The following is a 57,543-nucleotide window of genomic DNA, read 5'->3' as shown; positions in this document are numbered from 1 at the left end:
CGAAATTCAAGTCACGGAAAAACCCAGTACAGGCGTACAATGTTCCTCAAAATTACAAAGTTGATATTGAAAATAACCGCATATACCTTCCAAAAATAGGCAACGTTAAAACTATTCTCCATCGTTCATTAGGTGACGGTGACTTAAAAACAGCTACAGTATCCCGTACATCTACAGGAAAATATTACATTAGTATCCTTGTAGACGACAACCGGGAATTTCCGGAAAAATCGGATTTCTCCGTAAACGATACCGTAGGAGTAGATGTAGGTATCAAGAATTTTGCTATCACTTCTAATGGTGATAAAATCGACAATCCAAGACACCTTAAAAATTCCATGGAGAAACTTAAGGTTCTTTCAAAACGCCTATCTCGAAAACAGAAAGGCTCAAAGAACAGAAATAAAGCCCGTCAACAAGTAGCCAAGTTCCATGAAAAAATAAGAAATCAGAGACACGATTTCCAACATAAGGTTTCAACAAAGCTCGTTAGCGAGAACCAAGCCATAGCAGTAGAAACCCTCAATGTCTCCGGTATGCTTAAAAATCATTGTTTGGCTCAACACATAACTGACGCTTCGTGGGCTTCCTTCATAACAAAACTCGAATATAAAGCTGAATGGTACGGAAAGACAATTCTCCGCATCGGAAGATTCGAGCCAAGTACAAAAATCTGTAATGTTTGTGGATTTCATAACAGTTCCATGACATTAGCAGACAGAAAATGGAAATGCCCGGAATGCAATGCCAATCATGATAGGGACATAAATGCCTCTATCAACATTAAGAAATTCGCTCTTCAAGAGCAGAACTTAATAGGAATGTAAGCACCCTCGGAACGAGGGGAAGAGCCTGTGGACTTGTGAACAATGGTTCAAGGGATGAAACAGGAAGCCACGAAGTTTTTAGCTTCGGGGTAGTTCACCAGATTATTGGGAATCTGATATGCGGATATTTACCCGTTGTTTCCGTTCGCAATAATAAAAAAAAGGAAGAAAGCGCTTAAAGCGCATCTCCGTCGGTCTCGCCTGTACGGATCCTGAAGATCTTCTCCACAGGGTAGATAAAGATCTTTCCGTCACCGATAGAACCAGTTGCAGCGCTTTTCATGATGATGTCTACAACATTCTCGGCATCATTATCATTGACAACTACCTCCATTTTGATCTTTGGCAGCAGGTCAACACAATATTTGCGTCCTCTCCACTGCTGCATAACACCTTTTTGCTTACCACGGCCTTTTACATCTGTCACAGTGATACTTTCGTATCCTGCTTCTTCCAGTGCGTCCTTGACCTCATGGATCTTGGTAGGCCTTATGATTGCTTCTATTTTTCTCATTTAGATCACTCCTTTGCAATAAGGAACTCCGGGTATGCACTGATACCGTGTTCAACAACATCCAGGCCTTCTATCTCGTGCTCTTCGGATACGCGCAGTCCGATAGTTACATCTATCAGCTTGAAGATGACATATGAGACACCAAATGCCCATACTATACTAAGTACTACTGCAACTGCCTGAATCAGGAATAGTTGGTATCCTCCATAGAGAAGTCCTGCTGCTTCTGCTGTGTATGCTGCATCGGCAACGATTGAACCCTCGCCGGTTCCCAGTGCAAAGATACCTACTGCAAGTAATCCCCAGCTACCGGAATATCCGTGTACTGCGATGGCACCTACAGGGTCATCCACCTTGAGCACGTTCTCATTGAACATTACACCTGCGTATACTATAATACCACCTACAAGACCGATGACAACTGCTGCCCAGTTACTAACCGATCCACATGGTGCCGTGATAGCTACAAGACCTGCAAGAAGCCCGTTTGCTGTAAGTGATGGATCCGGCTTTCCTGTTTTCATCCATGTAATGGCCATGACAGTTATACATCCGGCTCCCGCGGCAAGGAAGGTATTTACTATAACAAGACTGACGAACGGGTCGTTTGCATCCAGGGTACTGCCACCGTTGAATCCTACCCAGCCGAATGCCAGGATAAGGGTGCCCAAAAATGCCAGCGGAAGACTGTGGCCCGGTATTGCCAACGGCTTACCGTTCTTGAACTTTCCAATCCTTGCACCTACGATCATTACACCGGCAAGAGCTGCGTATCCACCAATTGAGTGTACAACACCGGAACCTGCAAAATCATGGTGTGCAACACCGATAGCATCAACAAGGAAACCACTTGTAAGGATTCCTGAACCGCTCCATACCCAGTGCCCGTAGACCGGGTAGATAAGTGCTACCATAAGTACCGTGTAAACGAGGTATGCCTTGAAATCCGTCCTCTCAGCCATTGCACCGGAAACGATGGTTGCACCGGTTGCTGCGAATACCATCTGGAACCACCAGCTGTTCCACAGGGCATTATCAGCTCCTATCAGGAAGAACTGGTCAATACCTATAAGACCTGCGTAGTCTGCACCGTACATGATGCCCCATCCGACTGCCCAGTATACTATTATGCCAAGACAGATCGTCATGAGATTTTTCATGAGAATATTGGCTGTGTTCTTGGTTCTCGTCAGGCCTATCTCAACAAGTGAGAAACCTGCGTGCATCAGGAACACAATGGCACCTGCGATAATCAGCCACATGAATGTGAGGGCAGTCTCCAGAATCTCGATAGATGCTGCGTTCTCTTCAACCGACTGTGCTGAACCGGGTACGGCAAACACCATAAATATGATACTGAGTAGCAGTAAAGACTGCCACATCGTCTTGTAATTATTTTTTTGTAATGCTCTGTACATGAATATACACCTATTTTCTCTGTTATAGGAACACGGCTTCTATGTGTAGACTTAATAATATTTAAATTTTTCTATTACTGTCTGCAAATTAACACACTGTATAAGTGAATTTGAAAATTTAACATACATCTTATTTCAAACACCGGAATTATACAAAAATACTTGATCTATGGACATTTCATTCTTACTGCTGAATAAAAAAAATTAACAGTTCTATTTCTATTTTTCCGCTTTTATTCCGGACGGCAGGGCAGAGGCTCAATAGAACATTGATTGCAGGAAAAAAGGGGTGTCAAACAAACAAAGTTCAATTACTACTGCCGCTTCGGTGCAACAGAAAAAGATACAGACCGGCATTCTACCGGTTTTGAAATAAACAGGACTCCCTATGGGTATGAGGGTAAGGCTGTCCGGCAGATAGGACGTGGAGAAATGCTACAAAACCTAGGGAATAAACGTTTCAATCTTCACTTCAATCGGAAGAAAAAGTGGACAAAAAAAATGATGTCTAAGGGTTTTATCACGCCATAATATATACCGGTATTACGAGCGTGCAGGCGTACACGATACTTTCCGGAGAATTTGGCAGGGTTTATTTGTCAATGATTAATGCTGTAAAGAAATTCCGGGACATTGCGGATATGCAATGATCCAGTTTCATGGTCATTGATCAAAGTAATTCCATTTTCCGGTATTCCATAACTGTAGATACCGGATGTGTTTCGATCAGGATGCCTGCTTCTTCAACAGCAGCTACCGAATTGATCCCTGCCATTATAGGGATGCCGATTTTTCCCCTTTCAACAGGAGCGTAGAGAACATCCATTCCAGGGTCTCCTATGCATATGTGCCCACAGATGTCATTCTTTTTTGCATGTTCCATCATGATCTCTGCTTTACTGGCAGCTGATGCGGGTATTTCACGTATGTTCGCAAGCATTTTACCGTTGCCTGTGTCGATAGCCTGGAGAATGGAGGTAGATTTCCTTCTGAGGAATATCTTGATGGGATCAATGGATGTTCCGCTATAGGATATCAGGTCAATGAACCCTTCAGGCTTATTGTCCTCCATTTGCATCAACCCTCCGTACGCAGGAAGTGTGGGAATCCCGTTCTTCAGCAAAAGACCGTCAAAAGTGATGCTGCATACGGTTGCCATGGCAACCTTCCCTTCCGGAACATAGATATCATACTCGTCGGTTTCCTCTTCCAGGATGCCGACCTTCGGGCTGATAGATGCCCCGTGGGACATGGCATATCTTATAATATCAGCAGCGTTTTCGTAATCATCTTTGTCGATATAACTTATATTCACGATAACATTGCCTTTTCCTGTATCGAGATCATAATCAGCCCGATAGATCAGCTCTTCTATTTTGGTTATTATGAAACCAAGCCTGTCACTGATCAATGCATCACTGAGTTCCTTTTTCCCGCGTTCTGTTATCGTACGGCCGATATAACCGTGTTTTTTAGTAAAACCTCTCTCATCAAGTATTCTTAAATGGTATCGGACGGCTCGTTCGCCTATTGCATAACCGCGATTGTGCATTTCGTCGGCTATAAGTCGTGCGCCTACCGGCTTATCACTTTCACTGATAATGCGCATTATTTCCACAAGTTTTCTCTCTACATTAGGCTCCGTCATTTTCACACCATTTTTGGGTCTTCTTGTTTTGAATATCTCTAATTTATAGACGGTGTCTGTTATTTAAGTTGTGGTGTATACCTTTTATATACAACCTGTTCTGGAGGTACAAATGATAAGCCGTATTCCATCAGAACGGTAATGACAACCCGGACACCATGATTAGATATGCTTATTCTATTGTTCCTTTCATGTTTGGATGATGGAAAAGAATCCATAATCATCGAATTGTCGTTCAATATTACATAAATAGTGATGTTTGGGGAAATTGTTAAATAATTACCATTGCAAAATTGTATTGGTTGGAGTTGGGTATAGGCTATGAAGTGTATACTCCTCTTACCATTAAGAACAGGAGTGATAAAATGTTATTCTTAGGTATAAGTACATGGCAACCAGAAAACAGTGACAAGGTCATTGAACACTTTAAAAAGTTGAGACCACCGGCCGGTGTGAACATAATCAATCAGTGGGTGGATATTTCCGGTGGGAGATATTTCCTTCTATATGAAACAGATGATCCGAAGGCATTTGCCGAGTTCAATCTTCCGTGGTCTGACATATGTCTGATCGAGAGTTGTCCGGTAATGGAGTCTACCGACTTCATTAAACTGATGTCTCAGAAAGGAGTTTGATCTTTTCCCTTTTTAAATGACAGGTTAAGTTACCTGTCTTAATGTTATTTTCTTTTCAAGGTTTCCGGTACTTACTGTGAAGTCACCTTCTGGAAGTGCGTTTGTCTCATATTTGTGATCAAAGTACCCTTCACTGTCAGATTTCATTGTTTCCAGAGCAGTGAAATCTATGCAGACCTCTTCTGCTCCTTCCATTGCTTCTCCGTTAATGACAATATCATAAGTTCCGGGAGGAACATTATCTTCCGCAAACTCTGCGACCCCTTTATTTGAATCAAAGCTCCTTTTAAAGTCAATAAACATCCGGACTATGAAATTCAGGTTTTTTACCGGACTTGATCTGACCGAAAAGCGGTTTTTTCCCTTTGGTATTCTGATGTCATTGAAACCATATTCGTACCTGCCATTGTAGACCTTCACGGTTCTGGAAAAGGAAACCGAAACATCTATTGATTTATCAGGTTCTGTTCTTCCCTTTATCGTTAGCATATCCCCTACATAGGGTTCTGTGGGAAGGATATTCCAGTCTGTTATCGTACTTCCTTCAGAAGAAACCTCCGGCTTTGCCTGAGTCAGTGAGTAGACAAGTTTTGCAAAACTGAGAAAAAGACTCTTGCCTTTGCTGGAACCCATAAATATCTCCTCCTGGCATAAATATAGAATTATTCATCCTGTTTTCCCTGTCTATATAATCTCCCTTTAACGCGGTATCCATTAATCAATTGTAGGTCGATTGATAAATACCTTATTCTGTACAAGGGTAGTCCGGAAGGAAAAAAGAATCCAGAAAAGAGATGAGCTTGCTGGAGTAATACGATATCAGGATGTCAGTTCCCTGAGATCATGCTCAAGATAGCTCGCATGGCTCATTCCGATGAGCCTATTGCATACTTCTTCAGGCCCTCCGTCCATTATTATCTTGCCTTTGTCCACAAGTATTGCTCTGTGTGCAACTTCCCTTACAAAGTCCATGTGGTGGCTCACCAGGACAATGGTAGTTCCAAAATTATCGCTGATTCTCTTCAGGGAATTTGTAACGTCCCTGAGTGTCACCGGATCAAGATCTCCAAAGGGCTCGTCAAGAAGCAGTATTTCCGGATTTGTCGCAAGTGCAAGTGCAATGTATGCACGCACATGCTCTCCTCCGCTTATCTGGTAGGGGGTCTTATCAAGGACTTCCATGGGCAGATCGAGGGCATTAAAGATCTCCTTTGCATGCTCATCCACATTATCTTTGGTGATGGGGGGGAAAAGAAGTTCATAGATATCCGGACTCTGGTTTATCTGTTGCATGATCTTCGCTTTTTCATCCTCTGATACATCAGGAAGACTGTACAGCATGTCAAGCACTTTCTCCGAGATTCCTATCTCTGCTGCCTTTTTCCTGGCGTATCCAAGTGACTTTTCTCCTTTCAGCCTGAGCCTGAAAGCCATCTGCTCCCGGACCGTGGAATGGGGTGAAAGTGTGAATTCCTGGTGCATGATGCTGATCTTCTTACGAAGGTCCAGGCGCTGTCTTGTGAATTCGAGGATATTCAGCCATTCACCTTTATGGGAGTAACTGATTTCCCCTTCCTTCGGAATTTTCAGGCCTTCTATCATCTTAAGAAGTGTTGTCTTGCCTGCGCCTGACTGGCCTACCATTGCAGTTATCTCCCCGCGGTTTATATCAAAGGAGATATCTTCGAACTTCAACACCTCTCCGACCCTCAGCAATGAAAAACGTTTTGACAGGTTCCTGACCTTTATAACTGGCTCCTTTTCCCGGATCTCTGGCAATCTTACCTGCTCTTTCAGTTCCTTGAGGAAATGTTTCAAAACAACTTCAGGCTCTCCCGGCTCAAGAAGCCTGCCATTTTCCAGATATGCCACCCGGTCAGAAAGATAGAGGTGGACCTCCGGCAGGTGGGAGACCACGACAATAGGTATTTTAAGTCTGCCCTTTATCTCTTTGATAACATCCAGTATCTCCTGTTTAGTACCGGGGCCTGTCATGGTTACCGGTTCGTCAAGAAGCAGCAGTTTTGGTCTCGCGGCAAGTTGACGGGCTATAATAAGCCTTTGTTTCTCACCGCCACTGAGGACATTTGAAGAATGTAATGCTTTATCTTCAAGGCCGACAAGTCTGATGTACTCCATGGCTTCTTCGTACATTTCATCATAATAGAGTGAATCGGGTTCAGGAAGTCCCTCGTCTCCTGTGTACCGGGAATTGAGCCTGCGGATTATGTTATCAATTGCAGGACCGCTCCACAGTCCGAAGTTACGTTGTAGATGAATTGCGGTACTTAGCTGGAGGGACCTGATATTACTTTTATCTGAACCCGGGGTTATTTTGAGCTCCCCGAGCTGGAAGGAACCTTCATCAAAGCTCTCTATTCCACGAAGTATCTTCAGAAGGGTAGTTTTACCGCTTCCGCTCTTACCTGTAATTCCCAGTATCTCTCCATCAGCAACACTGAAACTTATATTGTCCAGAACACGCTTTTTCTTGTTGTTGAAGTCATATTCCTTAATAACGTTGGATACATCAAGCATTGTCAAACCTCTGATTAAATGATGAAATATGTAAAAAGGAAAACCGAAACCGGTTACTTCAACTCTTGATAGCTGATACGATTTCTTCTATTCTGGCGGTGACGTTAGAGCTTTTCTCGACAATTGTGCCGGTGACTATCATGTCTGCTCCTGCAAGAGCACATCTCTTTGCAGTAACTGCATCGCGTATGCCTCCGCCAACTATCAGTTTATTGTCACCAAGGACGTGCTTGACAGCACCTATCATCTCAGGCCTTACCGCCTCATCGGCTCCGGATCCTGCTTCCAGATAAGTGTAGTGCATTCCCAGGTATTTGCCTGCAAGTGCATAGGCCACTGCGATATCAGCTTTGTTCTTTGGGATGAGCTTTGCATCCCCTACCCAGCCGACAGTGCCTCCAGGCTCGACTATAAGATATGCCATAGAGATGGGTTCTATGCCACTCTTGTATACCACCGGAGCACCCATGACCTGATTGCTTGTTATAAAACTAATGTCCCGGGAGTTCAACAGGCTCATAAAAAAGATTGCATCAGCATAGCGGCTGACACCTGCTGAATTTCCTGGAAAAAGGATGTTTGGTTTGTCTGTCTTTTCCTTTATTTTAAGAAGTGTCTGATCAAGCAGCATGCCTCCGGCTCCTGTGGAACCACCGACCATGATAGCATCCGTGCCGCCCTGTGCAGCAGCTAAGGCGATTTCTGCTGCTTCGTCAGGAGACTGGGATGCGGGGTCGATCAGTGTCAAGTGAACTGTACCTTCGCGTTCTGCAATATCGTTAAGGTACTTTTCCACTTGCATGAAAAGGATCAACCACCCTTGGATTCCTTGGATTTAGGACGCAGGCTTTTGTTGTTACACTTTCGGCATCTTGTTGCACGGAAAGCGTTGCGTGCATTGCATTTCATGCAGATCTTCTTATTTAGTATTCTATCTTCAGCTTCTGGAAATCTTGCCATATTTTCACCTGATTATTGTGATATGATTAATTAGAATAATGGTAGGCTGCTTACATGATGTTCAAAAGATATAATTGTTTTGGCGAGAATGGCCTCGTCACAAGAAAACACAGAATTGAGTACTGAAATCTCGGTTCTGATCTGGCGGAGTATTTTACTTAAAATCCTCGTCTTAAAGAAGTATTCGAGAAAATATCAGCCTTAATGGGAAATATGGATAGCATAAATCAGCTTTTAAATCTAAAATGTAGTTGACAGTTCCTGAAAGATTGAAATATCTGCAAGGAATATATGTTTATGGTTTGCTTGTAATCTCTCGAGCAAAGCCTATTTAATACTATATTAATTAATAATGATGGATGACTATGGCTGATGACGATCTGATGAAAAAACGGCAGGAATGGTACGAGAAAGCAAAGAAAGAGGGAAAGCTTAAGGCAAATCCTACGGAGGACCATAAAGCCGGACTGAATGCCCTTCAACACCCTGTCCGCAGGAGAATCCTCAAAAAGCTCGGTCAGGGTCGAATGAGGTTCGATCAGATAAAAGAAGAGTTCCAGCTCGATGACATGCACGCAAGTTTTGATCTACGCATGCTCGAAGATACTCTGTACATCGAAAAAGAGGAAAAGGACGGTGCCTATGAGTATTATCTCACACCGCGCGGTGAGGCTTTCCTTGTAAATGTGGAATCACAGCACGATCTTAAGTAAATGCTTTATCTGTTGATTTAAAAAAGGTTTCTTTGGAAACCTTGATCCTTAACATTTAGTATATAGAAGAAAAATTGCAAAGTAGGGTATGCAAGCTTCGTGATGTCACTTTGCAACTTTGATCAGTGTAGCTTATGTTAATTGTATTGCAATTACAGGATTCTGCACTAAAAAATATAGGAATATCGGAAAGAGGGTTATTCTCCTCTATCTCTACCCCTTAATTTTTGCAAGTACCTTTTCCCTTGCTTCACGGGCATCTGCACGTCCTTTTGTTTTCTGCATGACCTTGCCTACGATGAAGTTAAGGGACTTTTCCTTGCCTGCAAGATAATCTGCCACAGCCTCCTGACTTTCATTTATCGCCTCTTCAACTGCCTGTGCTACAATATCGTCTTCCACCTTGAGCAGGCCTCTCTCTTTGACAATATCCTGAGGTTTTCCTCCATGATCAAGGACGGTGCGTATGATCTCAACACCGCTCTGCTCCGTGATCTTGTTCTCCGTTACGAGTCCTATAACTGCAACAGTGTCCTCCACGGCGAAAGCATCGATATCAAGGTCCCGGTAGTTCAACTCTCCCTTGAGGATATCGGCGACCCAGACAGCCGCATCCTTTGGATCGACCTTCGCTGCGACCTCTTCGTAGAAGTTGGCCACCTTTATCTCGGTGGTGAGTGCTCTTGCATGCATGCCGGACATTCCGTATTGTTGCAGGAAACGTTCCCGTTTCGCATCAGGCAGCTCAGGCAGTGCCTTCAGGATCGCAGGTGCCCTGTCGGCAACTCTCAGCGGTACGAGGTCGGGTTCGGGGAAGTAGCGGTAGTCATGTTCTTCCTCTTTAGTACGCATGGAGATGGTGACACCCCTCGCTTCATCGAAGTGTCTTGTCTCCATAACGATCTTCTCACCGCGCCTGACCTGGTTCTTCTGCCTCATTATCTCGTAGAGAAGCGCCCTCTCAGCACCCTTGAACGAGGAAATGTTCTTAACCTCAGCGCGATCGCCTCCATATACGGAAACGTTGGCATCCACTCTCATGGCACCTTCCAGGTCTCCGTCGAAGACCTCCAGGTAATCCAATATGCTTCTGAGCTTGTCCAGATAGCGCCTGGCTTCCTTTGGGCTCCTCATATCGGGCTCGCTGACGATCTCTATAAGCGTCATACCCGAACGATTGTAGTTGATAAGAGTTCCCTTGGATTTCTCGATGGTCCCTATATGCTGCAGCTTGCCGGGGTCCTCTTCCATATGTGCACGTGTGATCCTGATGACACGCTCCCCGTCCTCACCTTCGATGACTACTTTTCCCTTGCCGGCTATCGGGTAATCATACTGGGTGGTCTGGAAGCCCTTTGGCAGGTCCGGGTAATAGTAGTTCTTCCTGTGGAACTGGGTCTGTTCGACTATCTCACAGTTGAGTGCAAGTCCTATCCGGATGGCGAACTCCACTGCCCTTTCGTTAATAACAGGCAGTGATCCCGGAAGGCCCAGGCATACAGGGCACACGTGGGTGTTGGGTTCGTCGTTGTGGTAGTCAGTGGAACAGCCGCAGAAAAGTTTAGTATTGAGCTTGTTCAGCTGGACGTGTACTTCCAGTCCTATCCTGACACCGTCAGGGTTCTCGTAAACCATTATGCCACCTCTCCGGGTCTTCTTGTATGATGCTCTGTGTTCTGCTCGAAGCTATAGGCAGCCCTGAGTACTGTGTTTTCATCGAAGTGTTTTCCGATTATCTGTAATCCCACAGGCATGCCTTCAACAAATCCGCAGGGGAGCGAGATGGAAGGTACGCCCGCGAGGTTGATCGGGACTGTGTTGACATCTGCAAGGTACAATGAGAGCGGGTCATCGATCTTCTCACCGATCCTGAAGGCCGGTGTCGGCATGGTGGGTCCCATGAGCACATCAACTTCTGCCAGTGCCCTGTCAAAATCCTGTTTCACAAGGGTCCTGACCTTGAGTGACTTAAGGTAATATTTGTCGTGGTAACCTGCAGAGAGTGCATAGGTTCCCAGCAGTATCCTGCGCTTGACCTCTTCGCCAAATCCCTGTGCCCTGGTCTTTGAGGCCATGACATGCCAGTTATCGCCATCTGCACGGAAACCATATCTTGTACCGTCAAAACGTGCAAGGTTGGATGATGCCTCGCTCATGGCTATTATATAGTATGATGCGAGTGCGTATTTTGTATGTGGCATCGATACCTTTTTCCAGGACGCTCCCATGTCCTCGTACTTCCCGATGGCATCCCATACCAGCTTTTCCACATCTTCGTCGATACCTTCTCCGAAGTACTCCTCGGGAACCCCTATCTTCAGACCTTTGACATCATCTTTCATGGCATTGCTGTAAGTGTTCTCCCTGTTGATGGATGTACTGTCCCTGGGGTCGTATCCTGCGATCACATCCATGAGTGTGGCAATATCGGCCACGTTAGTTGCAAGGGGTCCTATCTGCTCCAGAGAATTGGCATATGAGATGAGCCCGAATCTTGAGATGCACCCGTAGGTCGGTTTCAGCCCGACAACGCCACAGAAAGCTGCGGGACATCTTACAGAGCCTCCGGTGTCCGAACCAAGTGAAACGGGTGCCTCGCCTGCAGCGACCACCGCGGCGCTGCCTCCTGATGAACCTCCCGGGACCCTGGCGGCATCCCATGGGTTGAGAGTAGCTCCGTAGTAACTGGATTCGGTGGATGTGCCCATGGCGAACTCGTCCATATTGGTCTTCCCAAGTATCACCGCACCTGCCGCCCTGAGCTTCTCGATGACGTGTGCATCATAGGGCGGAACATATCCCTGCAGTATTTTGGAGGAGCATGTGGTTGACAGCCCGGTTGTGGAAATGTTGTCCTTGATAGCAATAGGCACTCCTGCTAGAGGACCTTCATGACCGCCGGTATCAATGCCCCTGGCCGCCTCAAGAGCCTTATCCCAGGTTGTGATAAAGCCGTTGATACAGCTTTTCCCTATGGTTTCAAGATATGAGGCGGTAACCTCTTCTGCGGAAGTTTCTGCTATCTTCTGTTTTATTTCGGAAATGCCTGTCCATGCTGTCATACATCCCACCTCACATTATCCTCGGGGACTTGAAGTTGCCTTCCTTCTTGTGCTCGGTATTAGAGAGCACGATATCCTGTGGCATCGATTCTTTCACAACATCCTCCCTGAATACATTCACAACGTCCATTACGTGGTAGGTCGGAGGTACGTCCTTGGTATCGACCTCATCAAGCTGCCCGAAATAGTCCAGTACTGAGTTCAGCTTCTCTGCATACACATCGGATTCCTTCTCATCAATCTCGACACGTGCGAGCCAGCCTACGTGTTCTACTTCTTCTTTAGTGATCATCGTAAGTTCCTCAAATATGAAATAAGATTATTAGGTGTCTGTATTTAAGGTTAGAAAAGCAAACGATTATATTAAAAATGTTGGTTTAAGACCCATTTCTAATTAACCTGAGGTTTCCCATGCAAAGAAACTTGTCACCATGGAAAAATATCAAAGCCGGAAACATCCCAACTATAGAGCTTGATCCGGTCATCTACAGGTACATCTCTCCCGGCTGCCGTATACTGGATATCGGCTGTGCCAATGGAAAAGTGAGCATTCCTCTGGCGCTTCATGGGTATTTTGTGACCGGCATTGACATTAATACGGATATCCTGAGAACTGCAAGATCCTCTTCAGAACAGAAGAACAGTTCTCATACTCCCTCCTTCGTTAAGGCCAATGCCTCAATCCTGCCCTTCCCCGGTGCAACCTTCGACGTCGCCTTCATGCAGGCCCTTCTGGGCACGGTTGTCTCAAAGGACGGTCGTGCCCGGGTTATCCGCGAAGTATGCAGGGTTCTGAAACCACAGGGCCATATCTACATCGCCGATTTCGGACAGACCTGGCGTTCGAAGATATATCGTGAGCGCTACATCAATGGCCTGCCCGTGACAAAAGAGGAGGGTTCATTTCTTGCCTATGATGAGGATACCGGAGAGGTTGCTTATACTGCTCATCACTTTACTGAGAAGGAGCTTGTACTCCTACTGGTTGAGAACGGGTTTGAGGTCGAGTACTTCAGGAATGATAGATTTGTGACGAGGACGGGGAATCGGGTGAATGGGTTTGTTATTGTAGCCCAAAAAGTGTGAGGCAATCTTTACCGATATTTTAAGAAACTGACCCGTCTGAAGACCGGCAGGACAAGTCTCATTGCAGAGGCCTTGAACTTCACCACAGGTTGCTCGAATTGAGCCTCTACCTCCTTCATCCATTCAGGAATGTCTATTTTCTGGGGACATAATTCCTTACATTTTCCGCAGTTCACGCAAAGTGAAGCAGATGACCGTTCTCCTAGAATCCCCATCTGGTATAATAAATATCTGTGCTGTGTACCGCCATCATTTGTACCACCGAAGATCTTGCTGCTGTTGTAGAGATCAAAACATCCGGGAATATCGACTCCTGCAGGACATGGCATGCAATAATTGCATCCTGTACAGGGAATTGTTGCTAATTCTTTGTACTTTTTTGCAGCCCTTCGGACAGTATCGAGTTCATCTTCTGCCAGTGAGTCAGGATATGCTTCGGATGCCGTCCGAATGTTCTCATCAAGCTGTGATTTATCACTCATTCCTGAGAGGACCACGGTAACCTCCGGATGGTTCCAGATCCACCGTAAACCCCACTCTGCAGGTGTTCTTTTCACGTCCGCTCCCTCCCAGTTCTTCTCTACTTCAGGGGGGACGTTTGTGGCAAGACTTCCTCCCCGCAGGGGCTCCATCACGATGACCCCTATATCTTTTTCAGCCGCGTATTTCAGGCCTTCTGTTCCTGCCTGGTGATTCTCATCAAGGTAATTGTACTGTATGAGGCAGATGTCCCAGTCATAGGAGTCGATTATCTCTTTGAAAACCTTTATATTGTCATGGAAAGAAAAACCGGCATTCTTTATACGACCGTCTTTCTTTGCCGTATCAAGGAATTCCAGCACACCTTTCTCCTTTATTTCCATCCATCCACTGGCTGTAAGTGAATGGATGAGATAGTAGTCTATGTGATCGGTACGCAGTCTCTTCAACTGTAATTCAAGGAACTTGTCCATGTCCTGCCGGCTACTGACAAGCCAGTGAGGCATTTTAGTAGCGATCCTGACCCGCTCCCTGTAACCCTCAGCCAGAGCATTGCCAAGGAGTTTTTCGCTTTCCTCCCCATGGTATGTCCATGCGGTATCGATATAGTTAACCCCGTTATCAATGGCGTGACGGATAAGGGCTGTGGCCTTCTCATGATTGATGCCGCCATCCTTTTTCGGAAGCCTCATGGCCCCGAATCCCTGTATTGATAGTTTGTCCCCGCTTTTTGGCACTTCCCTGTAGAGCATTTGACCTTTCTCCAACCATACTGTATTCGACTGATCAGTTAGATATTATGCCTCGGGGCATATAGGGTTTCCTTTTCTTACCGGAGCGAAATCTAAGTCCTTTGTCGGGAATAAAGAAAAGCTATTTCCTACCCACACCTTTAAAGAACATATAATTAAACGTCCCGAATTCCTCTGCAGTCCGGTGCAGATCCTCAATTCCCCTGTCAAAGGTCTCCGCATCGATGATCTCCATCTCAATAGCACTTTCCCTGACACCTTCGACCATGGGTATGATGGTTCTTTTCACAAAACCCTCTTCCATTTGCGGACGGCTGGAATCACTGTAGACCATACGGGGTGAGACCGTAATTTCAGTAAAGCCTGCTCTTTTGAGAAGCGGGTAGACCTGTCTGCCTATGAGTGAATTACCGCCAAGCTTTGCCTGCACTTCCACCAGACTGTTCCATGCTTTTACTCCGGCACCGGTCTCGGGGTGGGTGAAACATGAGCCGTGATCGCCTTCGATGACTGTAATGGTGCCGCCTTTTTTGAGTACTCTGCGCAGACTTGCCAGGGCTTTGACCGGTTCATTGAGGTGTTCAAGTACGAAGCAGATGAAAACGTGGTCGAAACTCTCATCCTCAAAGGGGAGATCAAAGATGCTTTCAACACGGAACTGCACATTTTGTACTTCCTCTTTTGCTGCAAATCTTCTGGCTTTGTCCAGGGATTCCTCAGATATGTCTATGGACGTGATCTGTGCATGCGGACTATTCCTTGAGAGGATGATAGTCTGTGCTCCGATGCCACATCCAGCTTCAAGTACTTTGCTGCCAGCTGGGTACTTCGTATCGCTGTGCAGGAGTTCTTCCAGTGTGTTTGCCTGGTCGCTGAGGCGGACCGATTCCCTTTCGGAGTATCCGTGAACGTAATCATGGGAGGCCATGGTGGGGTATTGTACTACTGTCCTTAAAAATATGGAGGTTTTGTACCGGGAATCAAAGATTCTGCCTGCGGATGACTGAGTACATCTGCGTCTTCTTCATCTTTGCCAGGTTGAGAACGTTCCTCATCTCTTTTTCCTCGAGTAAACGGGACTCGATGTATCCGTTGTCCACCGCCTCATTGAATATCTCGTAACCGATGCCGGAGCGTGCAAGTACTGTGGTCCAGTCTTTTGGTGTGCCCACGCCCCCAAAGGATATATCGGCATTCTCTGCTGCAAGGTCCGTGCAGAACTTGCATGAGCTGCTCCTGTATCGGTCCAGTTCCTTTAGATCGAAGACCTTGAGCTCGTTACTGGTATGGAATTCGAACATACCCTTGCGTATCTTCATGGAGTCTATGTCTTCCAGACGCATGCCCTTTCCCTCTACAAACTCCCTGATACCCTCGTGATGGAATGTGTCCATGCAGAAAAGGCCCAGCCTGAGAATATTGGCACGCATGAACAGGTGAAGGAATCCGTATGGGCTTTTCTGCATTTTATGCACCGCATCGATATTACAGCTTGTTCCCACAAAGGCAATACTACTCATGCCCTGCTTCACGGCACTCATCAGGGCTTCCAGAGTCATGCTGTGACTGTATATGCTTCCTGCTGCCTCGACTACCTCTTCATAGGTCGTTGCAACAACAGGTACGGGTTTCCATGGCTCTTCCTCTGATTTCACAGTCACGATGGCACAGTCTATCAGTCCCTCTTCAAGGCCGTAGGCCAGCATGGATGTCACAACCGCGCCGTCCTGTCCCTTTAGTTCTTTAATACCGGTCCTGGCACCATAGGCATTACGTATCTTACCGATCAATCCCTCTTCGGTCGTGATGGTCCGGGGGCACTGATTGTAGCAGACCCCGCAGGCAGTGCATTTGCCTACAAGCTTTGGTTGCCTTTGCTCTATGGTGATTGACTCGCACGATGCGGCACAGGCTCCGCAGAGTGTGCAGATGCCGGGTTTGATGATATCTTTCCTGAGCTTTCCAAAGGATATTTTCTCTTGTTCTGCAATAGACCTTTTCAGGCGTATGACACTTTTCTCAAGGTGGTCGAACTTTGTCTTGCATTCAGGAGAGCAGAAGCAGTACTTCTTCCCACCGTACTCGGTAAAGTGCAGAGTGTCTTCCGGGACCCTGCTCTTGCATATCGGATCAACTGGCATGGTTTCGCATCCTTTTATTTGTATAATCAGATCTTATCTGTAAATCTACTGCAGGATAGAAAACGATTTCTATGATCCGACAACTATCAGGTACATCATCGATTCTACCCGGAGAGGACCACTGAATATTACCGTGAGCATGCCATTGAAGGGGAAAGGATAATCGACGTGATGGGCCTTTGCGGTATCGATCATTTCGGGGAAACAATAAAGTACCCCTGGAAAAATAGTCCATTTAATAAAGATAAAAAACAGTGCCTATTTTCGGAGAATGCAATGCAGCCAGAAACCAAAGCCCGGCTTATATCCGCCGGCTCAGTAGACATGGATCCGGAGCTTGTTACATGGCTAACCGTTCCTACAGCAGGTCCGGGAGCAGGTAACATGGCTTTCTTTTTTTGCTCGGAAGGCCACCGCGTCCGTCTTGCCATCAAAAAAGATTCACCTCTCAAAGCCTGGATGGAAGGGGGTCAGCTTGTCATTACAAAAGATGGTATGGAACTCGCAAGGGGCAGCATAGAGCCTGAGCTCATACATTGCCCTGACCAGGCTTTCATCACAATGTGCGAAAAATGCATATTCGACTGCAAGTTCTGCCCCGTACCCAAACTCAGCGGTAAGGTCAAGACAACGGATGAGATGCTCGGCATGATAGAAAGGGCCAGAGTCACAGGAAAGATGCATGCTATTTCCATCACTTCAGGTGTTGAGATCTCTGCAGAAGCGGAAGTTAGCAGGGCCGAGGAACTGATAAAAAGGCTCAGGGAAATTTACTCGGTACCCATAGGTGTTTCTGTGTATCCCACGGAGAACTCCACCCGCAGACTCAAGAGCGCAGGTGCCGATGAGCTGAAGTATAATGTAGAGACAATGGACCGTGAACTGCATGAAAAACTCTGCCCTGACCAGGACCTGGAATTCATTCTTGGATCGCTGAAACAGGGTGTCAGTATATTCGGCAGGAACAGAGTATGTTCCAATTTCATAATCGGCCTTGGAGAATCCGATGAATCTGCAAAAAGAGGTATTGAAGAATTAACTTCGATTGGTGTTGTCCCTATTCTCAGGGCAGCTGCAAAGCATCCTCTGCGTGAAAAGGATGTTACCGTTGAGCGACCGTCCGCCAAAAGGCTGCTCATGCTAAATCGTTTTCTTCGTGAGAAACTGGACGAATACGGACTGCGCGCAGATACTTTCAAAACCATGTGCCTGCCATGTACAGGGTGCGATATAAATCCGCATTCTGATCTTGAATAAGTAATCAGGATCTAATTCTTATTCGCAGCTGCTGTGTGGTTCTGGATCATTATTATTTTTCCGGAAATCTTCTTTAAGAATTGCATATATACAGCTATCCTGCACAACATCATGCTTGATTATACTGCTTTTCAGGACAGCTTCAAGCCTGAATCCTGCCTTTTCAAGGACTCTCCTTGAAGCTACGTTTCTGGCAAAAGGTTCTGCATAGACCCTGGTTATATCGAAGTTGTCAAAAATATATTGTGTCATGCATCTGATTATGCCCGGCATTATTCCTTTACCCTGGTATTCTTCAGCCAGAAAGTAACCGATCTCCATATTCTTACGGTGCACGTCCTCTTTGAAATAGGTCCCTATACTTCCGGCAAGAGTTCCGTTTATCTCAATTGCAAACGCTACAACATTCACCTCTGCCTGTCTGGTAAGGTAAATGAAGCCTTTCGCGTCGTCGATAGAATATGGGTAAGGGAACCCATCCCTCAGATAGTCGGATATCTTCTTATTGTTAGCGATGGTCGCAAGCCTTTCAGCATCTTCGTCTTTCCAGGGTCTTAATTTGAAATCATCAGTCTCTATGATCATTTTCCTTTTTGCCATAAGGGGTCCCTATTTAGCAGACCTCAAATAAGAAACTAACGAAGGATCAGTTCATCCTTTTCTCAATGACTCCCGGCCAGATCGAAGCAGAGACTATCATGCTGAGCACGAAAACGAATACCATGCCTGCGATGATATCCACATTGCTGTAAAGAGGTACGCTCCTTGAGCTGTTAACTGCTATAGATAGGATCGCAAAGAGGGCAACAAGCAACAGGGATGATAACAGGCTTGCTGTCAGGGCATACCTGCCTTTATATCTGTTCTTATTACCCTTATCCTGGCCATTCATAAAATTCAGTGCTCCATGTTTGCTTTTATTTGATATTCTTCCTTTTCATCAATAAGGAATTAGTTGTGACAGATACTGAGCTCATTGCCATAAAAGCTGCAGCAAGTGCGGGTGTTATCAGTATTGTATGGACTAAGGGGTATAGTATCCCTGCTGCAAGCGGAATGCCGATTGTGTTATAGCCGAATGCCCAGAACAGGTTCTGCTTGATCTTGTTCATCGTTAGCCTGCTCAGTCTGATAGCAGCCAGCACGTCCCGCAGGTCATTCTTAATGAGTACGATCTGTGCAGATTCCATAGCAACGTCAGTGCCTGCTCCCATGGCTATACCGATATCTGCCTGTGTGAGTGCAGGTGCATCATTGATACCGTCTCCGACCATTGCAACGATGCGACCTTCTTCCTGCAGTTTGAGGATCTCTGCAGCCTTGTCCTCGGGGAGTACCTCTGCCAGTACCTTTTTGATTCCGATACTTCTTGCAATGGCGTCAGCTGTCCTGCGGTTGTCGCCTGTGATCATCACGACTTCGATACCTATATCACGTATCCTTTCCACAGCTTCCCCTGAGTTTTCCTTCAGGGTATCCGCGACTGCAACAAGGCCGATGATCCTGCCATCTTTTGTAGTTATCATGGCGGTCTTACCCTGTGCTTCGAGTTCCCCCATTTTCTTTTCAACAGGGGAGATGTCAATACTGCCATCTTCCATCAGCTTACGTGTACCAAGCAATACCCTGCTGTCTCCTACATTTGCTTCCACGCCTTTGCCTGCTATAGACCTGAACCCTTCGGTATTGTTTATCTCAAGACCCTTTTCTTCCGCACCTCTGACAATAGCCTCACCCAGAGGATGTTCAGACCCCCTTTCGACACTTGCAGCGATTGCGAGCACTTCGTCTTCGGGGATATCCGCAACTGCTATTACGTCTGTAAGTTCGGGCTCACCCTTTGTCAGGGTCCCTGTCTTATCGAAAACTATCGTGTCTATCTTCAGTGTCCTCTCAAGTGCCTCGCCGCCCTTGATAAGTATGCCGTTCTCGGCACCTTTGCCAGTACCTACCATAATAGCGGCAGGAGTTGCCAGGCCCACGGCGCAGGGACAGGATATAACAAGTACGGTAATAGAAATCAGCAGTGCGAACAGGAAAGGGCTGAGTATCCCGGAATTAAATGGAACGTCGTATCTCTCGAACCCGATGAAGAACCAGAAAAAAAAGGCAAATAATGCCAGCACATGCACCACAAGGATGAAATGGCCTGCAACAACATCAGCTACCCTCTGTATGGGAGCCTTGGAGTTCTGGGCGTTCTCCACCAGTTCGATTATCCTTGCCAGCGCAGTATCGGCACCTACATTCGTTGCCCTGAACTTCAGGGCTCCGCTTCTGTTCAGGGTCGAACCGATAACTTCGTCTCCCTTCTCTTTCTCGACAGGTATGCTCTCTCCGGTTATCATTGACTCGTCAATAGCAGAGGAACCTTCCTCAACCACGCCGTCCACGGGTATTTTCTCCCCCGGTCGTACGAAGACGATGTCCCCGGCTTCCACGTCTTCTACGGCCACTTCCTTTTCCTGACCGGCTACAATGATGCGTGCTGTCTTTGCCTGTAGGCCCATGAGTTTCTTTATTGACTCTGAAGTCCTGCCCTTTGCACGGGCTTCCAGGTACCTTCCGAGTACTATGAATGTAATCAGCATTACGGCAGTGTCGTAATAGAGATGCTCGTAACCGGGCCCCAGGTCAAGATACGTAGCTGACACACTTATTACATAGGCAGCTCCTGTTCCGGTTGCAATCAGCAGGTTCATATCGGTCACACCATGCCTGAGCCCCCGATAGGTGCCTACAAAGAATTGCCTTCCCGGGAACACTATCACGATTGTTGCCAGGATAAATAACAGGTTTGGGTTTGTAAGGAAATCGGGTACGAACCATAATAGGTCCGGGAATCCCTCCTTCATGCTTCCCAGCATCACAGGCACCGCGATAACAGCGGAAAGAATGAGATTATTCCTCTGGCGGTATATATCGGCTTCTCTTTCTTTTCTTTCCCGGTCCTCAGTCTCTTCTCTGCCTGCAGGCAGAGAAGCCGGGTAGCCAATTCCCTGTATGGCCGCTATCATATCCTCTGCTGATACCAGGGAGGAGTTGTATTCAACACGTGCTTTCGATGTGGATACGTTGACACTGGCAGAGCTCACGCCCTTCTGCCTCTTCAGTACCTTCTCTACATTCATGGCACAGGATGCGCATGTCATGCCTCCCACATCAAGGGTGATCCTGTCCTGTACCACATGATAACCAATGGATTCGATTGCTTCCTCAAGCTGATCCCGGCCTATGCGCGCAGGTTCATAGCTGACTGCGGCTTTTCCCATCGGAAGGTTCACATTAGCTGAGACAACTCCTGCCTGTTTTTTCAGGATCTTCTCTACATTCTGTGCGCAGGATGCGCATGTCATTCCCGATACTCTGAAGACGATATCTTCCACATGACCAGGTTCGGGATATGTGCTCTGTTCCATGTCTTCATCGGGGACCACCTTGCATATCTGCTGCTCATCGGTCTCCGCCTGCAGGGGCCGTTCTTCTTTTCCTACCTCGTATCCTGCATCTATAACGGCCTGCTTTATATCTCCGAGGCTTGCCTTTTCAGGATCGAAGTCAACTGTCGCACTCTCATCCTCAAGATCCACCTCTGCCGAGGATACGCCCTCTACAGCTGATATGGCATCTGTTACACGTTTATGACAGTGCATGCATGTCATACCGTATACTTTGATCTTTATATGCATGGTCCCTTCAAAAAGATCCTGGAATTGCGAACTACCGTCTACTGGATAACATCGTATCCAGCATTTGAAATAGCTGACTTTATTACTGTAATGTTCGTAACAGTCGGGTCATAAACGACTCTGGCCTGTTTCTCTCCCAGATCAACAGTAACGTCCTGAACCCCTTCTACAGACCTTATGGCCTTATCCACTGTTGCCTGGCAATGTCCGCAACTCATTCCTTCTATTCTGATACTTTCCTCTGTAACTGTCATATTGAAACTCCCTTTTTCCACTATTTATATTTCTATCTTAGAGTGTTTGTATTGAAGTAGTTTTTTACAGTTAATATTTGCATTTAACGCCGTTTATCAGATGTAGAATAATATCAGCTTACCCTGACCATTTGCTCTGTCTCTTCCTTCCATCTGGGTATATCCTCCACTTCCAGGAAATGTTTCTTCATAGCATTCATACCATTAGATGATTCTGAGATTGCAAGTCTGTCTTTTTTGAGAAAACCTCCTTCAATCTCTATCCCCACGATCTTAGAGAGCACAATATTATTCATGACACCGCTTTCAATATCAAGCTGTACCAGTCTCTTGCTGGTCAGGATTGTCATGGATGAGTTCCTTCTGGAGGACATGATGAGGTGCTCCCCCCGGACATACTCCGGTCTTAAGTTATCAAGGATCTCTGCGATCCTGTCTTTCCTTTTTGATGACAATGGGTAAACTGTAAGCTGTTTCTGGCCTGCTATCAGGAACATATGCTGTTTTTCCACGTGTATGCCGATTATATCCCTTACCTGTATACGCAGTTCGACATTCTCTTTTCTTGAGAGGACGCCATTATTCTCTTTTTTGAAAAAAATGTTCTTGTTTGTGATCATTATTGTGAACCTTTCTTTTCCAAGATTCACCGGCTCTGCAGCAAGGGTATCTTCTCCTCTTCTGAGGACTGTTGATGTACTACTGGACCTACTCTCCTTTTCAGATATTTGCGTGATCTGCGGTCCTTCACTAACCTCTGGCAGGTAATGGTTAAGCATTTCGGCAAGCAGATTCCCATCTATTAGCTTTACATTGTGTTCAGCAGCTTCTTCCTGCGCTTCTCTGGTAAAATGAGATGTAGTTACAATGATCACACCGTCAACATGGTCTCTGTAACGTAGACTGCTGTATTCCCGTACAGCTTTCACTCCCACGGGATCTGTGTATCTTTTAGCCTGCACTATCCATGTATGCGAGAGCCCGAAATGTTCTATCCTGATGAGAAGGTCTATTCCCCTGTCGTGGGAGAACTTTGTTTCCTCTACTATATACTCCATCTTGCGGAAAAGTTGTGCAAGTAGCTTTTCGAACTCATATGGGTCTGTTTCCTGAAGTTGTCCGGGTGACCATCTTTCCATGTATCATTCATCCATTGTATAGCTTAGTCAGTAATCCGGGCAGGAGGTACATGATTTTACTCCGGTTGTGCTTGGCTTTACTGTCCGTTGCATCCATGTGCCACAGGTGATACATTCATGGCATGATATGGTTCTTTCTGTATTCAAGTTCTGTTTTTGGTCCTTGCCTGACATTCTATCACTCATCAAAGAACTCTGCTTATCATGTATTATTGATTGTCTTACTAATTATTATTGTGTAGACATTTATACATATACGTTTCTATTTTTATAGTATCTTTCAATAAATGCAGTTGTACCTTTCGGTAGTGTATGATTATTGAACAACCTTGCAAAAGGTTAAATGTATTGAAGATTAATGTACCAGAAAAGATTTGAAAAATATATCATTAAATATATCATTAAATATTTATCAGACCACAGTCACATACATAATATGTGCAGCTGCAGTTTGTATTATTTCATACGGTGGCCATCATGGATGAATTGGAATCTATCAGAAAAAAGAAAATGGAAGAACTACAAAGAACACTTCAGGAGCGTCAGTTCCCAGCAACAGTTATCACTCTGAATGATAGTGATCTTGAGCGGTACGTGTCTCAATATCCTCTGATGGTTGTGGATTGCTGGGCACAATGGTGTGGCCCCTGCCGTACGCTTTCCCCAATCATCGATCAACTTGCCGGTGAACTCCAGGGTAAAGTTGTCTTCGGTAAACTCAATGTTGATGAGAATAAAGCGACTGCTGTCAATTTCGGTATAAGCAGCATACCTTCCATGCTTGTTTTCAAACAAGGCAAGCTGGTCGACCGGATAATTGGCGCAGTTCCAAGACAGAGGATAATAGAAAAACTTCAACCTTTTATGTGAGGTTTGCATATGAAACCCCGAATCGCAGAAAGTCCTTCCGTACGCTTTATTGATCTGAAGTCCAAGCCCTATTTCATTGTCGCTTCGGTGGAAGTGGGTAACACAACCACCAAATGCATTCTGACCGCCACGAACCTTGAGGATGGCAAAACAAGGCTTGTAACAAAAATCGTTAGCATGACAAGGGATGTTCGTTCCCCCAAAGAAGAAGAAGAAGAGGTATTCGGCAGAACGCTTAATGGTGTGGAACTCACAAGACAGTCTGTGGCCGAGCTTGTGCGGGACACATTAGTAAGTGCTGTGAAAAAAGCAAAGCTTGATATCAGGGAAGATATACATTTTGTTGTAAGGTCCACCGGAGTGGTTGCAGGTTTCGATACGCCTGATGAGGTTGGTGAATTCATAAAGGCACTGGCCGATGGATGTCTGCTGGCAGGTGTGCCGCCAAACCGCATGACACCTCCAATGTCGTTATCCAATATTCCCGAAAAGTTCCGCAAATTCAGCAAGCTCGAAAACGTTGTATTCGACGGCGCAGTGGCAAGTGTTACGCCACCAACAGGCTCAACAGGTGTGGAGATCGTCGCAAACGAAATGGAGGGTGAGCTGGCAACTGCGGGTATCAAGGAAGGTGCAAAATGGGTGGATGTGGATTTCCGTAATCCCTGTATATCCATGGATTTTGGTACTACCCTCGATGGCAGGATAATCGGGCCGGACCTTCCGTATGCAAAGACTATAGGGAACTTCTGTGGTTATGCGGGAGCAATTCCCGATGCCATTATACAGGGAACCAGCCTGGTCGATTCAAAAAAAGGCACTGCTCTTGATGTGGCCGATAATGTATCTCTTGGTACACTCTCCCTTGCACTCAAATCTAAGACCATTAAGGAATATGCAGACCGGATAAATAAATACATCCTTATCGAAAAGGTTCCGAAGGGTCGGAAAAGGTACGGCAGTGTACCTGTCAATTCCGAAGCTGCAGATGAGATCGGGGTTGTCCTCATTGGTTGCGATGTTGGGAACAATGGCACTGATATGGATAAGCTTTCCGGGATCGGAGCTGAGATATATGAGAAATATGGTCTCAAGCTGCTCTTTGCAGTGATCGACGTGGTCATGGCAAAGGTGGTCCAGCGCCTCGTGAAGGTTGCACAGGATGAGGGTATAATGTTTGAAGACACTGCCATCGGCATTACGGGGAGGGCGGGAATTACCGGGAACAAGCCAAAGCTGATCCTGAAATACCTGCATGAACTAGGTATCAATAGCAAGATCGAAGAAAACGTGGTTTTCGTGGATGACGGCCTTGCACGTGGAGCTGCGGTCATGGCGAGGTGCATGAATTCCCTTGGTACCACATTCAATCCCCTGGGCGGTCACAGGGGTGGAAAATGCATACTCGGGCAACGTATGAAACTGCAAAAAAGGTAAGCAATCCAAAGATGGATAACTGGCAGGATACATCCTGCCATTATAACCAAGAATCCTGGAAAGGACCCTGTTATGTTATTATCAGAACCTGTTCCTTTTTTCCTGCCTTCTCTTTTCTTTCTGGAACTCAATCTCGTGCTTTTTCATTGCTCTTGCATGTCTGTTTGCCTTCGAATTTCTCACAATTGCACCTCTTATGGATTACGAAAGGAACAAGTGTTCAACCACTCACAGGTAAAAACATTCAAAATTCACAATACTGATTCTCTTTCAGTCTCAACCCCATAATGTTTATCAGAAGTATTTTAGCACAATAATAATTTAAACTTTTTGATTTAACAATCCGTGCAAAATGCGAAATCAGAAAAAAGTAAGCTTCAGGTTTTTTTCACCGGATTCCTAACAAGGAACTGATTTCTTTTAATTTCCTGGTATTTACAACATCCTGCGGTTCGACCCATGCGCGACGGGCTACATCGATGCCGTATCTGATATTGTTGAAATTGTCCAGCTTATGCGTATCGGTGCTTATTGCCAGTTTGATCCCGAGGTTCTTTGCTATTCTTGCATTTATGTCGTTAAGATCCAGTCGTGCAGGGGACGAGTTAATCTCAAGTATCTTATCGTTGTCAAGGGCTGTCTGGAACACTTTCTCCATGTCGACATCGTAAGCTCCCCTTTTTCCGAACTTCCTTCCCGTGGGATGGGCAAGGATATCGACATGTTCGTTCTCAAGTGCCGTAACTATGCGTTTAGTCATTGTTTTTCTGTCCTGCTCCAGGGCCGCATGTACCGCGACTATAACAATATCAAGGCTTTCCAGCACTTCATTACTATAGTCGAGTTTACCGTTGGACCTGATGTCACACTCAGTACCTGAAAGAAGTCTGATCCCTTCTATTTTCTCATTTACCCTGTCAACATCTCTTGCATGCTCGAGTAATTTCTTATCCGAAAGGCCGCTGGCTATAGCTGTGGAATGGGAATGGTCTGTGATGGCTACATACTCATATCCTTTTTCAAGAGCAGCTACGGCAAGTTCTTCAATGCTATTTTTCCCGTCACTCCAGTTTGAATGGACATGGAGATCACCTTTTATGTCCTTCATGTCGATAAGCCCGGGAAGTGCCTTTTCCATGCCTGCCTCGATCTCCCCTCTGTCTTCCCGGAGTTCCGGCACCGGGTAGCCAAGACCGAGGAAATCGTATACTTCCTTCTCGCTTTCACATGTTTTCAGGGTATTTGTCTCAGTATCGGCGAATCCATACTCGCTGAGGCGGTAACCTTTACTGAGTGCCAGTTTGCGCAGGTGTACATTATGTTCCTTTGAACCGGTGAAGTGTTGCAGCGACGGGCCGAAAGATCCCTTTGGAATGATGCGCAGGTCAACACGGATCATTCCTTTATAGATTATAGAAATCAGGCTCTCTCCTTTTTCTATGACATCGGTCACGCTCTTAAGGTCCAAGAAGGCATCTGCTGCAGCTTGCGGATCATCTGAAAGCGCAAGAAGATCGATATTCTTTACTGTTTCCTTTCTTCTCCTGAGACTTCCTGCAGCAATAATCTCTCTTATATATGGGCAGGTATTCAGTTGTTCCTTTATCTGGTCCGCTATAGGGCTTGCAACAGCCAGGGGTGTCCTTCCGCTGTCGCTGCTTTTAAGATGACGTTGCACGGATCGAATTATCTTTTCCTCCTGCCGTGGTCCCATGCGTGCGAGCCTGCGTATGCGATGCTCTTCTGCAGCTCTTACAAGTTCCTCAATGGAACCTATGTCGAGCTTCTCATGGAACAGTTTTGCTGTTTTTGGACCGATGCCGGGAATGTCCATAATGTCAAGTACGCCTGGAGGGATCTCTGCTATCGTTTCTTCATATGCCTCAAATGTACCTTTGGTAAGTATCTCAATCACCTTATCTCTGATTGCTTCTCCTACGCCGGGTATTTCTGAGATACGGCCCTTTTCATACAGACTACTGAGATCCTCGTCAAGTACTTTGATATTCCTTGCAGCTCTTTGGTATGCTTTTATCTTGTAAGGGTTCTCTCCCTTGAATTCCAGCAGTGATGCCATCCTGTTGAGAAACGCTGCAACTTTAGTATTATTCATTGTAACAGGTCCCAATGGATCATTGTGTTTCAGGAATCTTTAGCTCTTTGTGCTCTGATGGCTTCCTCTACTGTCTCTTTGTGTATGTCGGCAGACTTATGGATGCCTCCAAGCGTGCCTCTGGCAGCCCTGCAGGGGTACTGCTGTATAAGCAGGCCTGCTCTTGAGGGAGCCTCCTCTATTTTTGTTCCGATCAGTTTCTCAGCCATGTGCCAGGTGCTCCCACAGGGTGCGCCGCGTATAACACGGACCGCAGATATCCGGTTTCCATCTGTGTCGATCTCAAGCACCGGTCTTGCAAGTTTTGATGTAAAATCTGATATTGCCGGATTGTCTGAAAGGGTACAGCATATTTCTTCAATTTCGATATACATTCCATATTGCTTTGCGATCTGGTCCAGTTCGATTACCGGAGCCTTGGCAGCACCTCCTGGAACTATCAGTGACCTGACACCCTCTTTCCCTGCTTTTTGTGCGATTGCCATGGTAAGGTCGGGGTGCAGGGAGTATGTGATAAGGATGTCTGATCTGAAGACAGTGTTCTCCAGATCGATCTCTTCCAGAAATACCTCTGGCTCATCAATAAAATCGGGAATAGATTCCGGCAGGGCTGCGGAAACAACATCAAGTCCGGTTCTTGAAACGATGGTCCCGATAAGCCTTTTGCCATACTTTCCTCTGGTAATGACTCCGATTGTGCTCATGAAAATCTCTTCCCTGGGAAAGGAATGTTCTATTTACTTAATATGCCTTGGCATTGATTTTTATATTAATACTGTATACTTTATTTGAGGAGAAACAATGGACGGACACGATTCTTCTAAAGTATATTTCAGATGCAATGTTTGCGAATACACATTCCAGGAAAATCCGGATATGTTCCCTATAAAATGTTTCCAGTGCAGTTCAGAGGATGTCTCACGTTTCTAGGCAGTATTTGTACAAATATGCTAAATATCATATTCTCTTTTTTATTACCGCATGTCAGCTAAAGGAAAGCTCATAACTCTGGAAGGTATCGACGGTTCAGGTAAATCTACAATAGCAAGGCGCCTGTCTTCACATCCGGGATTCTCTGATTTCGTGTTTACCCGTGAACCCACAGGAAGCTGGATTGGTGAGGCTGTTGACCATGCTATTCACTCGGATACGGATCATCTGGCAGAACTGTTGCTTTTTGCCGCGGACCATGCGGAACATATATCAAAGTTGATCAGGCCTTCACTCGAAAGTGGCAGGAATATTGTCTCAGACCGTTACTCTGCCAGCCGTTATGCATATCAGGGAATGACTCTTTCAGGCAGGTTCGATGATCCTTTAGGATGGGTCCGGGATATGCACAGGGGATGGACAATAGAGCCCGACCTTACAATACTATTCGATGTGGACCCCGAGACAGCAGTTGCAAGATGTGGGAGCAGGGGAGACAAGACCAAATTCGAGAAGATAGGTTTCCTGACAGGTGTGCGAGAGAATTATCTGCGTCTTGCAGAAGAGTCTTCTGAGTCTTTTATAATAATAAATGCCGGGAAAAGCATGGATGATAATGAAGCAGAAGTCATCGATATTATCTCTTCCTTCTTATGATATTCATTTGTAAAAAAGATGCTGAATATCTTAGCTTTCTATCATTATTACGGTATATAGATGTATAAAAACATTCTTAATCTATCATCTATATATTATCAACAATTATAGTTATGGTCAACTATAATCTGTATGTTCATTCCGGGTGGGTCTGGGATATATTTGGGTGTGGCTAACAGATGATAGATTCTCATATTGTACAGAATGCTCCTGTGGGCATATTCGTTGTAGATAAAAATGACAATTTTACTGCCTTTAACAGGTCGATGGAGAATATCTACGGCCTTACGGCAGATGATGTGATTGGAAAGAAACTGCAGCATGTCATTGCTGAGCATAATATTGAATGGGAGACTGATCTCTGGGACATCTTTCTTGAAGCCAGGGCTTCCCTCCGCCAGTCTGCCTTTCAAAATACCGTGTCCGCTCTAAAAAAGCAACTGGGGAATCTGACCGTATCTTTTGTTCCGCTGATGGATGAGCTGGGAGCTTATGATGGCATGATAGGTTATGTGGAGGATACCGGTGAGTGCATTTCCAGGGAAAAGGATATTTTAGATGGAATATCTGATGCGGGGAAGCAGGCATCCATCTATCATAATATTCCCATAATGATCTTCAGGTGGTCCGCTGAAAAAGGATGGCCTGTTCGCTTCGTATCTGATAATATATCCCAGCTGGGCTATACAAAAGAAGAATTCGAATCGGGAGATATCAGGTACATAGACATAGTTCATCCCGATGACAGGGAAATGCTGCTTGAAGATGTTGATAGATTTGAAAGAACTGATCCGGTCTATTTCTCAGGGGACTACAGGCTTTTAAGCAGGTCGGGGGATATCATCTGGGTCAATGAGCTCTCTTTGCTCAAAAAACAAAAAGATGTCTCATTCAGGTATGATGGCATAGTTATTGATATTACGAAAAGGAAAAAAGCGGAGACCTGTCTGAGAGAGGAGCGTGACCGTCTCGAGAAGATAACTTCCGGAATGGGGATCGGCCTGGCTATTATATCCAGGGACTTTCGCACCCTGTGGGTTAATGAAGTGGCAAGGAACTTGTTTGGTGATGTCGGGGATAAACTCTGCTATGAAGTTTACAACAACATGCCGGCTATATGTGAGAAATGTGCTGTCAAAGCAGTTTTTAAAAATGGTCTTGAAAGGGTAGTGAGTGAACAATATTGTACTGACAGGAACGGCAACCCTCTCTGGTCAGAGATAATTGCGACCCCTATCAGGGATAATGATGGGAGTGTAACCGCTGTCATGGAAGTGATAGTGCCTGTAACTGAGCGAAAATTGAGGGAAGTCGAACTTAATGAGAGCAAGGCAAGGGTCGAAAGTATATTGCGTTCGGCTCCGGTCGGTATAGGTGTTATCAGAAACAGTATGCTTGAAGATGTCAATGACAGGTGTTGTGAGATACTTGGTTATTCCAGGGAAGAACTCATCGGCCAGAGCACACGGATTTTTTTTGATATGGGCAATGTACACAACTGTGTGGAAGATGCCCTGAAGTCCGGAATAAAAAAGTATGGGGTGGGAACCATGGATACCCACGCAAAGCGGAAGGATGGGCTCATCATAGATCTTTTGATCAGCGCTACTCCTTTGTATCCTGACAATCCTGCAAAAGGTATCAGTTTCACAATAATGGATATAACAGAAACTAAAAGGAATGATGAGGAGCTTAAAAGGCGCACAATGGAGCTGGAACAACTTAATCGTCTGAAGGATCTGTTCTCAGATATTATTCGCCACGACCTCTTAAATCCGGCAGGCACCATTAAAGGTTATACCGAGATACTGGAAGAGATCGAAGACAACGAAGATAAACTTCACCTGTTGCGGTTGATACAGCAAAGCAATAAAAGGCTTATTGACCTGATTGAAAACGCTTCAAAGTACGAGAAACTGAATTCCATTGATGAGATAGACTATTCTGACAATGACCTGGTCGAGATCTTCAGGGGAGTTATTCCGGAATTCGAACAATCCTTGAAAGAAAAGGATATAAATGTGACTTTATCTTCTGAAGGACCCTGTGTCTATGCTGTGAATCCTCTTGTGAGTGAAGTATTTGCAAATCTGCTTTCTAATGCTATAAAATACAGTCCCGAGGGTGATAACATAAACGTTGTTTTTAACAAGAGCAGTGATGCCTGTAAGGTAACAGTAGGCGATCATGGGGATGGTATACCGGATGAGAACAAGTTATTTGTTTTCAATCGTTTCAAACGTCTTGATAAGAAAGGTGTTAAGGGCACAGGTCTTGGACTTGCAATCGTAAAACGTATTATGGAATTGCACAACGGCAATTACGGGGTCGAGGACAATCCGGAAGGAAAAGGCAGCGTTTTTTGGGTCACATTCAAAAAACCCTCTATGTGACCCGGGTCCGTTCAAAGCTCGTTCTTATCAGCAAACTGGATAAGTGCTTCGCCAAGTGAGCGTGCATATTTGGGATTCAGGTTAAAGCGCCCTTTTTTCTGCCCGCTTCTCTCTTTTGCTATCTCAATATATTCATTCTCATACCGTTCGCTTGAGGCAAGGGTTATTGTCAGGAACCAGCCGGCTCCCATCTTAATCTCTGCGTATCCTTCACCAATTTCAATATTATCTTCATTCTCTGCCATAGTTACACCATAATTAGTTACCCATAATTAAGTACTATCATTGTACCAGTTTCAGGGGAATTGATCCATTGTGAAGTGCTGTTGCCACAATGGCTCCTTTAAGACCGATCTTCTCGAGTGTCTCGATGTCTTCTGTATTGCGGACTCCTCCGCCAAGAAGCACACTATGATTTGACATGGAAACTATTTTACTTAAGAATTGTGAATCCACGCCGCTTGATGTGCCAACTCTGTCAAGGTCCAGTATAATAATGTCCTGCAGATCGAATTCGTTAAGCATCTCTACAATTTCAAAGGGATCGCTTGGCATATCGGGGTCTTTGCTGAGTATCTTGCCATGTTTCTTATCAATACTCACAACAACACGCCCGGGGTGTGCCGCAGCTACTTCCCGGATAGTGTCAAAAGATGCTGTTTCAGTTCCCAGGACAACAGTCTGCGCTATTTCCAGTATATCATATGTTTCGGAAAGTGAGGTTATGCCTGGGTCGATCATTGTCTTTGACTTGCGGGCAACCTGCTCAATTATCTCAAAGTTCTTTTCTCTTTTACCGATACCTTCAAGCAGATTCAGATCGGCAATGTAAACTTCCTGTGGTTTTATGGTTCTGACTATCTTGATAGGATCCGAACTGTCGCATATACTGCTGGAGTAATGGATAGGTTTGTATTCATGCCTGTTCCCACCCTGTGCGTGCACAACTGTCCGGTTAAAAATGTCAAGAACTAAAAGGATACGAAACATATTTAATTCATACATCTGTCATGCTATAAAAAAGAGGTTTATACTATGAAACTACTCGTCAGTCCCATTAGCCCTGAAGAGGCAATCGCAGCACACCAAGGTGGTGCTGACATAATTGATGTGAAAAATCCGAAAGAAGGTTCATTGGGCGCCAATTTTCCATGGGTTATCAAGTCTGTGAAAGAAGCTATAGATTCCCGCAAACCTATAAGTGCAACTATCGGGGACTTTAATTATAAGCCAGGCACCGCCTCTCTTGCGGCCCTTGGTGCTGCCGTTGCCGGTGCACAGTATATCAAGGTAGGGCTCTATGATGTACAGACCGAGGAGCAGGCACTTGACATGCTCACCAGTATAACAAGGGCTGTCAAGGATATGGATCCCGGCAAGAAGGTAGTGGCATCCGGCTATTCCGACTACAAGAGAATCAATTCAATATCCCCTCAACTGCTTCCGGCAATCGGCGCGCGGGCAGGTGTTGACGTTGTGATGCTTGATACTGGTATAAAGGACGGACGTTCCACATTCGAGTTCATGACTGAGGAAGAACTGACCATGTTCACAGATGCCATCCGTGATCAGGGTCTTCTGTCCGCACTTGCAGGCACCCTGAAATTCGAGGACCTCCCTATGCTCAAACGTATCAAGCCTGATATAATCGGCGTGCGCGGTATGGTATGCGGAGGCGACAGGGCGTCCTGTATCAAGGAAGAACTGGTTGCCAGATTAAAAAAAGAGATGTGAGCTGATTTTAGCTCAGATCTTTTTAATATCCGGTATGCTTTTCTATATCTGTCTGACCATTAACGTTTTAGCGGATGCTTTATACTTTTACCGTGGTGATTCAAGTTGACCGAGGAGATTACCGTAAGTGTGGGACAGGCCTATCCTCGTGATGTCGGAAGAGGCATTGCGAGGCTTGATAAGGACCTGATGCAGAGTATTGGTGTCATCAGCGGCGATATCGTTGAGATCGGGAACAAGGAGAAATGCTATGCCATAGTCTGGCCGGGATATCTTGATGATGCAGGCAAGGACATTATCAGAATAGACGGAAATCTCCGCAATAATGCAAAAGTGGGTATAGATGACAGGGCTACCGTCAGGAAGGTTGCAGCAACAGAAGCGGAAAGAATCGTGCTGGCACCCACAAGGGAAACCCGCCTGGTGGGGGGTGCGCGTTTTATTCTTAGGATACTGGAGGGCCGTCCCATCACAAAGGGTCAGAGCATCCGGGTTGAGGCCGTTAATAATCCTATCTCTTTTGTCGTGCTGTCAACAAAACCCTCCGGTCCTGTGATAGTCAGCAGGAACACGCAGATACAGCTCAGGGAAAGTACGGTTGTGCAGGAAAGTGTTGCAGGCCAGATAACTTATGAGGATATAGGTGGGCTCAAGAGGGAACTGGGACTCGTGAGGGAGATGATCGAACTGCCCCTGAAACATCCCGAATTGTTCGAGAAGCTTTCCATTGACCCTCCAAAAGGTGTGCTCCTGTTCGGTCCTCCCGGCACCGGGAAGACTTTGATAGCAAGAGCCGTTGCAAGTGAGACAGATGCCAATTTTACTTCAGTGAGCGGTCCGGAGATAGTGTCAAAGTACTACGGGGAAAGTGAACAGAAACTGCGGGAGATATTCGAGGACGCTGAAAAGAACGCTCCTTCAATAGTATTTATAGATGAGATCGATTCAATAGCTCCAAAGCGTGATGAGGTTGTCGGGGAGATGGAACGCAGGGTGGTCGCACAACTGCTCTCACTGATGGATGGGCTTGCCTCAAGGGGCAAGGTTATAGTTATAGGCGCAACCAACCGTCCGAATTCCATTGACGAGGCTCTGCGGCGGGGAGGACGTTTTGACAGAGAGATAGAAGTTGGTATCCCGGATGCGGAGGGTAGACTGCAGATACTCTTTGTCCATACCCGTGGCATGCCGCTTGAGCAAGGGCTGGCCCTTGAGGAGATTGCAGGGGTAACACATGGATTTGTGGGTGCTGACGTTTCTTCTCTGTGCAAGGAAGCTGCAATGCATGCACTCAGGCGTTTGCTTCCTGAACTGAAGATCGATGATGTGGAGGATGAGATCCCTCCTGAGTTCATGGAAAAACTGATCGTTACCAGAAAAGATTTCGATGATGCGCTAAAGAACATTGAACCTTCTGCCATGCGTGAGGTCTTCGTGGAGGTCCCGTCTGTGAAATGGGATGACATAGGCGGGCTGGAGAATGCCAAGCAGGAACTGGCCGAAGCTGTGGAATGGCCGCTGAAATTTCCCGAACTTTTCGATGCCGTGGGCACAAGACCGCCAAGAGGGATTATGCTCTTTGGCCCCCCCGGAACAGGTAAGACAATGCTTGCAAAGGCTGTGGCCACTGAGAGTGAGGCAAATTTCATCAGCATCAAGGGTCCCGAACTTCTCAGCAAGTATATCGGAGAGTCCGAACGCGCTGTGCGTGAAACCTTCCGTAAGGCAAAACAAGCAGCTCCTACGGTGATATTCTTTGATGAGATCGATGCTATGGCCTCGGAGCGTGGCTCGAGCACAGACGCTCATGCAAGCGAGCGGGTGGTGAGCCAGATACTCACCGAGATCGATGGTGTGGAAGAGCTCAAGGACGTGGTCATAGTGGCAGCAACCAACCGCCCGGATATAGTAGACCCTGCCCTGTTGCGTCCTGGTCGCTTCGACAGGCTGATATACGTGCGTCCGCCTGACAAAAAGGGCAGGGAAAAGATATTCAGGATACACCTCAGCAATAAGCCTCTTGCAGATGATGTTAATGTCCGTGAGCTTTCAGAAATGACAGACAGTTATGTAGGTTCTGATATAGAAGCTATCTGCCGTGAGGCTTCAATGCTTGCCCTGCGTGAGGTAGTTACTCCCGGAGTCAGCCGGGAGGAAATAAAAACCAGAATAAAAGGCATAAAGGTCACTTCCGAACATTTCCGAAAGGCGACAAAGCGTGTTAAACCTACTACTTCCCGTTCAGCCATGAGTTTCTATGAACAGGCATCCGGGTCCTTCGCACGGTATGCGGCCAATGAAGAGGAAAAGGTAATGGATGTGGATGAGGGAACGGGTTACCAATAATCTTTATCTCTAAAATAAAATAATGAAAGGGACTTTCTCATAGTCCCTTCACATTCTTCAGTGCCAGCGGTGAATCCGGCTGCATTTCAAGTTCTTCCTGGGATAGTACGAACTTCTCTACCATTTCCTGCATTGTCGCTGCCATTCCCGCAAGTTCCTGGGAGTTTTGAGCAAGTTCCTGCATGGAAGCGCTCTGCTGTTCCACGGCTGCGGATGTTTCCTCGGTCCCGGATGCAGCGTCCTGGGATATGGAGGCAACCTCGTCCATGGAAGCTGTGATCTCTTCAATGGATGCGGATTGTTCCTGGGCTGCAGCTGCTATGTTCTGAGCCATTGTGGCTACTCTGCTGCTTTCCTCTACGATGCCCAGTACCGCTTCCACAGTAGATTTAAGAGATGTGACGCCGGATTCGACGGTCTCTGTACCTTTTTCCATTGAACCGACAGCGACACTTGTACTGGACTGTATCTCAAGGATAAGTTCTGAGATTTGGCTGGCAGCATTGCCTGAATTTTCCGCAAGTTTGCGAACCTCATCTGCAACAACAGCAAATCCACGGCCATGTTCTCCTGCCCTTGCTGCTTCGATCGCAGCATTGAGTGCAAGCAGGTTGGTCTGGTCAGCAATGTTTGTTATAAGACTGACAATTTCTTCTATCTGCTTTGATTTGGCATCAAGCTCCCGGATAGCCACTGCGGAACCATCAGTCGACTGCTTGATATCATTCATCTGATGTAACATGTCTTCTGACTGTTTGCCGACGTTTCTGATTATATCACTTGTGGAAGTGGCCGATTCCGCTGCTTTTTGCGCATTGCTGGCAATCTCCTGGACGTTATTGGTCATATCGGCCATGGCCCTTGCAACTTCCTCTGTCTTAAAAGACTGGTTGTGAGCTCCCGTGGAGATACTGTTCACATTCTGAGATATCTGGCTGGTAGCGGCTGTTATCTGTTCGATGGATGCAGACATCTCCTCGGATGTTACTGCAACATTGCGGGCGTTAGTGCTCACAGAACTTATAATGTCCGTAAGTGATATCATTATGTCGTTCAGACCTCTTGGAATAGCCTCAAAATCGATTCCTACATTGGTGTTTGCCCTGGTGTCGAGCTTTCCCATGAGTGCATCACTGGATATCTGCTTGAAATCAGAAACGATATTATTTATTGGCTTTGTAATAGATCTGGCGATAATGAAGGCGATTCCTGCCATGGCGATTATTCCGATAATAGATATGAGTATTAGCTGATCTCTGAGAGCCATTGCATCTGCCAGTATCTCCTCTTCGGGAATCATCAGGACGAAGCCGAAATTGGCGGTTTCCACAGGATGATAAACCATGTTGACCTTTTTACCGGTTGTTGGATCGATAACTCCCTCGATGTGTCCGGTAACACCTTTTCTGATGTCTGCTGCCATCTGATTCATTTTCGGATCATTGAAGTCGGTAAGGGACTGTGTACCTATCCATTCCTTTTCAGTAGGATGTGACATAAACACTCCGGAATTACTGACCATAAATGCGTAACCTGTATCAAAAACAGTTACCCGGGACACTTCATCATCGATATAATCCAGAGCAACATCCACGCCTGCTATTCCGGCAAATTCCCTGTTCCTGATGATTGGCGATACGTAGCTGACCATCATAACCCCGTCATACATAAAAGGCTCCAGGATAACATTTTCTTTCAGGGATTTAGGTAACTGGTAGTAATCGTCGGTCTCATATCCTGCAAGCGGGTCAAGAGCGACAGTACCTCCTATTCTGCTCCAGTAGGGGATGAATCTCCCTGTGGTGTCATGTCCTTCAGAGTTTGCAAAAGCTGCATCGTTATCATCAAAGGCCCCGGCTTCGTATCCTACATAGGTGCCCAGCAATGCGGGATTCTCTTCAAGCATATTTTTAAGGATGGCATTCACCTCATCCCTGTCATTACTCCTGTAATTTTCCATAGTATTTGCAAGAGTCTCTGCGAGCAGTTTGTTCGAATAGATATCACTGTCGTATTTGTAGGCATAACTTTGAGCCATACTTTCGGTCTGGGCTTTTGCTGATTCCAGTTCTTGGTCAGTTACCTTGTCTACGATCACATATGTGCTGACCGCCATCAATAAAGTGATGCTGACCACAATGTATAAAAGCAGTTTATTTTTGATACTGAAGTTTTGAAAATTCATAATTATCCCTGATTATTACACTATTGAAGTTGTAGTATTTTTTACGGAAGAGTATCATCCGATTTTTCTATATAAAAGTTACTATATTTCAAATGAATTAATAACTGTCTGTTTTGCTTTTTTATTATGGTAATGGATAAATATATATAGAGGTAAATTTTATCATGTGCAATCACTTTATATACTAGTGCTAATACTTCGAAAATATTCGCAAGGGATGAAAGATCAATTACAGATCTTGTATTTTCATTTGAGGCTTCTTTCCTGCCGTCTCAGAATTGATCTAAAATAAAACTAGCAAAAATACTTTAACCCCGACGCACACATTAATGTGTATATCACTTGACAGATCTGATTAAGGACTGGTGTCGGGTAAGAGGAATTGCATGTTGAGACAGCGTTTTGTTCTGGATACTACTGCATTGACAGACCTGTATGCCAGGGAGAAGATGGGGATTGAGAGCATGTGTGACGGGATGCGTAAGATCCTGGAGCTGATAGCTTCCGCACGGATGCAGCTTGGGATCAGTTGCTATGTACCCTTCCCTTCAGTGTACAATGAACTGCGGGAATTCGCACAGAACAATGTGTGTGATCAGGATGTTATCGCAAAGATAGATACATGGCTAGTAAAGAAGGCTCCTGACCGGTATAATGTGCAAATACCTTCCAAGGTTTTCCATGAATATGTATCCTATATGCGGGAGCGCATCAACAAAGGAATGACAATTGCGGAAGAGACAATATGGAACTCATCTACCGAGTGCCTTTTTATAACTACCAAGGCTGATAACAAGAAGGACATTGATGCGGATACCGAGAGAAGGGTCATAGGCGGACATATCGGCAAATTCCGGAACAAATATCGCTCAACCATGCGCTATGGTATACTCGACAGCGCACCCGACATCGATGTGCTTATTCTCGCAAAGGAGCTTGAAGCTGCGGTTGTTGCAAGTGATTTCGGTATACAGAAATGGGCTGAGGAACTTGGGGTACGCTTCGTTCCTGCAAGCACTTTTCCAATGATACTGAAGGAGTATCTGGAACATGCCTCTATGGCAAACATCCTTCATGTGGAGGATCCGGAAGTTTAAACATTCTTATAGTACTACAATGTCAAATAAGATTACAGCCAAAATGCATGTAGGGGTACATGGGGGTATATCTTTGAGAAATATAACAGTAGAAGAATTCAAATCATCCTGTGCAGCAGCACAGCAGCTTGAGATTGTCGAAAGAAAAGGACTGGGTCATCCTGACAGTATTTGTGATGCAATAATGGACAATATATCTGTGAGACTGTCCGGTGAATATCTTCAGGAGTTCGGGGAGATCCTCCACCACAATGTCGACAAATGTCTGCTTGTGGCGGGGGAAGTTACAGGTATTTTCGGAGGGGGGATGGTGACGCAGCCTATGCTGCTGGTCATTGGTGACCGTGCTACATTCTCGGCAGATGGAAAGGACATTGATGTCTGCAGCATGGCGATAGACACAGCAACCAGATGGTTCGATGAGAATTTGCGTTTCGTTGAGCCTGAGTACGTGGATTATCAGGTGGAGCTGAAACCAGGTTCTGCTGAACTGACAGATATTTTCAGAAGAAAAGGTGAAGTGCTTGGTGCCAATGATAGCTCTGCTGCAGTGGGATATGCTCCTCTATCCTTCACAGAGAGTATGGTACTGGATACGGAAAAATACCTGAACTCCCCTGACTTCAAGGAACAATACCCTGAATCCGGGGAGGATATTAAGGTCATGGGTGTGAGAAAGGGCAATGATTTTGATATGACAGTGGCCATGCCGGTGGTTGATCGTTTTCTGGAGTCCGAAGAGCACTACTTCCGTATGAAGAACAACCTTACAGATGCTATTGACAGTTTCATTTCCGGTTATGTAGAAGAAAAAGGAGTGTCAATGAATACCACTTTCTCACTTAACAACCTTGATATGCCGGGCCGCGGCATGAACGGAATATATACCACTGTCACGGGCACATCGGCAGAGGATGCGGATTGTGGACAGGTGGGCCGTGGGAACCGGGTGAACGGTATTATCCCATTGAACAGGCCGGTAAGCAGCGAAGCGGCAGCCGGAAAGAATCCTGTGAGTCATGTAGGAAAGATATACAATATTCTCTCGCATCGTATAGCTGACAGGATATACAACAACGTACCTGATGTGGAAGAAGCCTATGTATGGCTCCTGAGTGACATCGGTGTCCCAATTGACAAACCGAAGGTGGCTGCAGCACAGCTCATCATGAAAAAGGGTACGGTGGAGTCAGTACAGGACGAGGTTACTGAAGTCATAGATAAGGAGCTGGAAAATATAGGCGAGTTCACCATGGAACTTGCAAGGGGCATGATATCCCTTTATTGATCAGGCACCTGCAAGGAATGCTATCAGGGCAAATGTCATTGCCAGTTTGAACATGTGGGATGACCTTTGAGGATCATCTTTGCCCAGGATCTCATATACCGCGATCACAAACAGCAGATCGGCAACAGCCACAAGGGCGAGGTACCTGACACTCATCAGGGACTGTAAGTATGGCAGAGGACTTGCCAGCACAGCGACAAGGCTGATCAGGGCTGCAAAAGCGGCAGCTTTTTTTGGCCCGATCACGATGGGGAGTGTACGCGCACCGTCCTTGAAGTCGCCCTCAATATCTTCAATGTCCTTTACTATCTCTCTGGCAAGAGTTGCCAGGGTGGCAAGCAGGAAAAGCACGAAAACACTTTCAATTCCTCCTCTTTCAAAGAATACCGCTCCTCCGAAAAGGAAAGCGGAGCCTGTGAGGTAACCAACCGCCAGGTTACCAAGAAATGCAGTGCGTTTGAGTGTCCTTGCGTAGTAAATAAGAAGCAGAGAATTGAAAAAGGCGATAGCACCACATGCCGGATTGATCAAAAGTGCAGACCATGTTCCGGATATGAATAGCGCCAATGAGAAATAGAGGGCGCCGGAAGGGCTTATACTGCCGGATGGTATTGGTCTGTCTGGTTTGTTGATCCTGTCTATTTCCACATCGAAGTAATCATTGATGGCATTTCCTGCACCGGTTATCATGAATACTGTGAAAAATACCATAAACGATCCATATAAAGGAAAGGGAATAATTCCCTGGGAGTTGGATAAGAGAATGTTGTAGGCGATGAACACGCCGATGGTTGCGGCTATCGCAGCCATGAGGCAATTCCCTGATCGTATCAACTTAAGATATGCCTTCATGTTCTTTAAGGGTCTACCTGTTTCTTTTTACAGCAAGCATCCTGTCCAGGGCGAGTTTTGCTCTCACTCGTACCTCTTCGGGAACAGTGATGACATATTGCATCCTCTCAAGAGAAAGCAGTAAAGCATCAAGGTCTATGGCCTTCATCTCGGGACAGACAGCGAACTCCGATGCGTAATAGAATCTCTTTTCGGGATTATCTTTTTCCAGTCTGTGAAGTATGCCTCTCTCAGTGGCAATGATAAATTCCATGCAAGTGCTTTTCCTGGCGTAGTTCAGCATTCCTGTGGTGCTGAAGACACTGTCCGAGATCTCAAGGACATCCCTGCGGCACTCCGGGTGTGCAAGTACTTCCGCTTCAGGGTGTGCTTGCTTGACGCGTAGGATATCACTGACGAGTATCTGATTGTGCGTAGGACAGTAGCCTTCCCAGGGAATTATCCTTTTCGTGCTGTTGCGGGCCACATAATCAGCAAGGTTCTTGTCAGGTACAAAAAGTATCTCCTCTTCATCAAGCGAGTTGACAACTTCAACCGCATTTGCCGAAGTGCAGCAGATATCACTTTCTGCTTTGACCTCTGCGGTCGAATTAACATAACAGACAACAGCTGCATCAGGATACTTTTTCTTTTCGGTTCGTAATGCTTCTGCAGTTATCATGGATGCCATGGGACATCCTGCATGGATCTCAGGTAGTAACACGGTTTTGTGGGGACTCAGTATGGCTGCACTTTCTGCCATGAAATGAACACCGCAGAACACTATGACATCCGCATCCTGTTCCACTGCCTGCTGGCTGAGCCCCAGGGAATCTCCTGTAAAATCGGCTATGTCCTGGATCTCACCCCTTTCATAATTATGAGCCAGTATCACAGCATTTTTCCCTGTCTTAATATCTTCTATTTTTTCAATAGTTGTATGTAGGTCCTGCATTGGATCACCGATTAATTATTATTTTCCTGGAAGCTGCTTGCAGTGTCTCAGCTGGTAATCCGGCTTATTTCCCGGATAGCCTGAAGTATAATTGTTCTTTTATGTCCCTATCTGGAAAGGATTCGATATCATCCTGAGTGTGGCGATTGCAGACAGTGGTGCGAGGTAACTGCTTCTGGGGTTTGTGGGTGAAGGTATGTTCTCGATCCTTGTTGTAAATTCTCCGAAGGCACCTTCCACTGTAATCTCATGGATGTTGCGCGTCAGTGCCGGATTTGCAACTATTCTTACTCTCGTCTTCTCAAAACCGATGCCTGCAAGACTCAAAGTTGCTGCCACGTTCACATTGGCAGGAAAAGCCCGGACTGCTTCGCTTGCGGATCCTTCGAACAGCACAGTTTTACAATTTATCTTATCAAGTTCGATATTGTTCCTGTCAACAAAGGGTGCACCTGCAAGTCCTCCCGGAGGTTTTTGTGTTGTCAGTGTCACAGAATGTATCTTTTCAACAGATGCCGATTTAATCCCGTCAAGACCGACGATGGCACCCGATGGCATATATACCTTGCAGTTATTGTTCCTGGCCAGGTTTTCTATGGTCTTGCGCAGTTTCTCATCGGCAAAGGCCCCTACGCTCATGATCATTACATCGCAATGTGCCAGAAGGGCAACAGGTATCACTTCATATACTGCTTCCTGTGAGGCGCATTCTACCAGAAGGTCTATTTGTTTGGACATGTCCATTATGTCCAGTGTATCCGGTCTGCAACTATTAAGGGAACTTTTCAGCTTTTCAACATCTTCTACATTCCTGTCGTAGATAGCAACAAGTTCTGCCTCAATTATCCCGTTATCTATTGCTTTGCATATAGCTGTTCCAATGGTTCCGCAGCCTATTACTCCTATTCTAAGCATTCTGCTCTCCCGGAATTACACTGTCGATTGTCATTTTTATTACTGCTTATATTGATTGCTTAAGTAGGTTTTCCTTAACACATTAAAAGCATATAAATCTCTTGAAGGCAATTATTGCGCGGTGAAAGGATGCTGATATCTGATATCGAACATTATCTTCAGGAGGATCTCGGATTCAATGATGTCTCCTGTACTCTGGTTCCTGACATGGAAGTTCATGCTGTGATTTTTGCGAAAGAGGACTGTACTCTTGCAGGGCTTGATATTGCCAGATCCTTTTTTGATTATCTCGGAATAAATGCCGAAACAGAATATGATCAAGGAAATACCATCAGAGAGGGGGATGTGATCTTTTCTCTCCGGGGCAGCTCTGTATCGATACTCAGGGCGGAGCGTGTGGTACTGAATTTTCTGGGACATCTTTGCGGAATTGCAACACTTACCCGCAAATGTGTGAATATCGTCAGGAACTTCTCGGATGCAAAGATCGCATGCACAAGAAAGACCACCCCTGGAATACGTGAGCATGAGAAGATGGCGGTCATTGCAGGGGGTGGCGATCCTCACCGGTTCAACCTGTCGGATGCTGTCATGATAAAAGATAATCATATAAAAATGATGGGCATCGAGTCTGCGGTCGGATCTGCACGAAAAAGGGCAAGTTTCACCCAGAAGATAGAGGTGGAAGTGGAGTCCACTGAAGATGCATTGCTGGCTGCAAGACTTGGAGCGGATATCATTATGCTTGACAATATGGATCCCGGTACTGTAATAGAAACAATGGCAGCCCTGAAAAAAGCATCTGTGCCTGAAAATATTGTCATTGAGGTTTCAGGCGGAATCGGGCCTGAGAATCTGGAAGAGTATGCTAAAACGGGTGTTCACGTAATATCCATGGGTTCTCTCATCCACCAGGCTCGCTGGGTGGACATCAGCCTTGAATTTCTCTCTTAAAACAGATGCTACATGTAGAAAATGTTGATATCTTCATAATCATAAGGTTTATATTAAACACCATATATCTATCTCATCAAGCAAATAACAGTTAGATAATAAACTACATTAAACTACATCTGAGGGAAAAATGGTCCATTTTGGAAAAACTCTGACATTAGCATCACTGTTTCTGTTCTTAATGTTGATATCAGTTGGTGGTGCCTCCGGCAAAATACTGTACAACGACACTATAGAACAGGGCGACGGTTTCCAGATAAATGATTATGTTATAGATGTGGCCGAAGTATTTCCTGGACAGGATTCTGTGATCATTCAGGTATATGAGGGTGACACCAAGGATCCCAAGTATGATAAACTCATTTCGGTTGGCGGTTCGTATAAGTTCAAAATAGAAGGCGAGGATGTTGAGATAACTGCTATATCCGTACACTCAGGTGTGGTTCCCCGGGCAAAACTGGCCATTACAATTACAGATGATGATTTCATCAATAGCAAAACACTAGGTGTCGTAAACGGTGGTCACAGTGAAGCTGAATTATCCAGTACTCCGGTATTAGCCATATCCAAGTCAGTTGATAAAAGCAATATTAATGTTGGAGACATTATCCGTGTAACTGTAACCGTTGAAAATACGGGCGATGGCGATGCGCATGATGTTATTTTTTCAGATCCGAATCAAGAAAGGTTCATATTAATTGATGATATTCTTGGTTCACCTGGCAGAATTGATGTCTCGACCAGTGATGCGGTTAAGAAAATATATGTCTATGATTTGAAAGCTACGGAAGCAGGAACGTTTTCATTAAATCCTACAACTGCCATTTTCACTAACTCAGTAGGAGATTCTTTTCCCCAGGCTTCTTCAAACAGACCTGCCGTTACAGTCTCTGGCTCGTCTTTAATGAAGAATGCCACCCTCGATGTTACAATGGAGGTTGACAGGTACACCATTGACAGGAACAAGGATCTCCAGGGAACCGTCAGGATCAAGAACACGGGTAATGCTCCTGCAAGTGCTGTAACGGTAGGGATAATCGTTCCGGAAGGACTTGAATATGTTAGTGGTGATTCGGGTATAGAAGAAATATCGGGAGTTCCCACCATATACATGGAATCCTTCGGAGTACAACAGGAAAAAGAGATCATTTTCAAGCTAAAGGCCGCTGAAGAAGGGACCTATACACTTTCCGCAGATAGTTCTTATCTCTTTAGCAATGGGGTGGACTCGGAGATGCAGGAGGTCAGCTCATCAACTGTGACAAAGAGTGTCTATGTCACAAAAGGGAAATACGACCACCTTTTCGAGCAGCCGATCTATGTTTATCTTATCCCTTTACTTTTGATCGGAGTGATAGCGAGCTGGGTGTACCACAGACACAAACAATATAAGTTCTGATGGGGCTAACGGTAAAAGATTAACTTTATATTGTATAAAATTCATCATATTTAATTCAGATCAGGAGGACTCACTTGCTCAATATACTCATCATCGGAAACGGTCAGTGTGGAAACCGTATACTTGATGCTATCAACAGGGAGGCTTTTGGTAAAAAGAGCCGATTTGCCAAGTTCTACTCCCAACAAAAATACAAAAGCAATGTTCAGACAATTGCTATCAACACTGCGATAAACGACCTTAAGGAGATGAAATTCACAAAGGCGAAGGACAGGATCCATATCCCGCACCTGCATGGGGTCGGTGCCAACAGGAATGTGGGTAAACATGTTTTTGAGGATAACAAAGCCAACATTCTGAAACAGGTCGAGGAAAGGGGGAATTTCGACGTTGCTTTTATTCTTACTTCTGCATCCGGAGGTACCGGTTCATCGTTTACCCCTCTGCTTGTGAAAGAGTTCAAACAGAAGTTCGATTTCCCTGTTTACGCCCTTGTAGTCCTGCCCTTCAGGGAAGAAGGTACTCTTTATCTGCAGAATGCCGCTTTCTGTCTGAGGGACATACGCGAGAGTGGTGCGGATGGTATCATTCTTGCCGATAACCAGTTCCTCAAACAAATGGGAGGGAATGTCGAATCTGCCTATAACGGTATCAATGATATGATAGCAAGGCGTCTTCTGTTCCTGATGGATGCTCTGGACAGTGAAATGATGATGGTCACTGATCTTGGTGATTTCAAGACTGTCATGAGTGGAGGTGCGGGGCTGGCAACTATAGGTTTCTATGAAGCGGATTCTGAAATGCCTATTAAAAATGCCATCCGTGAGTCTCTCTCGCCTTCCGGGCTGCTGTTCTCAACAAATGTTTATGAGGAAGCAAGCAGGTCCATGGTCATCATCAAAGGTGACCGGAAATACCTGAGTATAGACGACATCTCATCAGAAGTGGAAAAACTATCGAGTTCCGTAGGTCACGTTTTCAAGGGTATTATCGTGCGGAACGAAGAACTTCCTCAGGTGCTTACTGTGCTAACGCTAGAATCGGCATCCGAACTCGAGAACCTCTATTCCATAGCTGTGGATGCTATTAATTATGAGAAGCAGAAAAAAGACCGTGTGAACAACGATAAGGAAGTGGACCGTGCATTTTCACAGATAGATGGTATGGATCCATCTTATTGATTCCTTAATCTTTTTTCTGATCTGTTCTTCAAACTACTTTAATAATTTGTTATTGGACTATTTTAGTGATGTGTTCACTCTATCACATTAAAAAATCACATACATTGAAATAGTGTAAATTCAAACCTAGTCTAACAGATTCCTGTGATGGTCATGAACGCTGAATCAAATATCATTGAGGTCCGAAATCTCTCTAAAATATACTCGAATGGTGTGGAGGTACGTGCACTGGATGGCATAGACCTTGATATCATGAAGGGTGAGTTCCTGTCGATCATAGGACCTTCTGGTTCCGGGAAAAGCACTCTCCTGCATATGATCGGTATACTTGACACTCCCTCGGAAGGTAAGATCACAATAGACGGGCGTGTTATTACGGAAATGTCGGAAAAGGAACGATCAAAGGCACGCAACGAGATACTTGGCTTTGTGTTCCAGTACCATCATCTTTTACCTGATTTCTCCGCACTGGAGAACGTGATGATGCCTCTTCTGATCGCAGGAAAGAATAAAAAGGATGCAAAGAAGATAGCTTCAGATCTGCTTGATGATGTGGGGCTTGGTGACAGGATGGACCACCGTCCCAATCAGCTATCCGGAGGGCAGGCCCAGAGAGTTGCTGTTGCAAGGGCGCTTGCTAATGGTCCGGGCATTGTTATCGGGGATGAGCCAACCGGTAACCTCGATACAAAGTCAAGTGATATGATATATGAATTGCTCAGAAAACTCAACCGTGATAAAGGCCAGACTTTCATACTTGTGACCCATGATGAGAAAATGGCCAGGAAGACTGACCGCATAATCAGGCTTGTGGACGGAAAGGTATCCGAAGATAATAACATTGATTGATGGTGGATCTATGGAATATGCAAAAGGATCGATAGGAAGGGTCTTTTCCGTAAGGCTGGACCATGGGGATGACCTGCTTGATGAACTGGAGAATCTTGCAAAGATAGAAGATATAAGGTCCGCAGTCTTCGTGCTGCTGGGAGCTGTCAAAGAAGCGAACCTTGTTGTGGGTCCGAAGGAGGATACGGTTCCTCCTGAGACACAGTGGGTGAATCTGAATGATGTACATGAGATCATAGGTGTAGGTAATATCTTCTTCGAGGAGGATAACCCAAAGATACATCTCCACTCCGCAGCAGGGAGGGGCACGGCTCCTGTAGTAGGATGTCTGCGTGGCAAAAGTGAGATATTCATGGTCGTCGAGGTCTTCATCCTGGAAATAACAGGAATTTCCGCCATCAGGTCGTTTGATGAGGGCAGAGGATTCGCGCCGATCATCTTCGGTAAAATTTAGATATTCAACTGCCGGAGCTCAATTCTTTCAATTGTTCCAGGGCTTCCTCGATCTCCCTGTTCTTTTTGAGCACTTCGTTTTCAAATATCTCTACAATGTGGTCAAAAGTTACTATAAGTTTGTAGTATTTCAAAGGCCTGCCTTTATCATTGTTCTTTTTCTCATTGCGTTCCTCGATCCATTTCCTGTCCCTGAGCGGACGCATGGCAATGCTTACCTCTGGCTGTCGGAGGCCCGATGCTCTTTCGATACCCTGTGACGTCAATTCATTTCCGCAGACCAGACATGCTATACATATGGATTCTGTCCTGGGTACATTCAGTCCCTGCAGTAATTCTATGATCTCGTATCCTTTTCCGTCTAACAAGTTAAATTCTGCATCTTTCATTCAATTATTATAATACTTTTACGTTTATATAATTTGTGTTATTATAAATACCGTTTATTCTCCATGTACTGCATTTACATATGAACGGTAACAATATATACGGTAATTGCAAAGTAGGTGTATAAGTTTAAAGGTGGATCAGGATGGCGTATATCAACGAAGATAGTAACTATAGAATTCAAAAGATTCGTGCAAGAGAGATACTGGATTCAAGAGGAAATCCGACTGTAGAAGTGGATATTCATACCCCATCCGGTTTCGGCAGGGCAAGTGTTCCTTCCGGTGCATCCACCGGGAGCAATGAAGCGCTTGAGCTGCGTGACAAGGAGGATCGTTACGGTGGAAAAGGCGTACTTGATGCGGTTGATAATATAACCACTACCATCGAGAGCGAATTACTGGGCATGGATGCCAGGAATCAGCGTGAGATCGATGGTCTGATGCTCGCCCTTGACGGGACTGAAAATAAGATGGAGCTTGGTGCCAATGCAATACTCGGAGTTTCGATGGCTGTGGCAAAAGCTGCAGCCGATTCCCTGAACATGCCACTATACAGGTACCTTGGTGGAGTTAACTCATATACGCTACCAGTTCCGACAATGAACCTGCTCAACGGTGGTAAGCATGCAGGTAACGACCTGTCGATCCAGGAGTTCATGATACAGCCAAAAGGTGCCGATTCATTCAGTGAGGCCCTGCGTATGGGTGCCGAGACCTACCATGCACTTGGCAAGGTACTGGAATCCAAATACGGGGCATCAGCTACGAATGTAGGCTACGAAGGCGGTTACGCACCTCCACTTGAGATGACCCATGATGCCCTCGATTCACTTATCAAAGCGATCGAAGAGGCAGGGTACACCGAATCTGAGATCACCCTTGGTCTTGATGCCGCAGCATCGGAATTCTTCGACGGACAGAACTATTCCATAGACGGAAAGATGCTCCAGCCTGGCGAACTTGTCGATTACTACCTTGACCTTATTGAGACCTATCCCATAGTTCTCATTGAGGATCCGTTCCATGAGGAATCCTTTGAGGACTTTGCAGCCCTGACAGCAGAGGCATGGGAAACTATCATCGTAGGTGACGATCTCTTTGTGACCAACGTTGCACGTCTTGCAAAGGGTATAGAGATGTGTGCAGGCAATGCTCTCCTTCTCAAGGTCAATCAGATCGGCTCCGTTTCCGAAGCTCTGGATGCAGCACACATGGCAATGCGTAATGGTTATAGTGTGGTTGTCAGCCATCGTTCGGCAGAGACCGAAGATACTACCATTGCTGATATATCCGTAGCTATCGCCGCTGATCTTATAAAGACAGGAGCACCGGCAAGAAGTGAAAGAACTGCAAAGTACAACCAGCTTCTCAGGATCGAGGAAGATCTCGGAGAAGTTGCACGTTACATGCAGCTCTGATCTTTTTTTCTTTTTACTTCAAAAGCGGAACTGTCAGGCTACCCTGCGGTAGGATGACTGCGTAGGGGTCCTTATTCTGGCTCTTGATCTTTTCAACAGCCCTGTCAAAGGTTTTTTGGATATCCTTGCTTGGTTGCAGCTTAGCCATTCTCAGGGTGTCGTTATGAAGGTCTGAGACCGCCCACATCTCGGCATAGACGCCGATCTGTGCCATCTTGGCAGCCTTATGGTATCCCAGCTTGTATCCTTCATCTATCCTGCACATCACATCCTCACAAGTATTCGCAGAACAGAGCAGGTTCAGGAACGTACCATCACCCACTCCATCCCTGCATTTGGACACCAGTATAATGATTCCCCCCTCTTCCAGTGCCAGCTTGCCATTCTCAAGGGCTTTCTGGGACTGGTACAGGTCGATATCCATGGGATAAGGGGCTGCAGTGAGGACAATATTGCCTTTCCTGTTGCATTTTGCACCGAATACCTCGTTTGCTTTCTCAACTGCGATATCGAATGACTTGAAAATATCGCCTGCAACCATGGCATAAAGGCCGTGGTCTGCTGTCAGGACGGTTTGTATGGAATAGATGTTCAGGTGCTTCAGTAATTTCATGGCATCATCCATGTCCTCTGCAACAGGATTACCCTTGATTGCAAGGGGCTGCGCAGCGTCTGATAATGCATGCTTGTGGTTCATCTCGATCGTCCTATAGGACGCCACACCCGGCAGGAATGCCTTTCGTCCTCCTGTATATCCTGCAAAATAGTGAGGCTCCACACTTCCGATCACGATGATGTTCATGCTCTCATTAACCATCCTGTTGAGGTAGATCTTTGTGCCATTGCCGGAAACTCCCAGGAATTCCATGTCCTCATCCCTGCGTGCATCATGCACGAATATCCTGTCCCTGAACTCATCATAGATTTCCCCGAAAATATATCCGAACTCATCTTCGGTCGGGCCACGGTGGGCACCTGTAGCGACCAGGAATCTTACATCATCATGGCTCCTGAGGATGTCACGTAACTTAAGGAGTACCTTTGCAGTGGGTGTGGGTCTTGTGGCATCGTTCACAAGTATGAGTATCCTTTCACTGCTTCTGGCGAAATCCTCCAGCGATCCCATTCCAATAGGATTGTTCAGGGCTTCATCAATGATATTCGATCCGGTTTTTACCTCTACGAAATTTGGTGCAACGACCTCATGGGGTATTTCCACTTCAAGATCAACAAATTGTTTTCCATAAGGTATCTGTATTTTGATAGGAATCACTCCTGATTAAGGAAGAATAGTTGCAGTTATCTGAGATCTCCTGTACTGTTATCTTGGCCCTCAGGAATAGATATATTCTATTGATTATGGCCGGTTTTGATCTCAATGTTATTATGTTAATGATCAATTTGCATAAAGGGGAGGTTTATTTATATTATTTTTGTGCTACAATACATGAATCTGTCAGTAATGGTCCAAACAGAGTATGATAACATAAATCTTATCTGGAATAGACCGAATTCAGAAGTCAGGATAAGTCTATGATAGAACTTACACAACTGGTATATTTCATTGCTGCCTCCGTTGCCCTTACATTGTTACCTGGACCGGACATTATCTTTGTAGTTACACTGAGCATATCCCGTGGTAAAAAGGCCGGAATGGCAACGGCATCAGGTTTGTGCACGGGGCTGCTGTTCCATACTACTGCTGCAGCACTGGGTGTCTCTGCAATTCTTTACAATTCCGCTCTGGCTTTTACTATTCTGAAATATGCAGGTGCCATATATTTGCTCTATCTTGCTTTTAAGGCTCTGAAGGAGGGTGAACGGCTGATTTCTTCCGGTACTGTAGGGGAAAGTGATCTCACAACTCTGTACAGACGGGGGATATTCATGAACCTGCTTAATCCTAAAGTTTCCCTTTTCTTCCTTGCTTTCCTGCCTCAGTTCGTGAATCTGGATGCCGGCAGCGTTCCTTCGCAGATGGTATTCCTGGGCATCATTTTCCTTGTTCAGGCTCTGGTAGTGTTCGCTTTTGTATCCGTGTTTGCAGGATACATTGGCATAAAGATCATGGAACGGCCGGGGGTTGGCAGGTATGTCAATCGTGCAAAAGCAGGTATATTCTCTGTTATAGGTCTGGAGCTTGCTCTCTCCGGCAGATGAGATACTGGCTTGTTTTGCGCACATACAAAACATATTATAAGTGGTCACGCCAACTAACATTAACAGATTCAGGGACATATGGATGTACGAACTGCAAATTGCCCTCAGGCACATCAGTGCGCGTAAAAGACTTACCTTTTTTGCTATTTTTGCTGTAGCTCTGGCCATAGGGGTAATTGTCGTCCTGATGTCCATGATGTCAGGGTTCACGGAAGAACTGGTAACAACGACGGTGGAGAATTCTCCTCACATAGTTGTAAGTCCCATGGAAGATGATCAGGAATACATTCACTTCTATAACCATTTTTCCGAACAGCTGCGTAATAAAGAAGGTGTTCTGGCAGTGTCTCCTGTTTTTTCGGGGCAGGTTGCCTTACAGTATAAAGACAATGCAGAAGGTGTGGATCTCTTCGGTATTGACCCTGAAGCGGAGAATGCTGTTGTCAACATTGAAGATGACATTGTGTCCGGGAGATTGTTTGAACTATCACGAACAAACAATGGTATTGTGCTCGGTGATAATCTCGCTGAAGACCTCGATGTTGTTGTAGGGGACAGTGTGGATGCGGTTATCCCGACAGCCGGATCCAGATCATTCAGGGTAGTGGGAATATTCAATAGTGGTACACCTGCTGATGAGAACACTGCCTATGCACGTTTTGATACTGTCCGGGATCTTTTTGGTGAGAGCGGGGTCGCAAGCAGGATAAATGTGCGTGTACAGGACCCATATCAGGCAGAAATGATTGCGCAGTCTGTAGAGTCAGAGACCGGTCTTGATGCTGTGAGCTGGATCGAGGCTAACAGTGAGATACTTGAACTGCTCAATACCCAGCAGGTGTTCGTGTGGATATTCTATGGACTAATATATATGATCGCAGGTTTTGGTGTTGCGAATACTCTTATTACTGTTGTGATGGACAAGAAAAAAGAGATTGGAATGCTAATGGCCATGGGAACTTCAAAGAAGCACATAACCGCGATCTTCCTGCTGGAATCACTGATACTGGGGACCATAGGTGTTTTGGTGGGATGTGTTCTGGGATATGCAGGCATAATCCTGCTTTCATCCTATGAGATCGACCTGCCAAGCGAGATGTATTTCGGACTGACAACTCTGCCACTCAAGGTGGATCTGGCTAACTTTGTCTATGCGATCGTATTCTCATTCCTGATCAATATTATTGCAGCTGTCTATCCGGCAAGGCGTGCCGCCAGGCTCGACCCGGTTGAAGCCATCGAGAGCGAATGATATTTTCGGATCTGTAGAAATCCTCGATATTTGGTCAGTGATTTAAGTATAGAATAATTTGAAATGTATTGCACAATAGTGTGTGCTAATTATCTATTTTAGTCCATTGGTGTTGATTTTGATAGGTTTTCTACAGAGCCATATTTTCTAATGCTTTTAAAGGGCTTTCACCCGGGTATTTTGTTCGTATAAAGGCGAAAGGTATATATCCGATAGAGTCGTTTGTGCAATTGCGAACGGGTTTTCTTGTACCTCTCCACACAAACCAATGTCACCAACCTGTGCATTCAACCCTTCTTTCCCGTTCGCACCTCCTATGCAATTACCATACTGGTTTTTTGTATTAGTTTTACCAATATGATCACATGAGAATTGTGATTGAGACTCCCAAATACAGTTTTCTGAAATACCGCAAAGTAGGATCACAATTCAAAACAGAGTTCTTCTCTCCGATACCTACGCTTTTTAATTATGGCTTTGTTGATGGGAGTTTAAGTGAAGACGGTATGGAAATCGATGTTGTGGTCATAGGTCCGCGCATGCGTAAAGATACAGTTATCGAGAGGTTTCACTTTGATGGCATCGTGAGGTTTGTCGATGATTCTGTGCAGGACAACAAGTATATTGTCTATATTGAAGGCCACTTTCCTGTCATTCTTTTTTCTTTTTATTTCCGCCTGTATGCATTGTTCAAATTCTTTTTGTACCTTTTATTCAAAAGGAAAATATCAAAGTGTAGATTTGAAGGCATTGAATTTCCGGCATCAAACTATGTTCAAGATCCTGAATGATATTATGATCTGAGTTCTTCACTTTGCAGATATCGCAGTTACAGGGTCAAAACTTGCCGCATGTCGGGCAGGGTATATGCCTGCGATGAGGTTCAGCAGGAAAACGACAACGATTATGGTAATCACATCGAGAGGCCTTACCAGGACCGGTATGGAAGTTATCTCTCCGAAAGTCCCCTCGGGAAGCGGATAGCTGCCTACGGAAAGTGCTATGACCGTTCCCGCAAGGGCTCCCACTACAGCGCCTGCAAGTCCCAGTATGCCGCTTTCCATCAAAAAGATCATTCCTATACTGGACCTTTTGGCACCCATTGCCATGAGGATACCGATCTCTTTGATCTTACTCATAACAACCATGTTGAGTGTACTGACCACTCCGAATGATGCTATAAGCAGGATAAATCCCAGTGTGATATTGTTGGATGTCCTTTCTATAGCGATTGTCCTCAGTATCTCAGGGTTGTTCTCGGTCCAGCCGCTTGCCTCATATCCCTCATTCTGTATAATAGATGCCACCTGTCTGTCATTATTGAAATCCTCGAGTCTCAGGGATATGCCATTGATAACGTTGGCAGTGTCAAAGAAACGTTGTGCAGTTTCAAGGGATGTGTATGTCAGGCTTTCATCCTCTGGAGTACCGGTATCAAATATGGCTATAACTTCCAGGGACAGCGGATTGGCATTGGGGAAAGATACTCTTACTGTGTCCCCGAGTTCAATCTCCAGGTCATCGGCAAGATCATCTCCGATCATGATTGTATTACTGGAATAGGCAAGTTCTTCAAAGCTACCCGTGACCACCTCCTGTCGGACATGGGCAACCGCATCTTCATCGGAGGGAATAACACCTTTGAGCGCCGCATTTCTGGTGTTGTCCCTGAATTCGAAGGAAGCTTCACCTATCAGGTAAGGGGATGATGCCACTACACTTTCGATGTTATTGGTCTTCGTGACAATATTCTGATACAGGTGGATGTAATCCTCTCCTTCCTGAGGTGACACCACCACGTGGGGAAGATTGGATACAGTCTTGTCATACAGCTCTCCGGTGAAACCTGCCATAAAAGCCTGTGAGACCAGAAGTATCATGACCGCTATCCCTATAGCTGCAACTGAGAGTATGGTCTGCCGTTTTCGTGCTTTTATATGGCGGATCGCGATGAACAGTTCGTAGCGCATCGGTATACCTATCGCTTGCTATTCAACCTTATTATAAGAACGGCTGAAATAAGTATGATAATAGAGTGGGTCCCTGGGAATCCGGGGGTTGCATTGGACGAATCATCTGTATCAGTGCTTGTATTTGTCACATTCCGGGGAGCTTCTGCTTCAATGATGGTTTCTCTGACGGCAAGTATGTCTCCATCGTTGCCGATCACTTCTATGATCAATCTGTATACTCCTTTGTTGAGCCTCTGTTCCCAGATATTTTCCACGGTCTCGTCATCACCGCTGAGAAGTACCGGTGATTTCCTGGTAACAGTCTCAACAATATTTCCATTGCCATCGTTTTCCAGGACCGTGAACCTGACGGCACCGCTGAAGGGTACCTGAGACCTTCCTTCTATTGTCGCACTTGCACCTATCGCATCCTTGTAGGTATCACTGATAAAGACATCATCTTTTGCTGTAAATCCCTGCATAACAGTAATTGTATCGGAGGGTTTGTACATTCTGACCTTTACCCGCCCTTTGTACTGTTTGTCATTTTCCAGAAGAGTATCCCACTGTTCGCGCAGTTCCAGTGGCATTGTGCTCAAGGCAATTCTTTCCTGGTCGTTGGTGTATATCACGTCGGAACCGTCCACCAGCATATAGGTGATATCAACTATGACTGGCTGCACAGGAGTTAACATAAGGCTGGACCCCTGTGAGTTGGCTATTATATCGTTGACTTTTATTCTGGGTATGACCGGCCTGCCATGTACGAATGAGTAGTTACCTGCATACAACAGACAATCGTCTTTGAGTATACGGACATCTGCCTGATACCTGCCGTCATCCTTACTGTCCGTCTCCCACTCGAAGACCTTGATGATATCAGAACCGGGAACCACTCTCCTGATCTCGAGGGTCCTTTGATCAAGTATCTCATCTTCATGCTCCAGCAACAGTTCAATTTCCAGTCCTTCCATCTCAGTTGCGGAATACACCGTCAGATCGCCGCTCTCGATATCGGAATAGAATTCAGTGACAGTTATTCCTGTATCTTCCGGGCAGTCTGCTGCCAGTGAGTTGCCGGTGAGAGCAAGCATTAGTGAAAAGAGTATCAGGAAGGCAAATTTGATCTTAAGCATTTTGAGGCTCCCATAAGTTGAATCAAATTTATTCAGTGATAGTATTTATATCAATCCATATGCCGGAAAACAAACTTATCTCCGGCATCCTGTTCACTCATATCTGAGCGCATCCAGGGGTCTCATCCGGGAAGCCTTCCAGGCAGGATACATGCCACCTAGCAGGCTTGTAGCAATCCCGAAGAACACTCCTTCCAGAATATAGATAATATTGGAGAACTTCAGCAGGTAGGCAGCATCATCCATTATGAATGAGATGATCATATAGCTGCCTCCCAGTGTCAGCAAACCACCTATGAGGCTTGCTGCAACACCCAGGAAGAGTGCTTCCAGCAGGAACATCGTGAGTATATCTCTACGGGATGCGCCTACCGCTTTCATCACTCCTATTTCTCTGGTACGTTCCATGGTGGACATGAGCATTACATTAAGTATACTTACACCTGCTACCAGCAGGGATATCGAGCCGATGCCTATCAGGAAGAGGGAGATCGCATCAAAAACACCGTCGATACTTTCGGTAATGAGATTGGTGGCAAAGATTGTGATAAGTTCATCTTTCTTATTAATCCTGTTTTCGATGTCCTTCTGGACAGTTTCCAGCTCATTTATATCTTTGACTGTTATTATTGCCGAATCATAACCCTTTTCGTCATCCGGGTAGAGTTTCCCATACATTTCCGGGGATGTGAATATACCACTGTCCGTATCGATGTCAAAGCCAAGTCCTCTCTCTTTAAGGATGCCGACTACCCTCAGCTTTGAATCGCCTATTACTATTTTACTGCCTACGGTAATATCCAGTTTATCAGCTATACCTGAACCGAGGACACAATCCGTGGAGCCCGATTTGAAATACCGCCCCTGCTCCAGTTCTGCCAGTTCCTCAAGTCCGTCCTTTTCAATGTCATAGACCGAACCAAAGGTCTCCTCATTCTTGTATTCAACTCTTTCTCCATGGGAATTGAGTGGGATTATCTTGTCAATACCGGCTACTTTTCTGATCTGGTCGATCTGCCTTTCGGTTATCGAGCCCTCTCCCGGTGCGGGATATACCATGAGCTTGTCACCGATATCCGCAAATGAATCCGTAACAGATAATTTCATTGTGTTACCCAGGATCCCCATGGAAGATATTGCTATAACGCCTATGATTATGCCTATGGCGGCAAGTATAGTTCGGATGGATTGCCTTTTTAAGTTCCTTTTGGCAAGTTCGGCATACATATTATTTTTCAGAGGATTAGCAAGTTTCACTGCATATCACCCCGTCCTGCAGTCTGATCGTGGTATTGGAGAATTCTTCCAGCCTGGGGTCGTGCGTTACCACGATGACGGTTGTGCCTGCAATGTTGAGTTCCTGCAAAAGTTCCATTACGCTGTGCCCTGTCTTTGAGTCGAGGTTGCCTGTAGGTTCATCGGCAAGCAGTATGGGCGGGTTATTTGCCAGTGCCCGGGCAATTGCAACCCTCTGCTGCTGGCCTCCTGAAAGCTCATTGGGTTTATGCTGCTCATAATCCGCCGGAAGCTGCGCTC

The 57,543-nt window shown here is 45.6% G+C and carries 56 protein-coding genes (2 of these 56 running past the window's edge); 23 read left to right on the top strand and 33 right to left on the bottom strand.

The annotated features are described in order from the left end of the window. Positions 1-827, top strand: the 3' portion of a protein-coding gene (gene tnpB / locus CUN85_RS05115; protein ID WP_135389260.1) for an IS200/IS605 family element RNA-guided endonuclease TnpB. The gene continues 295 nt to the left of window position 1, outside the view; only the last 827 of its 1,122 coding nucleotides appear in the window; the start codon falls outside the window, past its left edge; it ends in the stop codon at positions 825-827. Positions 828-1,002: 175 nt separating this feature from the next. Here the strand turns inward: tnpB and CUN85_RS05110 are convergent, their stop codons facing one another. The 3 genes from CUN85_RS05110 to CUN85_RS05100 all read right to left on the bottom strand — a co-directional run bounded on the left by CUN85_RS05110 (position 1,003) and on the right by CUN85_RS05100 (position 4,407). After that, positions 1,003-1,341 carry a P-II family nitrogen regulator gene (locus tag CUN85_RS05110; protein ID WP_135389259.1) on the bottom strand — a complete coding sequence of 113 codons (339 nt, stop codon included), beginning with the start codon at positions 1,339-1,341 and terminating at the stop codon, positions 1,003-1,005. Positions 1,342-1,346: 5 nt separating this feature from the next. Further along, positions 1,347-2,759, bottom strand: a complete 1,413-nt coding sequence (locus CUN85_RS05105; RefSeq protein ID WP_135389258.1) for an ammonium transporter — start codon at positions 2,757-2,759, stop codon at positions 1,347-1,349. Between the two features lie 670 nt (positions 2,760-3,429). Then, positions 3,430-4,407 (bottom strand): DUF128 domain-containing protein, encoded by a 978-nt coding sequence (locus CUN85_RS05100; protein ID WP_135389257.1) that lies wholly within the window; start codon positions 4,405-4,407, stop codon positions 3,430-3,432. Between the two features lie 365 nt (positions 4,408-4,772). Here CUN85_RS05100 and CUN85_RS05095 point away from each other — a divergent pair, with 365 nt between their 5' ends. Then, a complete protein-coding gene (locus CUN85_RS05095; protein WP_135389256.1) occupies positions 4,773-5,042 on the top strand; it encodes a DUF3303 domain-containing protein in 270 nt (89 codons plus the stop codon). Between the two features lie 24 nt (positions 5,043-5,066). Here the strand turns inward: CUN85_RS05095 and CUN85_RS05090 are convergent, their stop codons facing one another. The 4 genes from CUN85_RS05090 to CUN85_RS05075 form a co-directional block, all read right to left on the bottom strand. Beyond that, positions 5,067-5,675 carry a hypothetical protein gene (locus tag CUN85_RS05090; protein ID WP_135389255.1) on the bottom strand — a complete coding sequence of 203 codons (609 nt, stop codon included), beginning with the start codon at positions 5,673-5,675 and terminating at the stop codon, positions 5,067-5,069. Between the two features lie 186 nt (positions 5,676-5,861). Then, positions 5,862-7,580: an ABC transporter ATP-binding protein gene (locus tag CUN85_RS05085; RefSeq protein ID WP_135389254.1), complete on the bottom strand. Its 1,719-nt coding sequence runs from the start codon at positions 7,578-7,580 to the stop codon at positions 5,862-5,864. 58 nt (positions 7,581-7,638) lie between these two features. After that, entirely contained in the window at positions 7,639-8,382 is a 744-nt protein-coding gene (locus CUN85_RS05080; protein ID WP_135389253.1) for a geranylgeranylglyceryl/heptaprenylglyceryl phosphate synthase, read from the bottom strand. An 8-nt stretch (positions 8,383-8,390) separates the two neighbouring features. After that, positions 8,391-8,540 (bottom strand): 50S ribosomal protein L40e, encoded by a 150-nt coding sequence (locus CUN85_RS05075; RefSeq protein WP_135389252.1) that lies wholly within the window; start codon positions 8,538-8,540, stop codon positions 8,391-8,393. Positions 8,541-8,905: 365 nt separating this feature from the next. Between CUN85_RS05075 and CUN85_RS05070 the strand changes: the two genes are divergently transcribed. After that, positions 8,906-9,253 (top strand): winged helix-turn-helix domain-containing protein, encoded by a 348-nt coding sequence (locus CUN85_RS05070; protein ID WP_135389251.1) that lies wholly within the window; start codon positions 8,906-8,908, stop codon positions 9,251-9,253. Between the two features lie 213 nt (positions 9,254-9,466). On the opposite strand, the gene gatB is transcribed toward CUN85_RS05070, so the two are convergent. The 3 genes from gatB to gatC are packed head-to-tail and all read right to left on the bottom strand — an operon-like array spanning position 9,467 to position 12,607. Further along, the gene (gatB, locus tag CUN85_RS05065; RefSeq protein WP_135389250.1) at positions 9,467-10,888 is read right to left on the bottom strand and encodes an Asp-tRNA(Asn)/Glu-tRNA(Gln) amidotransferase subunit GatB; all 1,422 of its coding nucleotides are present in this window, start codon (positions 10,886-10,888) and stop codon (positions 9,467-9,469) included. After that, positions 10,888-12,315, bottom strand: a complete 1,428-nt coding sequence (gene gatA, locus CUN85_RS05060; protein ID WP_135389249.1) for an Asp-tRNA(Asn)/Glu-tRNA(Gln) amidotransferase subunit GatA — start codon at positions 12,313-12,315, stop codon at positions 10,888-10,890. The genes gatB and gatA overlap by 1 nt, the downstream gene beginning before the upstream one ends. 10 nt (positions 12,316-12,325) lie before the next feature. Continuing rightward, on the bottom strand, positions 12,326-12,607 hold the full coding sequence (gene gatC, locus CUN85_RS05055; protein WP_135389248.1) for an Asp-tRNA(Asn)/Glu-tRNA(Gln) amidotransferase subunit GatC: 282 nt from the start codon (positions 12,605-12,607) through the stop codon (positions 12,326-12,328). Between the two features lie 119 nt (positions 12,608-12,726). Between gatC and CUN85_RS05050 the strand changes: the two genes are divergently transcribed. Continuing rightward, positions 12,727-13,401, top strand: a complete 675-nt coding sequence (locus tag CUN85_RS05050) for a class I SAM-dependent methyltransferase (protein WP_135389247.1) — start codon at positions 12,727-12,729, stop codon at positions 13,399-13,401. Between the two features lie 8 nt (positions 13,402-13,409). Here the strand turns inward: CUN85_RS05050 and CUN85_RS05045 are convergent, their stop codons facing one another. The 4 genes from CUN85_RS05045 to CUN85_RS13510 all read right to left on the bottom strand — a co-directional run bounded on the left by CUN85_RS05045 (position 13,410) and on the right by CUN85_RS13510 (position 16,969). Next, on the bottom strand, positions 13,410-14,633 hold the full coding sequence (locus CUN85_RS05045; protein WP_135389372.1) for an aldo/keto reductase: 1,224 nt from the start codon (positions 14,631-14,633) through the stop codon (positions 13,410-13,412). 121 nt (positions 14,634-14,754) lie between these two features. Then, positions 14,755-15,561 carry a class I SAM-dependent methyltransferase gene (locus tag CUN85_RS05040; RefSeq protein ID WP_135389246.1) on the bottom strand — a complete coding sequence of 269 codons (807 nt, stop codon included), beginning with the start codon at positions 15,559-15,561 and terminating at the stop codon, positions 14,755-14,757. Between the two features lie 52 nt (positions 15,562-15,613). Next, positions 15,614-16,774: a Coenzyme F420 hydrogenase/dehydrogenase, beta subunit C-terminal domain gene (locus CUN85_RS05035; RefSeq protein ID WP_135389245.1), complete on the bottom strand. Its 1,161-nt coding sequence runs from the start codon at positions 16,772-16,774 to the stop codon at positions 15,614-15,616. Positions 16,775-16,843: 69 nt separating this feature from the next. After that, entirely contained in the window at positions 16,844-16,969 is a 126-nt protein-coding gene (locus CUN85_RS13510; protein ID WP_268921591.1) for a hypothetical protein, read from the bottom strand. An 81-nt stretch (positions 16,970-17,050) separates the two neighbouring features. On the opposite strand from CUN85_RS13510, the gene CUN85_RS05030 reads away from it, so the two are divergent. Continuing rightward, positions 17,051-18,031, top strand: coding sequence for a radical SAM protein (locus CUN85_RS05030; protein ID WP_135389244.1), 981 nt, complete (start codon positions 17,051-17,053; stop codon positions 18,029-18,031). An 18-nt stretch (positions 18,032-18,049) separates the two neighbouring features. Here CUN85_RS05030 and CUN85_RS05025 read toward each other — a convergent pair whose 3' ends face one another. The 5 genes from CUN85_RS05025 to CUN85_RS05005 all read right to left on the bottom strand — a co-directional run bounded on the left by CUN85_RS05025 (position 18,050) and on the right by CUN85_RS05005 (position 23,113). Then, positions 18,050-18,631, bottom strand: coding sequence for a GNAT family N-acetyltransferase (locus CUN85_RS05025; RefSeq protein ID WP_135389243.1), 582 nt, complete (start codon positions 18,629-18,631; stop codon positions 18,050-18,052). Between the two features lie 46 nt (positions 18,632-18,677). Beyond that, the gene (locus CUN85_RS05020; RefSeq protein WP_135389242.1) at positions 18,678-18,923 is read right to left on the bottom strand and encodes a hypothetical protein; all 246 of its coding nucleotides are present in this window, start codon (positions 18,921-18,923) and stop codon (positions 18,678-18,680) included. 25 nt (positions 18,924-18,948) lie between these two features. Beyond that, entirely contained in the window at positions 18,949-21,720 is a 2,772-nt protein-coding gene (locus CUN85_RS05015) for a heavy metal translocating P-type ATPase (RefSeq protein WP_135389241.1), read from the bottom strand. 38 nt (positions 21,721-21,758) lie between these two features. After that, positions 21,759-21,974: a heavy-metal-associated domain-containing protein gene (locus tag CUN85_RS05010; RefSeq protein WP_135389240.1), complete on the bottom strand. Its 216-nt coding sequence runs from the start codon at positions 21,972-21,974 to the stop codon at positions 21,759-21,761. Between the two features lie 113 nt (positions 21,975-22,087). Beyond that, positions 22,088-23,113 (bottom strand): restriction endonuclease, encoded by a 1,026-nt coding sequence (locus tag CUN85_RS05005; protein ID WP_135389239.1) that lies wholly within the window; start codon positions 23,111-23,113, stop codon positions 22,088-22,090. A gap of 477 nt (positions 23,114-23,590) precedes the next feature. On the opposite strand from CUN85_RS05005, the gene trxA reads away from it, so the two are divergent. Together trxA and CUN85_RS04995 are read left to right on the top strand one after the other, a co-directional pair. Continuing rightward, positions 23,591-23,983 carry a thioredoxin gene (gene trxA / locus CUN85_RS05000; protein WP_135389238.1) on the top strand — a complete coding sequence of 131 codons (393 nt, stop codon included), beginning with the start codon at positions 23,591-23,593 and terminating at the stop codon, positions 23,981-23,983. A 3-nt stretch (positions 23,984-23,986) separates the two neighbouring features. Beyond that, complete coding sequence (locus CUN85_RS04995; RefSeq protein ID WP_135389237.1) at positions 23,987-25,420, top strand: methanogenesis marker 14 protein; 1,434 nt, start codon at positions 23,987-23,989, stop codon at positions 25,418-25,420. A 388-nt stretch (positions 25,421-25,808) separates the two neighbouring features. Here CUN85_RS04995 and polX read toward each other — a convergent pair whose 3' ends face one another. Beyond that, a complete protein-coding gene (gene polX, locus CUN85_RS04990; protein ID WP_135389236.1) occupies positions 25,809-27,533 on the bottom strand; it encodes a DNA polymerase/3'-5' exonuclease PolX in 1,725 nt (574 codons plus the stop codon). 29 nt (positions 27,534-27,562) lie between these two features. Beyond that, a complete protein-coding gene (locus CUN85_RS04985) occupies positions 27,563-28,237 on the bottom strand; it encodes a DUF166 domain-containing protein (protein ID WP_135389235.1) in 675 nt (224 codons plus the stop codon). Between the two features lie 97 nt (positions 28,238-28,334). Here CUN85_RS04985 and CUN85_RS13505 point away from each other — a divergent pair, with 97 nt between their 5' ends. The 3 genes from CUN85_RS13505 (at position 28,335) to CUN85_RS04975 (ending at position 31,513) form a co-directional block, all read left to right on the top strand. Further along, positions 28,335-28,463 carry a hypothetical protein gene (locus CUN85_RS13505; protein ID WP_268921590.1) on the top strand — a complete coding sequence of 43 codons (129 nt, stop codon included), beginning with the start codon at positions 28,335-28,337 and terminating at the stop codon, positions 28,461-28,463. Positions 28,464-28,514: 51 nt separating this feature from the next. After that, positions 28,515-29,120 (top strand): dTMP kinase, encoded by a 606-nt coding sequence (tmk, locus tag CUN85_RS04980; RefSeq protein ID WP_135389234.1) that lies wholly within the window; start codon positions 28,515-28,517, stop codon positions 29,118-29,120. 179 nt (positions 29,121-29,299) lie between these two features. Continuing rightward, entirely contained in the window at positions 29,300-31,513 is a 2,214-nt protein-coding gene (locus CUN85_RS04975; protein WP_135389233.1) for a PAS domain S-box protein, read from the top strand. Between the two features lie 11 nt (positions 31,514-31,524). On the opposite strand, the gene CUN85_RS04970 is transcribed toward CUN85_RS04975, so the two are convergent. Both CUN85_RS04970 and CUN85_RS04965 read right to left on the bottom strand, forming a co-directional pair. Then, positions 31,525-31,758 carry a hypothetical protein gene (locus tag CUN85_RS04970; protein ID WP_135389232.1) on the bottom strand — a complete coding sequence of 78 codons (234 nt, stop codon included), beginning with the start codon at positions 31,756-31,758 and terminating at the stop codon, positions 31,525-31,527. Positions 31,759-31,795: 37 nt separating this feature from the next. After that, the gene (locus CUN85_RS04965) at positions 31,796-32,503 is read right to left on the bottom strand and encodes a HisA/HisF-related TIM barrel protein (protein ID WP_167848795.1); all 708 of its coding nucleotides are present in this window, start codon (positions 32,501-32,503) and stop codon (positions 31,796-31,798) included. Positions 32,504-32,548: 45 nt separating this feature from the next. On the opposite strand from CUN85_RS04965, the gene CUN85_RS04960 reads away from it, so the two are divergent. Then, a complete protein-coding gene (locus tag CUN85_RS04960; RefSeq protein ID WP_135389230.1) occupies positions 32,549-33,247 on the top strand; it encodes a (5-formylfuran-3-yl)methyl phosphate synthase in 699 nt (232 codons plus the stop codon). Positions 33,248-33,352: 105 nt separating this feature from the next. Continuing rightward, on the top strand, positions 33,353-35,593 hold the full coding sequence (locus CUN85_RS04955; RefSeq protein ID WP_135389229.1) for a CDC48 family AAA ATPase: 2,241 nt from the start codon (positions 33,353-33,355) through the stop codon (positions 35,591-35,593). Positions 35,594-35,630: 37 nt separating this feature from the next. On the opposite strand, the gene CUN85_RS04950 is transcribed toward CUN85_RS04955, so the two are convergent. Beyond that, a complete protein-coding gene (locus CUN85_RS04950; RefSeq protein WP_235856202.1) occupies positions 35,631-37,709 on the bottom strand; it encodes a methyl-accepting chemotaxis protein in 2,079 nt (692 codons plus the stop codon). Positions 37,710-38,164: 455 nt separating this feature from the next. Between CUN85_RS04950 and CUN85_RS04945 the strand changes: the two genes are divergently transcribed. Both CUN85_RS04945 and CUN85_RS04940 read left to right on the top strand, forming a co-directional pair. Beyond that, complete coding sequence (locus CUN85_RS04945) at positions 38,165-38,875, top strand: RNA ligase partner protein (protein WP_135389227.1); 711 nt, start codon at positions 38,165-38,167, stop codon at positions 38,873-38,875. A 73-nt stretch (positions 38,876-38,948) separates the two neighbouring features. After that, on the top strand, positions 38,949-40,163 hold the full coding sequence (locus CUN85_RS04940; RefSeq protein ID WP_135389226.1) for a methionine adenosyltransferase: 1,215 nt from the start codon (positions 38,949-38,951) through the stop codon (positions 40,161-40,163). Here the strand turns inward: CUN85_RS04940 and CUN85_RS04935 are convergent, their stop codons facing one another. The 3 genes from CUN85_RS04935 to CUN85_RS04925 form a co-directional block, all read right to left on the bottom strand. Continuing rightward, complete coding sequence (locus CUN85_RS04935) at positions 40,164-41,015, bottom strand: geranylgeranylglycerol-phosphate geranylgeranyltransferase (protein ID WP_135389225.1); 852 nt, start codon at positions 41,013-41,015, stop codon at positions 40,164-40,166. It abuts the gene before it with no gap. A gap of 13 nt (positions 41,016-41,028) precedes the next feature. Continuing rightward, positions 41,029-41,949 carry a quinolinate synthase NadA gene (gene nadA, locus CUN85_RS04930; RefSeq protein ID WP_135389224.1) on the bottom strand — a complete coding sequence of 307 codons (921 nt, stop codon included), beginning with the start codon at positions 41,947-41,949 and terminating at the stop codon, positions 41,029-41,031. 99 nt (positions 41,950-42,048) lie between these two features. Then, a complete protein-coding gene (locus CUN85_RS04925; RefSeq protein ID WP_135389223.1) occupies positions 42,049-42,864 on the bottom strand; it encodes an aspartate dehydrogenase in 816 nt (271 codons plus the stop codon). 129 nt (positions 42,865-42,993) lie between these two features. Between CUN85_RS04925 and nadC the strand changes: the two genes are divergently transcribed. From nadC to CUN85_RS04900, 5 genes are all read left to right on the top strand, one after another. Continuing rightward, entirely contained in the window at positions 42,994-43,818 is an 825-nt protein-coding gene (gene nadC, locus CUN85_RS04920) for a carboxylating nicotinate-nucleotide diphosphorylase (protein ID WP_135389222.1), read from the top strand. Between the two features lie 181 nt (positions 43,819-43,999). Beyond that, complete coding sequence (locus CUN85_RS04915) at positions 44,000-45,217, top strand: DUF11 domain-containing protein (protein WP_167848794.1); 1,218 nt, start codon at positions 44,000-44,002, stop codon at positions 45,215-45,217. 74 nt (positions 45,218-45,291) lie between these two features. Continuing rightward, positions 45,292-46,398, top strand: coding sequence for a cell division protein FtsZ (locus tag CUN85_RS04910; RefSeq protein ID WP_135389220.1), 1,107 nt, complete (start codon positions 45,292-45,294; stop codon positions 46,396-46,398). 153 nt (positions 46,399-46,551) lie between these two features. Beyond that, entirely contained in the window at positions 46,552-47,247 is a 696-nt protein-coding gene (locus tag CUN85_RS04905) for an ABC transporter ATP-binding protein (protein WP_135389219.1), read from the top strand. A gap of 10 nt (positions 47,248-47,257) precedes the next feature. Then, complete coding sequence (locus CUN85_RS04900; protein ID WP_135389218.1) at positions 47,258-47,701, top strand: PPC domain-containing DNA-binding protein; 444 nt, start codon at positions 47,258-47,260, stop codon at positions 47,699-47,701. Between the two features lie 4 nt (positions 47,702-47,705). Here the strand turns inward: CUN85_RS04900 and CUN85_RS04895 are convergent, their stop codons facing one another. Further along, positions 47,706-48,089, bottom strand: coding sequence for a transcriptional regulator (locus tag CUN85_RS04895; RefSeq protein ID WP_135389217.1), 384 nt, complete (start codon positions 48,087-48,089; stop codon positions 47,706-47,708). 143 nt (positions 48,090-48,232) lie between these two features. On the opposite strand from CUN85_RS04895, the gene eno reads away from it, so the two are divergent. Continuing rightward, positions 48,233-49,507 carry a phosphopyruvate hydratase gene (gene eno, locus CUN85_RS04890; protein ID WP_135389216.1) on the top strand — a complete coding sequence of 425 codons (1,275 nt, stop codon included), beginning with the start codon at positions 48,233-48,235 and terminating at the stop codon, positions 49,505-49,507. Between the two features lie 13 nt (positions 49,508-49,520). Here the strand turns inward: eno and larA are convergent, their stop codons facing one another. Continuing rightward, positions 49,521-50,780 (bottom strand): nickel-dependent lactate racemase, encoded by a 1,260-nt coding sequence (larA, locus tag CUN85_RS04885; RefSeq protein ID WP_235856201.1) that lies wholly within the window; start codon positions 50,778-50,780, stop codon positions 49,521-49,523. A 260-nt stretch (positions 50,781-51,040) separates the two neighbouring features. Here larA and CUN85_RS04880 point away from each other — a divergent pair, with 260 nt between their 5' ends. From CUN85_RS04880 to CUN85_RS04870, 3 genes are all read left to right on the top strand, one after another. Beyond that, positions 51,041-51,667: a LysE family translocator gene (locus CUN85_RS04880; RefSeq protein ID WP_135389215.1), complete on the top strand. Its 627-nt coding sequence runs from the start codon at positions 51,041-51,043 to the stop codon at positions 51,665-51,667. A gap of 82 nt (positions 51,668-51,749) precedes the next feature. Further along, a complete protein-coding gene (locus tag CUN85_RS04875) occupies positions 51,750-52,919 on the top strand; it encodes an ABC transporter permease (protein ID WP_135389214.1) in 1,170 nt (389 codons plus the stop codon). Positions 52,920-53,284: 365 nt separating this feature from the next. Next, complete coding sequence (locus CUN85_RS04870; RefSeq protein WP_135389213.1) at positions 53,285-53,710, top strand: inorganic diphosphatase; 426 nt, start codon at positions 53,285-53,287, stop codon at positions 53,708-53,710. A gap of 18 nt (positions 53,711-53,728) precedes the next feature. On the opposite strand, the gene CUN85_RS04865 is transcribed toward CUN85_RS04870, so the two are convergent. The 4 genes from CUN85_RS04865 to CUN85_RS04850 form a co-directional block, all read right to left on the bottom strand. Beyond that, a complete protein-coding gene (locus tag CUN85_RS04865; protein ID WP_135389212.1) occupies positions 53,729-54,889 on the bottom strand; it encodes an ABC transporter permease in 1,161 nt (386 codons plus the stop codon). An 8-nt stretch (positions 54,890-54,897) separates the two neighbouring features. Continuing rightward, positions 54,898-56,007, bottom strand: coding sequence for a hypothetical protein (locus CUN85_RS04860; protein WP_135389211.1), 1,110 nt, complete (start codon positions 56,005-56,007; stop codon positions 54,898-54,900). A 93-nt stretch (positions 56,008-56,100) separates the two neighbouring features. Next, the gene (locus tag CUN85_RS04855; RefSeq protein ID WP_135389210.1) at positions 56,101-57,264 is read right to left on the bottom strand and encodes an ABC transporter permease; all 1,164 of its coding nucleotides are present in this window, start codon (positions 57,262-57,264) and stop codon (positions 56,101-56,103) included. Continuing rightward, positions 57,251-57,543: the 3' portion of an ABC transporter ATP-binding protein gene (locus CUN85_RS04850; protein ID WP_135389209.1), read on the bottom strand. 394 nt of this gene lie beyond the right edge of the window; the window shows 293 of its 687 coding nt (coding positions 395-687); its start codon lies beyond the right edge, outside the window — the gene reads right to left on this strand; its stop codon occupies positions 57,251-57,253. Before CUN85_RS04850 ends, CUN85_RS04855 begins: the two co-directional genes overlap by 14 nt.

Source organism: Methanolobus halotolerans (assembly GCF_004745425.1).
Taxonomy (GTDB): domain Archaea; phylum Halobacteriota; class Methanosarcinia; order Methanosarcinales; family Methanosarcinaceae; genus Methanolobus; species Methanolobus halotolerans.
The sequence above is the reverse complement of the archived record's forward strand: the minus strand, read 5'-3'. Positions and strand labels throughout refer to the sequence as shown.

Excerpts from the sequence above, each read along its gene's own strand:
- CUN85_RS04905 (WP_135389219.1), top strand. The coding sequence starts at position 46,552 with ATGAACGCTGAATCAAATATCATTGAGGTCCGAAATCTCTCTAAAATA.
- CUN85_RS04935 (WP_135389225.1), bottom strand. The coding sequence starts at position 41,015 with ATGAAGGCATATCTTAAGTTGATACGATCAGGGAATTGCCTCATGGCT.
- CUN85_RS05100 (WP_135389257.1), bottom strand. The coding sequence starts at position 4,407 with ATGACGGAGCCTAATGTAGAGAGAAAACTTGTGGAAATAATGCGCATT.
- polX (WP_135389236.1), bottom strand. The coding sequence starts at position 27,533 with ATGAATAATACTAAAGTTGCAGCGTTTCTCAACAGGATGGCATCACTG.
- CUN85_RS04985 (WP_135389235.1), bottom strand. The coding sequence starts at position 28,237 with ATGAGCACAATCGGAGTCATTACCAGAGGAAAGTATGGCAAAAGGCTT.
- CUN85_RS05015 (WP_135389241.1), bottom strand. The coding sequence starts at position 21,720 with ATGCATATAAAGATCAAAGTATACGGTATGACATGCATGCACTGTCAT.
- CUN85_RS05030 (WP_135389244.1), top strand. The coding sequence starts at position 17,051 with ATGCAGCCAGAAACCAAAGCCCGGCTTATATCCGCCGGCTCAGTAGAC.
- tmk (WP_135389234.1), top strand. The coding sequence starts at position 28,515 with ATGTCAGCTAAAGGAAAGCTCATAACTCTGGAAGGTATCGACGGTTCA.
- CUN85_RS05005 (WP_135389239.1), bottom strand. The coding sequence starts at position 23,113 with ATGGAAAGATGGTCACCCGGACAACTTCAGGAAACAGACCCATATGAG.
- CUN85_RS04875 (WP_135389214.1), top strand. The coding sequence starts at position 51,750 with ATGTACGAACTGCAAATTGCCCTCAGGCACATCAGTGCGCGTAAAAGA.
- CUN85_RS04915 (WP_167848794.1), top strand. The coding sequence starts at position 44,000 with ATGTTGATATCAGTTGGTGGTGCCTCCGGCAAAATACTGTACAACGAC.
- CUN85_RS04880 (WP_135389215.1), top strand. The coding sequence starts at position 51,041 with ATGATAGAACTTACACAACTGGTATATTTCATTGCTGCCTCCGTTGCC.
- CUN85_RS05050 (WP_135389247.1), top strand. The coding sequence starts at position 12,727 with ATGCAAAGAAACTTGTCACCATGGAAAAATATCAAAGCCGGAAACATC.
- CUN85_RS04975 (WP_135389233.1), top strand. The coding sequence starts at position 29,300 with ATGATAGATTCTCATATTGTACAGAATGCTCCTGTGGGCATATTCGTT.
- eno (WP_135389216.1), top strand. The coding sequence starts at position 48,233 with ATGGCGTATATCAACGAAGATAGTAACTATAGAATTCAAAAGATTCGT.
- CUN85_RS13505 (WP_268921590.1), top strand. The coding sequence starts at position 28,335 with ATGGACGGACACGATTCTTCTAAAGTATATTTCAGATGCAATGTTTGC.
- CUN85_RS05090 (WP_135389255.1), bottom strand. The coding sequence starts at position 5,675 with ATGGGTTCCAGCAAAGGCAAGAGTCTTTTTCTCAGTTTTGCAAAACTT.
- CUN85_RS04860 (WP_135389211.1), bottom strand. The coding sequence starts at position 56,007 with ATGCTTAAGATCAAATTTGCCTTCCTGATACTCTTTTCACTAATGCTT.
- CUN85_RS05070 (WP_135389251.1), top strand. The coding sequence starts at position 8,906 with ATGGCTGATGACGATCTGATGAAAAAACGGCAGGAATGGTACGAGAAA.
- CUN85_RS04925 (WP_135389223.1), bottom strand. The coding sequence starts at position 42,864 with ATGCTTAGAATAGGAGTAATAGGCTGCGGAACCATTGGAACAGCTATA.
- trxA (WP_135389238.1), top strand. The coding sequence starts at position 23,591 with ATGGATGAATTGGAATCTATCAGAAAAAAGAAAATGGAAGAACTACAA.
- CUN85_RS05040 (WP_135389246.1), bottom strand. The coding sequence starts at position 15,561 with ATGGCCTCCCATGATTACGTTCACGGATACTCCGAAAGGGAATCGGTC.
- CUN85_RS04965 (WP_167848795.1), bottom strand. The coding sequence starts at position 32,503 with ATGTTTCGTATCCTTTTAGTTCTTGACATTTTTAACCGGACAGTTGTG.
- CUN85_RS05010 (WP_135389240.1), bottom strand. The coding sequence starts at position 21,974 with ATGACAGTTACAGAGGAAAGTATCAGAATAGAAGGAATGAGTTGCGGA.
- CUN85_RS05075 (WP_135389252.1), bottom strand. The coding sequence starts at position 8,540 with ATGGCAAGATTTCCAGAAGCTGAAGATAGAATACTAAATAAGAAGATC.
- CUN85_RS05085 (WP_135389254.1), bottom strand. The coding sequence starts at position 7,580 with ATGCTTGATGTATCCAACGTTATTAAGGAATATGACTTCAACAACAAG.
- gatB (WP_135389250.1), bottom strand. The coding sequence starts at position 10,888 with ATGGTTTACGAGAACCCTGACGGTGTCAGGATAGGACTGGAAGTACAC.
- CUN85_RS05025 (WP_135389243.1), bottom strand. The coding sequence starts at position 18,631 with ATGGCAAAAAGGAAAATGATCATAGAGACTGATGATTTCAAATTAAGA.
- CUN85_RS05020 (WP_135389242.1), bottom strand. The coding sequence starts at position 18,923 with ATGAATGGCCAGGATAAGGGTAATAAGAACAGATATAAAGGCAGGTAT.
- nadA (WP_135389224.1), bottom strand. The coding sequence starts at position 41,949 with ATGCAGGACCTACATACAACTATTGAAAAAATAGAAGATATTAAGACA.
- CUN85_RS05110 (WP_135389259.1), bottom strand. The coding sequence starts at position 1,341 with ATGAGAAAAATAGAAGCAATCATAAGGCCTACCAAGATCCATGAGGTC.
- CUN85_RS05045 (WP_135389372.1), bottom strand. The coding sequence starts at position 14,633 with ATGCTCTACAGGGAAGTGCCAAAAAGCGGGGACAAACTATCAATACAG.
- CUN85_RS04900 (WP_135389218.1), top strand. The coding sequence starts at position 47,258 with ATGGAATATGCAAAAGGATCGATAGGAAGGGTCTTTTCCGTAAGGCTG.
- CUN85_RS05035 (WP_135389245.1), bottom strand. The coding sequence starts at position 16,774 with ATGCCAGTTGATCCGATATGCAAGAGCAGGGTCCCGGAAGACACTCTG.
- CUN85_RS04960 (WP_135389230.1), top strand. The coding sequence starts at position 32,549 with ATGAAACTACTCGTCAGTCCCATTAGCCCTGAAGAGGCAATCGCAGCA.
- CUN85_RS04870 (WP_135389213.1), top strand. The coding sequence starts at position 53,285 with ATGAGAATTGTGATTGAGACTCCCAAATACAGTTTTCTGAAATACCGC.
- CUN85_RS13510 (WP_268921591.1), bottom strand. The coding sequence starts at position 16,969 with ATGATCGATACCGCAAAGGCCCATCACGTCGATTATCCTTTCCCCTTC.
- gatA (WP_135389249.1), bottom strand. The coding sequence starts at position 12,315 with ATGACAGCATGGACAGGCATTTCCGAAATAAAACAGAAGATAGCAGAA.
- CUN85_RS05095 (WP_135389256.1), top strand. The coding sequence starts at position 4,773 with ATGTTATTCTTAGGTATAAGTACATGGCAACCAGAAAACAGTGACAAG.
- CUN85_RS05105 (WP_135389258.1), bottom strand. The coding sequence starts at position 2,759 with ATGTACAGAGCATTACAAAAAAATAATTACAAGACGATGTGGCAGTCT.
- CUN85_RS04970 (WP_135389232.1), bottom strand. The coding sequence starts at position 31,758 with ATGGCAGAGAATGAAGATAATATTGAAATTGGTGAAGGATACGCAGAG.
- CUN85_RS04865 (WP_135389212.1), bottom strand. The coding sequence starts at position 54,889 with ATGCGCTACGAACTGTTCATCGCGATCCGCCATATAAAAGCACGAAAA.
- CUN85_RS05080 (WP_135389253.1), bottom strand. The coding sequence starts at position 8,382 with ATGCAAGTGGAAAAGTACCTTAACGATATTGCAGAACGCGAAGGTACA.
- CUN85_RS04895 (WP_135389217.1), bottom strand. The coding sequence starts at position 48,089 with ATGAAAGATGCAGAATTTAACTTGTTAGACGGAAAAGGATACGAGATC.
- CUN85_RS04950 (WP_235856202.1), bottom strand. The coding sequence starts at position 37,709 with ATGGCGGTCAGCACATATGTGATCGTAGACAAGGTAACTGACCAAGAA.
- CUN85_RS04945 (WP_135389227.1), top strand. The coding sequence starts at position 38,165 with ATGTTGAGACAGCGTTTTGTTCTGGATACTACTGCATTGACAGACCTG.
- gatC (WP_135389248.1), bottom strand. The coding sequence starts at position 12,607 with ATGATCACTAAAGAAGAAGTAGAACACGTAGGCTGGCTCGCACGTGTC.
- nadC (WP_135389222.1), top strand. The coding sequence starts at position 42,994 with ATGCTGATATCTGATATCGAACATTATCTTCAGGAGGATCTCGGATTC.